At 65.8% G+C, this 56,715-nt stretch carries 52 protein-coding genes, 2 tRNA genes, 1 other RNA gene and 1 pseudogene (1 of these 56 only partly in view); 37 read left to right on the top strand and 19 right to left on the bottom strand.

The window, feature by feature from the left end; all coding sequences use genetic code 11:
• A protein-coding gene (locus EWH10_RS21145) for a DUF2171 domain-containing protein (protein ID WP_044661815.1) crosses the window boundary here: on the bottom strand, positions 1-335 show its start. 613 nt of this gene lie to the left of the window's left edge; only the first 335 of its 948 coding nucleotides appear in the window; it begins with the start codon at positions 333-335; its stop codon lies off the left edge, out of view.
• A 230-nt stretch (positions 336-565) separates the two neighbouring features.
• Here EWH10_RS21145 and EWH10_RS21140 point away from each other — a divergent pair.
• From EWH10_RS21140 to EWH10_RS21125, 4 genes are all read left to right on the top strand, one after another.
• Positions 566-641, top strand: a tRNA-Ala gene (locus EWH10_RS21140).
• Positions 642-714: 73 nt separating this feature from the next.
• Positions 715-1,476 (top strand): NUDIX hydrolase, encoded by a 762-nt coding sequence (locus tag EWH10_RS21135; protein ID WP_083199106.1) that lies wholly within the window; start codon positions 715-717, stop codon positions 1,474-1,476.
• Positions 1,477-1,479: 3 nt separating this feature from the next.
• On the top strand, positions 1,480-2,205 hold the full coding sequence (locus EWH10_RS21130; protein ID WP_065846536.1) for an extensin-like domain-containing protein: 726 nt from the start codon (positions 1,480-1,482) through the stop codon (positions 2,203-2,205).
• A gap of 183 nt (positions 2,206-2,388) precedes the next feature.
• The gene (locus EWH10_RS21125) at positions 2,389-2,661 is read left to right on the top strand and encodes a DUF4242 domain-containing protein (RefSeq protein WP_025549276.1); all 273 of its coding nucleotides are present in this window, start codon (positions 2,389-2,391) and stop codon (positions 2,659-2,661) included.
• A gap of 90 nt (positions 2,662-2,751) precedes the next feature.
• Here the strand turns inward: EWH10_RS21125 and EWH10_RS21120 are convergent, their stop codons facing one another.
• Positions 2,752-5,424 carry a coiled-coil domain-containing protein gene (locus EWH10_RS21120; RefSeq protein ID WP_065846535.1) on the bottom strand — a complete coding sequence of 891 codons (2,673 nt, stop codon included), beginning with the start codon at positions 5,422-5,424 and terminating at the stop codon, positions 2,752-2,754.
• An 80-nt stretch (positions 5,425-5,504) separates the two neighbouring features.
• Here EWH10_RS21120 and EWH10_RS21115 point away from each other — a divergent pair, with 80 nt between their 5' ends.
• The 4 genes from EWH10_RS21115 to EWH10_RS21100 all read left to right on the top strand — a co-directional run bounded on the left by EWH10_RS21115 (position 5,505) and on the right by EWH10_RS21100 (position 9,578).
• The gene (locus EWH10_RS21115; protein ID WP_025549274.1) at positions 5,505-5,807 is read left to right on the top strand and encodes a hypothetical protein; all 303 of its coding nucleotides are present in this window, start codon (positions 5,505-5,507) and stop codon (positions 5,805-5,807) included.
• A gap of 78 nt (positions 5,808-5,885) precedes the next feature.
• A complete protein-coding gene (locus tag EWH10_RS21110; protein ID WP_044661818.1) occupies positions 5,886-7,052 on the top strand; it encodes a hypothetical protein in 1,167 nt (388 codons plus the stop codon).
• A gap of 46 nt (positions 7,053-7,098) precedes the next feature.
• Entirely contained in the window at positions 7,099-8,196 is a 1,098-nt protein-coding gene (locus EWH10_RS21105; protein ID WP_083199100.1) for a DUF2336 domain-containing protein, read from the top strand.
• On the top strand, positions 8,196-9,578 hold the full coding sequence (locus EWH10_RS21100; protein WP_044661819.1) for a sensor histidine kinase: 1,383 nt from the start codon (positions 8,196-8,198) through the stop codon (positions 9,576-9,578). Before EWH10_RS21105 ends, EWH10_RS21100 begins: the two co-directional genes overlap by 1 nt.
• Positions 9,579-9,783: 205 nt before the next feature.
• Here EWH10_RS21100 and EWH10_RS21095 read toward each other — a convergent pair whose 3' ends face one another.
• Both EWH10_RS21095 and gltX read right to left on the bottom strand, forming a co-directional pair.
• Entirely contained in the window at positions 9,784-11,070 is a 1,287-nt protein-coding gene (locus EWH10_RS21095) for a citrate synthase (RefSeq protein ID WP_025549270.1), read from the bottom strand.
• A 17-nt stretch (positions 11,071-11,087) separates the two neighbouring features.
• On the bottom strand, positions 11,088-12,542 hold the full coding sequence (gene gltX, locus EWH10_RS21090; RefSeq protein ID WP_044661820.1) for a glutamate--tRNA ligase: 1,455 nt from the start codon (positions 12,540-12,542) through the stop codon (positions 11,088-11,090).
• Between the two features lie 47 nt (positions 12,543-12,589).
• Here gltX and EWH10_RS21085 point away from each other — a divergent pair, with 47 nt between their 5' ends.
• Positions 12,590-14,788, top strand: a complete 2,199-nt coding sequence (locus tag EWH10_RS21085; protein ID WP_044661821.1) for a ComEC/Rec2 family competence protein — start codon at positions 12,590-12,592, stop codon at positions 14,786-14,788.
• Here the strand turns inward: EWH10_RS21085 and lexA are convergent.
• Positions 14,725-15,411 carry a transcriptional repressor LexA gene (gene lexA / locus EWH10_RS21080; RefSeq protein ID WP_044661822.1) on the bottom strand — a complete coding sequence of 229 codons (687 nt, stop codon included), beginning with the start codon at positions 15,409-15,411 and terminating at the stop codon, positions 14,725-14,727. The genes EWH10_RS21085 and lexA overlap by 64 nt on opposite strands.
• A 153-nt stretch (positions 15,412-15,564) precedes the next feature.
• On the opposite strand from lexA, the gene EWH10_RS21835 reads away from it, so the two are divergent.
• On the top strand, positions 15,565-15,723 hold the full coding sequence (locus EWH10_RS21835; RefSeq protein WP_165363390.1) for a hypothetical protein: 159 nt from the start codon (positions 15,565-15,567) through the stop codon (positions 15,721-15,723).
• A gap of 84 nt (positions 15,724-15,807) precedes the next feature.
• On the opposite strand, the gene EWH10_RS21075 is transcribed toward EWH10_RS21835, so the two are convergent.
• The 6 genes from EWH10_RS21075 to EWH10_RS21050 form a co-directional block, all read right to left on the bottom strand.
• The gene (locus tag EWH10_RS21075) at positions 15,808-16,989 is read right to left on the bottom strand and encodes a molybdopterin molybdotransferase MoeA (RefSeq protein ID WP_044661823.1); all 1,182 of its coding nucleotides are present in this window, start codon (positions 16,987-16,989) and stop codon (positions 15,808-15,810) included.
• Complete coding sequence (gene moaC / locus EWH10_RS21070; protein ID WP_025549266.1) at positions 16,986-17,471, bottom strand: cyclic pyranopterin monophosphate synthase MoaC; 486 nt, start codon at positions 17,469-17,471, stop codon at positions 16,986-16,988. Before moaC ends, EWH10_RS21075 begins: the two co-directional genes overlap by 4 nt.
• A complete protein-coding gene (trpC, locus tag EWH10_RS21065) occupies positions 17,468-18,259 on the bottom strand; it encodes an indole-3-glycerol phosphate synthase TrpC (RefSeq protein ID WP_044661824.1) in 792 nt (263 codons plus the stop codon). The genes moaC and trpC overlap by 4 nt, the downstream gene beginning before the upstream one ends.
• On the bottom strand, positions 18,256-19,248 hold the full coding sequence (trpD, locus tag EWH10_RS21060; RefSeq protein ID WP_044661825.1) for an anthranilate phosphoribosyltransferase: 993 nt from the start codon (positions 19,246-19,248) through the stop codon (positions 18,256-18,258). Before trpD ends, trpC begins: the two co-directional genes overlap by 4 nt.
• Before the next feature lie 426 nt (positions 19,249-19,674).
• Positions 19,675-20,265 (bottom strand): anthranilate synthase component II, encoded by a 591-nt coding sequence (locus EWH10_RS21055; protein ID WP_044661826.1) that lies wholly within the window; start codon positions 20,263-20,265, stop codon positions 19,675-19,677.
• Positions 20,266-20,426: 161 nt separating this feature from the next.
• On the bottom strand, positions 20,427-21,179 hold the full coding sequence (locus EWH10_RS21050) for an NRDE family protein (protein ID WP_025551083.1): 753 nt from the start codon (positions 21,177-21,179) through the stop codon (positions 20,427-20,429).
• A 24-nt stretch (positions 21,180-21,203) separates the two neighbouring features.
• Here EWH10_RS21050 and ssrA point away from each other — a divergent pair.
• The 5 genes from ssrA to EWH10_RS21025 all read left to right on the top strand — a co-directional run bounded on the left by ssrA (position 21,204) and on the right by EWH10_RS21025 (position 28,489).
• Positions 21,204-21,548, top strand: a transfer-messenger RNA (tmRNA) gene (gene ssrA / locus EWH10_RS21045).
• 293 nt (positions 21,549-21,841) lie between these two features.
• Positions 21,842-22,225 (top strand): hypothetical protein, encoded by a 384-nt coding sequence (locus tag EWH10_RS21040; protein WP_044661827.1) that lies wholly within the window; start codon positions 21,842-21,844, stop codon positions 22,223-22,225.
• 273 nt (positions 22,226-22,498) lie between these two features.
• A complete protein-coding gene (locus tag EWH10_RS21035; RefSeq protein WP_044661828.1) occupies positions 22,499-24,094 on the top strand; it encodes a hypothetical protein in 1,596 nt (531 codons plus the stop codon).
• A gap of 91 nt (positions 24,095-24,185) precedes the next feature.
• Positions 24,186-26,873, top strand: a complete 2,688-nt coding sequence (locus EWH10_RS21030) for a TonB-dependent receptor domain-containing protein (protein WP_065846534.1) — start codon at positions 24,186-24,188, stop codon at positions 26,871-26,873.
• Between the two features lie 161 nt (positions 26,874-27,034).
• Positions 27,035-28,489, top strand: coding sequence for a CYTH and CHAD domain-containing protein (locus EWH10_RS21025; protein WP_044661830.1), 1,455 nt, complete (start codon positions 27,035-27,037; stop codon positions 28,487-28,489).
• Positions 28,490-28,592: 103 nt separating this feature from the next.
• Here EWH10_RS21025 and EWH10_RS21020 read toward each other — a convergent pair whose 3' ends face one another.
• On the bottom strand, positions 28,593-29,240 hold the full coding sequence (locus EWH10_RS21020) for a prolyl hydroxylase family protein (RefSeq protein WP_371873107.1): 648 nt from the start codon (positions 29,238-29,240) through the stop codon (positions 28,593-28,595).
• A 171-nt stretch (positions 29,241-29,411) separates the two neighbouring features.
• Here EWH10_RS21020 and EWH10_RS21015 point away from each other — a divergent pair, with 171 nt between their 5' ends.
• The 21 genes from EWH10_RS21015 to EWH10_RS20915 all read left to right on the top strand — a co-directional run bounded on the left by EWH10_RS21015 (position 29,412) and on the right by EWH10_RS20915 (position 50,933).
• Positions 29,412-30,251, top strand: a complete 840-nt coding sequence (locus EWH10_RS21015) for a type II secretion system protein N (RefSeq protein ID WP_044661831.1) — start codon at positions 29,412-29,414, stop codon at positions 30,249-30,251.
• Positions 30,248-32,434: a type II secretion system secretin GspD gene (gene gspD, locus EWH10_RS21010; protein ID WP_044661832.1), complete on the top strand. Its 2,187-nt coding sequence runs from the start codon at positions 30,248-30,250 to the stop codon at positions 32,432-32,434. The genes EWH10_RS21015 and gspD overlap by 4 nt, the downstream gene beginning before the upstream one ends.
• Positions 32,435-32,545: 111 nt before the next feature.
• Complete coding sequence (gspE, locus tag EWH10_RS21005; protein ID WP_272481264.1) at positions 32,546-34,090, top strand: type II secretion system ATPase GspE; 1,545 nt, start codon at positions 32,546-32,548, stop codon at positions 34,088-34,090.
• The gene (gspF, locus tag EWH10_RS21000) at positions 34,083-35,300 is read left to right on the top strand and encodes a type II secretion system inner membrane protein GspF (protein WP_025551095.1); all 1,218 of its coding nucleotides are present in this window, start codon (positions 34,083-34,085) and stop codon (positions 35,298-35,300) included. The genes gspE and gspF overlap by 8 nt, the downstream gene beginning before the upstream one ends.
• A 93-nt stretch (positions 35,301-35,393) precedes the next feature.
• Positions 35,394-35,972, top strand: coding sequence for a type II secretion system major pseudopilin GspG (gene gspG / locus EWH10_RS20995; RefSeq protein ID WP_371873106.1), 579 nt, complete (start codon positions 35,394-35,396; stop codon positions 35,970-35,972).
• A 58-nt stretch (positions 35,973-36,030) separates the two neighbouring features.
• Positions 36,031-36,513 (top strand): GspH/FimT family pseudopilin, encoded by a 483-nt coding sequence (locus EWH10_RS20990; RefSeq protein WP_380834294.1) that lies wholly within the window; start codon positions 36,031-36,033, stop codon positions 36,511-36,513.
• Between the two features lie 10 nt (positions 36,514-36,523).
• Complete coding sequence (gspI, locus tag EWH10_RS20985) at positions 36,524-36,907, top strand: type II secretion system minor pseudopilin GspI (protein WP_083199098.1); 384 nt, start codon at positions 36,524-36,526, stop codon at positions 36,905-36,907.
• Positions 36,908-36,975: 68 nt separating this feature from the next.
• A complete protein-coding gene (gspJ, locus tag EWH10_RS20980) occupies positions 36,976-37,641 on the top strand; it encodes a type II secretion system minor pseudopilin GspJ (protein WP_044663078.1) in 666 nt (221 codons plus the stop codon).
• Positions 37,634-38,623: a type II secretion system minor pseudopilin GspK gene (gspK, locus tag EWH10_RS20975; RefSeq protein WP_025550188.1), complete on the top strand. Its 990-nt coding sequence runs from the start codon at positions 37,634-37,636 to the stop codon at positions 38,621-38,623. Before gspJ ends, gspK begins: the two co-directional genes overlap by 8 nt.
• On the top strand, positions 38,620-39,732 hold the full coding sequence (gene gspL, locus EWH10_RS20970; protein ID WP_044663079.1) for a type II secretion system protein GspL: 1,113 nt from the start codon (positions 38,620-38,622) through the stop codon (positions 39,730-39,732). Before gspK ends, gspL begins: the two co-directional genes overlap by 4 nt.
• The gene (gspM, locus tag EWH10_RS20965) at positions 39,729-40,214 is read left to right on the top strand and encodes a type II secretion system protein GspM (protein WP_044661834.1); all 486 of its coding nucleotides are present in this window, start codon (positions 39,729-39,731) and stop codon (positions 40,212-40,214) included. Before gspL ends, gspM begins: the two co-directional genes overlap by 4 nt.
• On the top strand, positions 40,211-40,933 hold the full coding sequence (gene gspN, locus EWH10_RS20960; RefSeq protein ID WP_044661835.1) for a type II secretion system protein N: 723 nt from the start codon (positions 40,211-40,213) through the stop codon (positions 40,931-40,933). Before gspM ends, gspN begins: the two co-directional genes overlap by 4 nt.
• The gene (locus tag EWH10_RS20955; protein ID WP_044661836.1) at positions 40,930-41,691 is read left to right on the top strand and encodes a prepilin peptidase; all 762 of its coding nucleotides are present in this window, start codon (positions 40,930-40,932) and stop codon (positions 41,689-41,691) included. The genes gspN and EWH10_RS20955 overlap by 4 nt, the downstream gene beginning before the upstream one ends.
• Positions 41,692-41,798: 107 nt before the next feature.
• Positions 41,799-41,875 (top strand) — tRNA-Met (locus EWH10_RS20950).
• A gap of 113 nt (positions 41,876-41,988) precedes the next feature.
• Entirely contained in the window at positions 41,989-43,398 is a 1,410-nt protein-coding gene (locus tag EWH10_RS20945; RefSeq protein ID WP_065846533.1) for a circularly permuted type 2 ATP-grasp protein, read from the top strand.
• Between the two features lie 160 nt (positions 43,399-43,558).
• Positions 43,559-44,491, top strand: coding sequence for an alpha-E domain-containing protein (locus EWH10_RS20940; protein ID WP_025550183.1), 933 nt, complete (start codon positions 43,559-43,561; stop codon positions 44,489-44,491).
• A gap of 13 nt (positions 44,492-44,504) precedes the next feature.
• Entirely contained in the window at positions 44,505-45,374 is an 870-nt protein-coding gene (locus tag EWH10_RS20935; protein ID WP_044661838.1) for a transglutaminase family protein, read from the top strand.
• Positions 45,375-45,398: 24 nt separating this feature from the next.
• Complete coding sequence (locus EWH10_RS20930) at positions 45,399-46,136, top strand: proteasome-type protease (protein WP_025550181.1); 738 nt, start codon at positions 45,399-45,401, stop codon at positions 46,134-46,136.
• A gap of 120 nt (positions 46,137-46,256) precedes the next feature.
• The gene (gene trxB, locus EWH10_RS20925; RefSeq protein ID WP_025550180.1) at positions 46,257-47,219 is read left to right on the top strand and encodes a thioredoxin-disulfide reductase; all 963 of its coding nucleotides are present in this window, start codon (positions 46,257-46,259) and stop codon (positions 47,217-47,219) included.
• A gap of 192 nt (positions 47,220-47,411) precedes the next feature.
• A complete protein-coding gene (locus EWH10_RS20920; RefSeq protein WP_025550179.1) occupies positions 47,412-48,230 on the top strand; it encodes an arginyltransferase in 819 nt (272 codons plus the stop codon).
• A 180-nt stretch (positions 48,231-48,410) separates the two neighbouring features.
• Complete coding sequence (locus EWH10_RS20915; protein WP_065846537.1) at positions 48,411-50,933, top strand: sensor domain-containing protein; 2,523 nt, start codon at positions 48,411-48,413, stop codon at positions 50,931-50,933.
• A gap of 248 nt (positions 50,934-51,181) precedes the next feature.
• On the opposite strand, the gene EWH10_RS20910 is transcribed toward EWH10_RS20915, so the two are convergent.
• The 4 genes from EWH10_RS20910 to EWH10_RS20895 form a co-directional block, all read right to left on the bottom strand.
• Entirely contained in the window at positions 51,182-51,985 is an 804-nt protein-coding gene (locus EWH10_RS20910; protein WP_044663081.1) for an RcnB family protein, read from the bottom strand.
• A 173-nt stretch (positions 51,986-52,158) separates the two neighbouring features.
• Entirely contained in the window at positions 52,159-52,644 is a 486-nt protein-coding gene (locus EWH10_RS20905) for a GAF domain-containing protein (protein WP_044663082.1), read from the bottom strand.
• A gap of 41 nt (positions 52,645-52,685) precedes the next feature.
• Entirely contained in the window at positions 52,686-53,111 is a 426-nt protein-coding gene (arfB, locus tag EWH10_RS20900; protein ID WP_025550175.1) for an alternative ribosome rescue aminoacyl-tRNA hydrolase ArfB, read from the bottom strand.
• Positions 53,112-53,116: 5 nt separating this feature from the next.
• Positions 53,117-53,794, bottom strand: a complete 678-nt coding sequence (locus EWH10_RS20895; RefSeq protein WP_044661840.1) for an RluA family pseudouridine synthase — start codon at positions 53,792-53,794, stop codon at positions 53,117-53,119.
• Between the two features lie 68 nt (positions 53,795-53,862).
• Between EWH10_RS20895 and EWH10_RS20890 the strand changes: the two genes are divergently transcribed.
• A complete protein-coding gene (locus tag EWH10_RS20890; RefSeq protein ID WP_044661841.1) occupies positions 53,863-54,825 on the top strand; it encodes an acyltransferase family protein in 963 nt (320 codons plus the stop codon).
• Between the two features lie 110 nt (positions 54,826-54,935).
• Here EWH10_RS20890 and EWH10_RS20885 read toward each other — a convergent pair whose 3' ends face one another.
• The 3 genes and pseudogenes from EWH10_RS20885 to EWH10_RS20875 form a co-directional block, all read right to left on the bottom strand.
• Positions 54,936-55,796 carry a sigma-70 family RNA polymerase sigma factor gene (locus EWH10_RS20885; RefSeq protein WP_130030180.1) on the bottom strand — a complete coding sequence of 287 codons (861 nt, stop codon included), beginning with the start codon at positions 55,794-55,796 and terminating at the stop codon, positions 54,936-54,938.
• Positions 55,796-56,251 (bottom strand): carboxymuconolactone decarboxylase family protein, encoded by a 456-nt coding sequence (locus tag EWH10_RS20880; RefSeq protein WP_044661842.1) that lies wholly within the window; start codon positions 56,249-56,251, stop codon positions 55,796-55,798. The genes EWH10_RS20885 and EWH10_RS20880 overlap by 1 nt, the downstream gene beginning before the upstream one ends.
• 360 nt (positions 56,252-56,611) lie before the next feature.
• Positions 56,612-56,715 (bottom strand): annotated as a pseudogene (locus EWH10_RS20875) (IS5/IS1182 family transposase); the annotation flags it as partial.

Below are 56,715 nucleotides of genomic sequence, written 5' to 3'. Positions count from 1 at the left end.
CGGCTGCTCTGGTCCCGCGGATCGCCATAGGGCCGGTTGTAATAATCGTCATATTCGCGGCGACGCTCCGCCTCTTCGTCACCGAACCAGCTCCGGATCTCGTCGCCCGCGCGGTCGAAGAAGCCCCGTTCTTCCGGATCATAATCTTCGGGCGGGCGCCGGTTGCCCGATCCGCCATATCCCGATCCCGATCCGCCGAACTGGCCGCGCGTGCCATATCGATAGCTGCGGTCGTCCCGCCAGTCGCGCCGCGCACGGTAACGGTCGGAATCGCGGTCCCAGTCCGTCCAGTTACGATCGCCGTCACCATAGCGACGTCCGCCTTGGTAACCCATTGTCCGTCTCCTTGTCTGCTTTTTGCACGACGTCCTTTCGGAAGCGTCGTCACCGCACCAATGAGCATGCGGCCGCATCGTTCCGGGCGTTACGCAGGAGTAATGTTCCGCCTTGGCCCCGACAGAGCGGCTGCGCTGCGCGGTTCCGGGCCTGTTCGCGGCCGTCGCATTTTGCGCAAAAAGACCGTTGCATGGGCGCAATCGCTCGCTTATAGGCAGCGCTCCTTTACGGGGCCGTAGCTCAGCTGGGAGAGCGCGTCGTTCGCAATGACGAGGTCAGGGGTTCGATCCCCCTCGGCTCCACCAATCCCTTCCGGCATTGACCGGAAGGGACTTTACCGCCGGGGATTTCGATGCCTATGGCGGTTTCATGACAGATATGCTTTGCGAAGGCCGCGCCGCTGCGACGGTGGTCATCCTGCGCGACCGCCCGGATGCCGCCGCGGAAATCCTGATGATGGAACGGGCGTCCAGCATGGCCTTCGCCGCGGGCGCGCTGGTCTTTCCCGGTGGCGCGGTGGATGCGGGCGATCATGCTCTTGCAGCGAAGATCGCTGGTGGCCTGCCTCTGGACGAGGCGGCGGCGCGGATCGCCGCCATTCGGGAGACGCTGGAGGAAAGCGGTCTCGCCATTGCCTTCACATCCCCCCTGGCGGCCGATCGGATCGCGGCCATGCGGCAGGCGCTGGGGGCAGGGGCCGGGCTTGGCGACATCCTCAGCGATCATGGGCTGGAAATCGCGCTGGATCGGCTGCTGCCCTTTGCCCGCTGGCACCCTGCGCGCCTGGAGCAGGCGCAGCGGGTGTTCGATACCCGCTTCTACATCGCTGAGGCGCCGGAAGGACAGGCCGCGAGCGTCGATGCCACCGAAAATGTGCAACTGTTCTGGAGCAGCGCAGCGGAAACGCTGGCCCGATGCGACCGGGGCGAGGGGCAGATCATCTTTCCGACGCGGCGCAATCTGGAGCGGCTCGCCCAATTCGGCCGCTTCGATGATCTGGCGGCGCATGCCCTGTCGATCCCGGTTGAGAAGGTGACGCCCTGGTTCGAGGAGAGAAATGGGGAACCGCATCTCTGTATTCCCGATCATCTCGGTTATCCGGTGACGTCGGAACCAATGGGGACGGTCCGGCGTGCTTGAGGCATGCGCCGAATCCACCTCTTCCTGCGCCGCCTTGTCCATGTCGCGGCGGTTCTGAGCCTTTGCCTGATCGGCTATGCCTATGTCAGCCGCCGGCCCCAGAATATCCCCTGGACTCGACTTGATCTATCCCAGCCGATCGGTCTCTTCACCGGCCGCAAGCTTGCCTCGCTGACCGGCCGTCCTGCCGAGTGCCGCGCCCTGCTGGATCGGGCGGGCGTTGCCTATTCCCGCATGAAGCCGGGGGGCGAGGGCCAGTGCGCCTATGCCGACGCCGTGCGGCTGACTCCGGTCAAGGACGCCATAGCATGGGAACCGGCGGCGGTCGCGCCATCCTGTCCGGTTGCGGCGGCGCTCAAGCTCTGGGAATGGCAGGTGGTCCAGCCCGCCGCCCAGCGTCACTTCGGCCGCGCGGTTCGGAAGGTCACGCATTTCGGCGCTTATAGCTGCCGCCGTCTCTATGGACGCAGCGCAGGGGATTTCAGCGAGCATGCCACGGCCGACGCCATTGATGTGGCCGGTTTCACCCTGACGGACGGACACCGGATCGGCGTTGCGGCGGACTGGAAGGGAGGGGGAAAGGACGCGGATTTTCTGCATGAGGTTCGTGACGGCGCGTGCGGGTTGTTTTCGACCGTCCTTTCGCCCGACTATAATGCCGCACATCGCGATCATCTGCATCTCGATCAGGCGGAACGCGGCGCCTGGGGCGGGCGGGCCTGCCGATGAGGGCCTAGAGCATCGTGCGCAAAAGTGGGAACCGGTTTTGCGTTTAAAACGATGCGACAACAAAAGCTTAGAGCGCGTGGCCTGCGCACGATTTAACGCAGCGCGCTCTAGCCCAATATCGCCCTCGAACAGGGAGCATGAAGGGTCTATGATCCATGCGCCTGTCAGACAGGGGAGGACATCATGCCGCAATTCGTGATCGAACGGGACATGCCCGGCGTCGGCCAATTATCGGGCGAGCAGCTCAAGGGCGCGTCGCAGGGCTCCTGCAATGTGCTGCGTCAGCTGGGCCCGGATATTCAATGGGTTCACAGCTATGTCACCGACGACAAGATCTATTGCGTCTATCGTGCGCCCAGCGAGGAATTGATCCGCCGGCATGCGGACATGGCGGGATTCCCGGCCAACAGCATCGCCCAGATACGCGCGACGATCGATCCGACGACAGCGGACTGAATTTGTCCGGGGCGACGGGGTCCGCTGCGAGGCGCGCATGCTTTTTGACGGCAGCGGGCGATGGCAGAATTATCGCCAGGCTTCGACGACCTATTGCCGCAGTCTTTCGATCGCCTGCGCCAGCGCGACATAGAGCTTGCCCATGTCCGATGAAAGGATCGCAACGCCCAGCGCATTGCCGTCGCGGGCCGACAGGATGATCCGCAGCATCGATTCGAAATCGTGGATGTAGCGGTTCACATGCTCCTGAAATTCAGGATCATTGTCGTAATGCAGGGCGATTTCGCGGGATTCGCCCGCGTCCAGCAGCTTGACCGCGCGGCGGGTGAAGACGCCGCGATCGCCCTTCAGATAGGCTGACCAGGCCGAGTCCGTGACATCGTTGGAGAGTATCTTCGATACGTCGATCGCCGTGCTGTTGAGCGATTCGATGATCAGCGCCGACCGTCGGGCGAAATGGTCGCGGTCGCGGTCCTCGGCGGCGCGCTCCGCTTCCTCAATCCGCGCTTCCACGCTGGCGCTGGTGTCCGCGATGGTCAGGAGCTGGCGGGTCAGGCGGTCGGATGCCTGATGCGCGGCCTTCACCGCTTTCTCCGCCACCCTGGCGACCATTTCGATCTGGGCCGTGACCTTTTCGTCGATGGCGCGCTGCATCGCCTGCTCGCTGGCGTCGGCAAGCGCCTCCGCCGCTTCGGGGATGGCGCGGCTGAGCGCCTGGCGGGCGCGTTCGGCCGCCTGATCGGCGGTATCCTTGACGCGGAGGAGGGCGGTGACGAGCAGCGGTCCCGCGCCTTCGGTGATGCGCGTCGCGTCCTGATGCGCGTTGTCGAGCGCGCTGCGCAGCTTCTCCACCAGTTCGCGATTGGCATCCACGCCGCTTTGCGTGCTTTCCAGCCATTCGGTCAGGCGGCGTCCCTGGCCGCGCAGCAATTCCTCGGCCTCCTGCGTGCGCCCGAGCAACGCCTCCGAAATGGCCTCCAGCCGTTCGATCTCCGGCGCGGCGCTGTCGAGCAGGGTGCGGCTGGTCTCGATCCGGCCGTTGAAGCGCTGGAGCGCGGCAGGAAAGGTTTCGTCGAGTTCGCGCACGCTGGAATCAAGCGCGACCATCAGCGTCTCCGCACTGCCGATCAGCTTTTCGGCGGTCAGGCCGCCAGCCCCCAGGGCGGCATCGATGCGCTGCGTTTCGGCGGTCAGGCGCGACAACGCTTCGGTCAACCGCTCATTGCGGGCGAGCGCGGACTGTTCCATCGCCGCAAAGCGCGACTGCGCGGAATCGACCGCATCGTCCAGGCTGCTTTGCAGGCCCGATACAAGCGTGCGCTGGCCTTCGACCAGATCGTTGATCTGGTGCAGGCGGTTTTCGATCTCGCCCACATGATCCGCTATACTGGTGACGGTCTCATCCCCGATGGCGGCGATGCTGTCGCGCGACCGGGCGATGAGCGCCTCCAGCGCCGCGCCATGGCGGGCGATGCCGTCGTCGGTCAGCCTGATGCCTTCATGGGTTTGCGCAATAGCCGCTTCCACCCGCCGGCGCAGTTCGGCCTCCACGGTTTCGGTGTCGCGCGCCAGGGTGGAGAGGGCGGATTGGCTGGTGGCAGCAATGCCGGCCTGCGCACCCTCGATCAGCGCCTTCAGCGACGCGGCCTGCGCGGTCAGATTGGCGTCGACCGCCGCCATGGTTTCCTGCGCGCGCCCATGGGTGGTTTCCAGACGGTGCAGCACGTCGATCTCGACGCGGTTCAATTCCTGCGTCAGCAGGGCGATGACCGACTGGGTGGTCTCCGCTATTTCCGACTTGGTGCGATCGGTAAGGCCGGTCAGCACGATCGACTTCTGCTCGATGTCGAGCCAGCTCTCCTCCATCGCCTTGCGCGCGCTCAGGGTCGTCGCCTCGATCCGGCCCGAAGCGACATCGGCCATGCCGGTCACTTCCTGCGTGGCCGAACGCGTGGTTTCCTGAAGCTCGATAAGCTGGCTCGAAAGGCTCTTGGTTGCCGAAAGCGTGCGGCTGCGGGCATCGTCCGACAACTCGCCCAATGCATGCAGCCGAGCCTCCAACATGTCGATGCGTTCCGACAGGGCGTGGCCATTGTCGATGATCTGCGCGGACATGCGCGTCGCGCGATCCTCTAGCTCCGGGATGGAGGCGACCAGCGCTTCCATCCGCTGGACGAGCGCCAGCCCGGCGCGTTCGGCGGACTCGGCGCGTTCGGCGGTGCTGTTGGCGCGGCTTGCGATCAGCTCGGCCGACGCCTCCATATTGCTGCTGGCGGCGGCGCCATAGCTGTCGAGCAGTTCCGCCTGATCCTGCATGCTCTGGCGTGCGGTTTCCAACTGGCCGGCGATTCGGGCGACGCGCAGTTCCAGCAGTTCCGCCTCGGTCCTGAGCGCGCGGGCGGTGTCGAGATAGCGGCGGGCTTCGCTGCGGCTGTTCCGCAGCAGCAGCAGATAACAGACGCCGAGCAGGATGAGCGGGACCAGGATGGTCGCGACCAGCCCCGGCCACGCCGCAGGCCCGGCGCGCCATTGTCCGGAGGACAGCGTCGCCCAACCGGCAAAGCCGATCCAGCCAAGGCCGGCGGCGGGGAATGCCCATGTCGCGGCGCGCATCCCATGCTCGCCGCTTTCCGCAGGCACGCCCTCATCCTCCAGGTCAAGAACGGCCTGTTTCAAAAGCAAGGCGTCGTCTGCCTGCGCCGTATCATCGGTCGCTGCGTCCTTGTCCCGCCAGAATTCGACGATTGTGCTGCCCCCATTCATGCGTCCTATCCTAGCAGCTTTTGCGCGCACGAAAATGCCCTGTTACCAAAACTTAACGCAAGCCAGATAGCGTTGACCCCATGTCCTATGATCCAGGCGCCCTGAATGCCGCTCTTGCCGCCGCTGTCGGTGACGACAGACCGTTGATCGAGGATCTGCGCGTCGCCTTCATGGAAAGCGCGGAGCGGCAGGTCGATCTGCTGGGGCGGTCGCGATGCGATGCGAACTGGCAGCTTGCCGCCTGGCGGCTGAAGGGGCTGGCGGCCAGTTTCGGCCTCACCGGCCTGATGGCGATGGCCGATGAAGCGGCCGACGCGGCGCCGGGCGACCCACGCATATTGCGGCGCTTGCGTGCCGCGCTTGACGATCTTGCGCAGCGTTGAGGCGTGAGGCTGCTTGCGTGATTGCCTCCGCCTTGTAACAAGGTGGGCTGAACAACGATCGGGTCGGTTTCAACACGCATGACTTTTGCGGCTATTCTCAGCGCGAGCCGGGCCGGTGGCGATTCGGCCGGGTCGCTGCGCGCCAGCCTGCATTTCGCCGGGCAGACGCTGGTCGAGTATCAGGCGCGGCAGGCGGTGCGCGCGGGCGCCGACCGGGTGATGATCCTGGTCAGCGTCATCACGCCCGCCCTGTCGCAGGCCGTCGACCGGCTGTCGGCGGACGGCATCGCCGTCGCGCTGGTGCGCGACATGGTGTCGATGGTGCGCGATGCGCCCCGCGACGCGGACACGCTGCTCGTTGCGGACGGGGCGATCATCGGACAGGGTTATTTCGAGGCGATGGCCGCTCAGCAGGGCGATGCGCTGCTGGTGGCGGACGACAGCCGGGCCAGCGCGCCGTTCGAACGGATCGATGCCGGACAGCGCTGGGCCGGCCTGGTCCGGGTCAGTCCGGACCTGCTGTTCAACACGCTCGACATGATCGGGGACTGGGATCTGGCGTTGACCCTCGTGCGGGGCGCTGTTCAGGCCGGCGCGCGCCGGATCACCGTGCCGCAGGACGACCTGATGGAAGGGCGCGTCGCGCTGGTGGAGACGCAGGAGCAGGCGGACCTGGCCGCTCAGGCGGTGCTTTCCGGCGGGCCGCGGCTTCGGCGCGTCAGGGGCGCGGCCGAACAATATCTGCTGGGCCCGGCCGCCCGGTTGATCAGCCCGGCGCTGATGCGCATGCAGGTTCCGGCGCTGCAGGTGCGGATCGCCGCCATGGCGCTGGGTGCGATTGCGCTGGTGCCGATCGAACTGCTGTGGACAGGGACGGGCTTCTGCCTGCTGCTGCTGTCGCTGTTGCTGGCGGAAACCGCGGATCGGCTGGACGAGATGGCGCTGCGGCCGTTGCCCATGGGCTGGATGGCCTTTATCGCGCCGGCCTTCGCGCTTGGCGGGATCGCGCTCGCGGGCGGAGGAACGACGGCGGCCTATCTGGCGCTGATGCTGGCGATCATCCAGATGGCGGATCGCTGGCAGAAAACCGGGCCGTTGCGGCCGTGGATGATCTTCACGCCCGCCAGCGCGCTCATTCCCCTGTTGCTGGCGTCGCTGGCCGGGGCGCTGGGGCCGATGTTCGACCTGACGACGCTGTGCGCCATCGGGTCGCTTGGAACGATGATCCTGCTCCGCCGGAATTGAGCGATTTTGCTCGTTACGGTTTAGTGCATTTTAACGACGTGCCATTATGCTGGCTGGCATGAGCGCCTTTTCGTCCCTGATCGGACCGACCCGGGCGGACTGCTGGCCGATGGCGCAAGTCATGGCGGGCATGTCCGCCGTGCCTGTCGGCCATGCCATTGATCTGGCGTTTTTCTTTCCGGACGACGGGCGGGAGCGGCACGACGCTCTGGTGGCGGAGACCCGGCGGCATCTTGGCGGATGCCTGACCGCAATGGAGATCGGATTGCGTCTGGCGCTGGAGGATAGGCCGGAAATCGCGGCGGCGTTGGCGCAATGGCCGCAACCCGTTTGCTGGCCGACGCTGCGCGCGCAGCCGACCCTGTTGGGGCCGGCGCTGCTCGCCCATATGCAGATGCGGGGCGGGATCAGCCTGATGCTGCGCCAGTTCGGCGGGCCCGATGGCGGTTCGGGCAGCGAATCGGAGGCGGAGTCGCTCTTTCCCGCCGACGATCCCGCCTTGGGCGAAGCGCTTGCCGCGCTGATGCTGGCGGAAGGGCGCTGGCTGATGACCGCGGCGGAGGATCAGCCGATGCAGCCCGATCTGCCGGCGGGCTTCTTTGCGGAACTGCTGTGGACGGCGGCCGCCTGCCTGGCAGCGATCATCCAGCGGAGCGGCCTGATCGAAGCGGAAGCGGTGGTGCCGCTGGTCGAAGCCGCGGCGCAACGCCAACTGATCCGGCATGACGAGGCGCAAGGGCCCATCGCGGCGGCGGACAGGCTGGTCCGTCAATTGGGCGAGCGCGCCGATGCGCCCGAACTGATGGCCGCCGCGTTGCAGCACAGGCATTTCCTGCTGTTCGCCGCGCTCGCCGGGCGCCGGTTGCGGATGGAGAGCGCGCAGGTCGCGGACATACTGGTCATGGGTCCGGTGGGGCAGGTTGCCGCTCTATGCCGGGCGCTCGGGGGATCGGACAGCGACTACCGGCAATTGTTGCTGGCATTGCGGCCGGTGCGGCCTTCCTTGTCCGATGCGACCATCGTCGGGGAAGCCATGCGCTATCAGGAATTGAGCGTAACGCAGGCCGACGCGACGGTGGGCGCCCTGCGCGCGCCTGCGGCGCTGCGGGCCAAGCTGGATCATCTGCGGCGGATCGCCGGTTGATGAACATGCCCGCGCATCCCGCCATCATCCGGGCGACGGTTGCTGCGGATGGCCGGCTGCTGAGTGCGGATGCACCCGTGCTGGCCCTTCAGCAGGAGGCGGGCGGCGATCTCGGCAGCGCGCTGGCGGTCCCGCAATTGGCGGCGATGGCGCGGCTGGCGGCGCATCTGGGCATTGCCCTGTCCCGCCCGGTCGTGGCCGCGGCGGAGCGTGGTGACATCGACATGTGGGTGCGCGCCAAGCCCGAGGCCGAACGGGTGCAGCTTTCCATCATCGACTGGCATGAGCGGCAGGCGGTCGCGGCGCCGCTGGATCTGGCGCGGCGAGAGACCGACATCGCTGCCCTGTCCGACGGTTGGACGTGGCAGATCGATACCCAGTTGCGCTTCCAGATGGTGCATGAGGGGTTGGGCGGCGAGGGCGCGTTGCCATCCGCCTCGCCTTTGCCGGGCAGCCGCTTCACGAGCTATTTCGAATTGCGCCCGGATGCCGAAGGCGACCTGGCGATCCTGCGCGGCTTCGCGCAGCGGCGCGCCTTTCGCGATCAGGTGGCGGGATTGACGAGCGATCCGGCGCAGCGCTTCATGCTGTCTGGCTTTCCAATGTTCGATCTCGCGGGCCAGTTGGTGGGTTATCGCGGCAAGGCTTTGCCCGTCGACCGCGCGGTGACGGCGCCGCTCGCCACGCCGGAACCGCTGCCATTCTATCCCGCCGAGTTCGGGAAGAGGCTGGACCGTTCTTTGCGACGGCCTTTGGGGCGGATCATCGCCAATGCGGATTCGATCGGCGCGCAATTGGAGGGGCCGTTGCGGCCGGACTATCTGGGCTATGCCAGCGACATTTCGGCGGCGGGGCGTCATCTGATGGCGCTGATCGACGATCTGGCGGACCTGCAGGCGATCGACCGGCCGGATTTCAGCGTGACCGCGGAAGAGATCGACCTGGCCGATGTCGGGCGCCGGGCCGCCGGGCTGTTCCTCGTAAAGGCGCAGGATCGGGGGATCAGCATCCTCGCCCCTGCGCTGACGGTCGCGGAACCGGCCATCGGTGAATTTCGCCGCGCCTTGCAGATCCTGATGAACCTTGTCGGCAACGCCGTGCGCTATGCGCCCGAAGGGTCTGCCGTTCGGATAGAGACAGGGCGGTCGGACGGCGAGGCCTGGATCGCGGTGCTGGACCAGGGCGATGGCATAGCCGCCGACAGCAGGGAGCGCATCTTCGACAAGTTCGAGCGACTGGGCCGCAGCGACGCGGGCGGCAGCGGCCTTGGCCTCTACATTTCGCGGCGTCTGGCTCGCGCCATGGGCGGCGACATCCGTATCGACGACGCGCCCGAAGGCGGGGCGCGGTTCACGCTGCTGCTTCCGGCTTTGGGCGTATAGCGGACATCGATATTCGGTCTGGGTAAACCGTACTCCTGCCAAGGAGGAGCACGGATCAGACGGGGCAATGATCCCTTGAAGCGGGGACCGGGTTCCCGCCTGTGCGGGATCATGGGGCGCTCCCTGTCAGCAACCGGCCAACTCCCGCCAAAATAAAAGCGGCGTCCAAACGGACGCCGCTTCCCTGCCTCATTGCCAGTGCAGACTAGCGCTTGTCGACGGGGACATAATCGCGCTGCGCCGGGCCGGTGTAGAGCTGGCGCGGACGGCCGATCTTCTGCGCAGGGTCGGAGATCATTTCGTTCCACTGCGCGACCCAGCCGACGGTGCGGGCAAGGGCGAAGAGCACGGTGAACATCTCGGTCGGGAAACCGATGGCCGAGAGGATCACGCCCGAATAGAAGTCGACATTCGGATAGAGCTTCTTTTCGATGAAATAAGGATCGTGAAGCGCGATCTGCTCCAGTTCCTTCGCCACGTCGAAGATCGGATCGTCGACGCCCAGCTTCGCCAGGACGTCCTTCGCGGTCTTCTGCATCACGGTCGCGCGCGGATCGTAATTTTTGTAGACGCGATGGCCGAAGCCCATCAGGCGGAACGGATCGTCCTTGTTCTTGGCGCGGGCGATATATTCCGGAATGCGGTCGACGGTGCCGATTTCGCGCAGCATGTTGAGCGCGGCTTCGTTGGCGCCGCCATGCGCCGGACCCCAGAGGCAGGCGATGCCCGCCGCGATGCACGCGAAGGGGTTGGCGCCGGACGAGCCGGCCAGACGCACGGTCGATGTGGACGCGTTCTGTTCATGGTCGGCGTGCAGCGTGAAGATCTTGTCCATCGCGTCGACGACGACCGGATCGATGACATATTCCTCCGCCGGGACCGAGAAGGTCATGTTCAGGAAGTTGGCGGTGTAGCTGAGGTCGTTGCGCGGATAGACGAAGGGCTGGCCCACCGAATATTTATACGCCATCGCCGCGATCGTCGGCATCTTGGCGATCAGGCGGTGGCTGGCGATCTTGCGCTGTTCCGGATCGTTGATGTCGGTGGAGTCGTGATAGAAGGCCGAGAGCGCGCCGACCACGCCGCACATGATCGCCATCGGGTGGGCATCGCGGCGGAAACCGCGGTAGAAGGTGGTGAGCTGCTCATGCACCATGGTGTGGCGCGTGATGGTGCGCGTGAAATCCTCCAGTTCCTTCTTCGAGGGCAGTTCGCCGTTGAGGAGGAGGTAGGACACTTCCATGAAGCTCGACTGTTCGGCAAGCTGGTCGATCGGATAGCCGCGATGCAGCAGCACACCGGCGTCGCCGTCGATATAGGTCAGGCCCGAATCGCAGCTCGCGGTCGAGGTGAAGCCGGGGTCGTAGGTAAACATGCCGGTGTTGGCGTAGAGCTTGCGAACGTCGATGACCTGCGGTCCGACCGTGCCGTTCAGAATGGCATAGTCTTTCGCGTTGCCGTCGACGCTCAAAGTGGCATTGTTATCCGACATGGTATTCTCCTGATACTTCAATTGGCCGATGCGTGCCTCACAGCGGCCAATCGTTCCAAGCTCTCCGTCTTCCCCAGAAGGAAAAGGACGTCGAAAATTCCCGGCGAAACCGTGCGACCGGTCAGCGCCGCGCGCAAAGGCTGCGCGACCTTTCCAAGCCCGAGGCCGGCATCCTCTGCCACGCGGCGAATGGCTTCTTCGATCGCTTCGACCGTCCAGGACTGGACGGGTGCAAGAGCGTCGGCTGTCTGTCCCAGCAGCGCGCGTGCGGAATCGTCTAGCAGAGCAAGCGCCTTCTCGTCAAAATCGAGCGGGCAATTTTTGAACAAGAATTCGGCGCCCTCCGCAATTTCGTTAAGCGTCCTGGCGCGCGGCTTGAGCGACGGCATGGCCTCGGCAAGCCGTTTCTCGCCATCCTCCGGCAGATCGATGTTCAACCTTGCCGCAACCCTTGGCGCGACCAGCGCGGCAAGGCGTGCGTCATCCGCCTCGCGCAGATAATGGCCGTTCAGATTCTCCAGCTTCTTGATGTCGAAGCGAGAGGGCGAGCGGCCGACACCTGAAATATCAAAGAGTTCCACCGCACGCTCGCGGGAAATGATCTCCTCGTCGCCATGGCCCCAGCCGAGTCGCAGCAGATAGTTGAACACCGCTTCGGGCAGCATGCCCAACTCGTCGCGATAGGCATCGACGCCAAGCGCGCCGTGCCGCTTGGACAGCTTCGCGCCGTCGGCCCCATGGATCAGCGGGATATGGGCGTAGATGGGCTCTTCCCAATTCATCGCCTTTATGATGCCTAGCTGGCGGAACGCATTGTTGAGATGGTCGTCGCCGCGAATGACATGGGTGACGCCCATGTCATGGTCGTCGACCACCACCGCCAGCATATAGGTGGGCGTGCCGTCCGAACGCAGCAGGATCATGTCGTCCAGCTCCGCATTCTGGACGACGACGCGGCCCTGCACGGCGTCCTCGATCGCCGTCTCGCCTTCGCGCGGCGCTTTCAGGCGGATGACGAAGGGCGCGCCTTCCGGGGCCTCGGAAGGATCGCGGTCCCGCCACCGCCCGTCATAGCGCATCGGCTGCTTGGCGGCGCGCTGCCGCTCGCGCAGTTCCGCCAGTTCCTCGGGTGTCGCATAGCAGCGATAGGCATGGCCGGAGGCGAGCATCTGGTTCGCCACTTCGGCATGGCGTGGCGTGCGCTCGAACTGGAAGACCGCCGGTTCGTCGCCGCCCAGCCCCAGCCATTCCAGCCCGTCGAAGATGGCGGCGACCGCTTCCTCGGTGGAGCGGGCCCGGTCGGTGTCCTCGATCCGCAGCAGGAACTTGCCGCCGTGATGACGCGCGAACAGCCAGTTGAATAGTGCGGTGCGCGCGCCGCCGATGTGAAGAAAACCGGTAGGCGACGGCGCAAAACGGGTTACTACCTGCTTGTTCGAACCTGTAGCACTCACCGTTTCATTCCCTGCCATTCGCCCGGATACCACCCGACCCATCCATGATCGCGACGCCCCCTAGCATGGCTTTCGAGCCACGACAAACCTCCGTTGTCAGTTCGGCCCGGGGGAAAGCAGCGCGGATTTGGCGCGGCGTGGAGCTGTGGCTGGAGGAGGAGCGCGAACGGTTGCCGCTATGGGTTCCGGTCGCCCTGGCTGCGGGAATCGCGGCCTGGTTCCTTCTGCCTAATCGGCTGGAATGGCTGGCCTTTTGCTGCGTGACGCTTGCGGTCGCCTGCGCCGCGCTGCTTTTGCCGCCCGGTGGCCGGGTGCGTCAGGCGATCGTCGTCGGTGGCATTCTTGCCTGTGCGGGGTGCCTGCTGGTCTGGGGGAAAGCGACGATCGTCGGATCGCCGCCCCTCGACCGCCCCGCCTTCATCTCGCTGAAGGGGGAGGTCCGGTCGGTCGAAAGGCTGCCCGCGCAGCACATGAGTCGCGTGCTGGTCCGGCCTGTCGGCGTGCCTGCCCTGCCGCCCCTGGTGCGCGTCAATCTTGACGATGCGTCGATGCCGCCGGGGGTCGGGGAGGGAGCCATCATAGCCTTCCGCACAAGGCTGATGCCGCCTGCGCCGCCCAGCCTGCCGGGCGGCTATGATTTTGCGCGCCGCGCCTATTTCGAGGGCGTCGGCGCGACCGGGCGTGTGCTGCCGCCGCTCACGGTCCTGCGGCCGGCCACGGCCGGCCCCCGGTTGAGGGCGCGTCTGTTCGAGCATATCCTGGAGCGCGTTCCGGGACAGGGCGCCGGCATCGCCGCTGCCCTGGCCACGGGTGATCAGGGCGCAATCGCGCAGGCAGATGCGGAGGCGATGCGTCGGAGCGGCCTTGCGCATCTGCTGTCGATCAGCGGTCTGCATGTCACGGCCCTGATCGCTGCGGTGATCTTCCTGTTGATGCGGCTGATGGCGCTCAGCCGCCGGGCGGCTCTCGACTGGCCGCTGATGCTGCTGGCCGCGGGCGGCGGCGCTCTGGCGGGCATCGGCTATACGCTTCTGACCGGCGCAGAGGTGCCGACCGTGCGATCCTGCGTCGCTGCCCTGCTTGTGCTGGGCGGACTGGCGATGGGGCGGGACGCGATCACGCTCAGGCTCGTGGCGGCGGGGGCGCTGGTGGTGCTGATCCTCTGGCCAGAAGCACTGGTGGGGCCGAGTTTCCAGATGAGCTTCGCGGCCGTGATAGCCTTGGTGTCGCTGGGCGAGCATTCGGCCTTCCGCGCCTTTCTCGCGCCGCGTGGCGAAGGGGTGGGGCGCCGGATCGGGCGCAATCTTGCGGGCATGCTGGCGACCGGCCTGGTCGTGGAGCTGGTGCTGGCGCCGATAGCGCTGTTCCATTTCCACAAGGCGGGCATGTTGGGATCGATCGCCAATCTGGTGGCCATACCGCTTACGACCCTGGTGGTCATGCCGCTGGAGGCGACGGCCTTGCTGCTGGACCTAGGCGGGTGGGGTGCGCCCTTCTGGTGGCTTGCCGCGCGATCGATCGACCTGCTGTTGCTGATTGCCCATGGCGTGGCGTCCAGCCCTTGGGCGGTGGTACTGGCGCCCGCCCAGTCGGGCGTAGTGTTCGGCCTGATGCTGCTGGGCATGCTGTGGTGCCTGCTATGGCGAAGCCGGTGGCGCTGGGCGGGTCTGATGCCCGTGACCACCGGCGTCATGATGGTCCTGACCAGCCCGATGCCCGCCATATTGATAAGCGGGGACGGCCGGCATGTCGCGGTGCGCACTGCCGATGGCGGCATGGCGATGCTGCGGGCGCGAGCCGGCGGCTATGCGCGCGACGTCATGGCGGAAAGCGCGGGTTATGACGGTATCTTGCAGGCATTGACGGCGCTGCCCCAGGCCCGCTGTTCTCCCGATCTATGCGCCGTTCGCCTGAAGGGAGGGGGCCGGAACTGGAACCTGTTGCTGACGCGAAGCAGCGTGAGGATCGATAATGCGATACTGGCGCGGGATTGCGCCTATTCAGACATCGTCGTCAGCGACCGCCGCCTGCCGGGCGCCTGTCGCCCACGCTGGCTGAAGGTGGATCGACACTTCCTCGCCAGGACGGGTGGCCTGACCATCGATCTGGACCATGGCACCATGCGCAGCGCGAAGGCGTGGCATGACGAGCACCCCTGGGTCGCGCGGTCTTCCCGCCGGCCGCGCGAATACAGGAAGCATCAGTTATATCGGCGCAGCAACCCGGCCAGCTTGCCCTGGATGCGGACCTGCCGAGGGTCGTAGATCTGCGGTTCATAGGCGCTGTTGGCGGGATCGAGCCTGACCTTCGGACCCTCACGCCGGAAATATTTCAGCGTCGCTTCATTTTCGTCGATCAGGGCGACCACGATCTGCCCCTCGCGCGCGACGTCGGTGCGCTGGATAAGCGCGAAATCGCCGTCCAGAATGCCCGCTTCGACCATTGAATCCCCCGCCACTTCCAGCGCATAATGATCCCCGGTGCCCAGCAGCGCGGCAGGAACGGAAAGCATGTTCTGCCCCTCCAGCGCCTCGATCGGCACGCCCGCCGCGATCCGGCCGTGCAGCGGAATCTCCAATATGTCGTTGGCGGCGACCGGGGGCCTGCTGGCCACCGGACCGGGCGTCAGCGGCGGCTTGGCAGGCACGACGACCTTGGGAGCGCGATGCATGGCATCGGGCAGCTTGAGCACTTCCAGTGCGCGGGCGCGATTGGGCAGGCGGCGGATGAAACCGCGTTCCTCCAACGCATTGATCAGGCGGTGGATGCCGGATTTGGACCGCAGGTCCAGCGCTTCCTTCATCTCCTCGAAAGAGGGGGATACGCCTCCCTCCTCCAGCCGGGTCTGAATGAAGCTCAGCAATTCCTGTTGCTTGGGTGTCAACATCTCGCCTTGCCCTCCTTGGAACGGATGGAGAACGCATAGGAAACGGAACGGGGTAAGTCAAGCGCCTAACCGTTGGGCGCTTTTGCTGGAACGCGGAAGGCCGCAGGCCGTTTAACGCCTGCCTTCCACGAAGAAGGTGAATAGGAGAGAAAGATGGCCAACCAGAACAACCAGGGCGGCGGTCAACGTCGCGACCAGCAGGGCGGCGACCGCTCCAGCCAGGGTGGACGCCAGCAGCAGCAGGAAGACCGGCAGGGCCAGATGGGCGATGAACGCCGTCAGGACAAGTCGCCCGGCAAGCAGCAGCGCTGAAGGAACGGCGGCGGTCCAGCAGGGCTGACATCGCCGCCATCCGTCAGGACTGCACTGGAAGGGGTCGCGCGGCGGCCCCTTTCCTTATGCGAGGGGAAGAACCGTGACGTGATCGCCGGCGGCAGCCGGAGCAGAGCCGGCGGGGCGCAGGATGAGGCAGTCGGCCATCGCCATGGCCGCGGTGGCGGCGCTGTCCTGCGATGTCACGGAAACGATGCCCGCTTCCGTGCGGAACGCGCGGAGGTAATCGTCGCGTTCCCCCGTGGCGGGCAGCGGCGCGGCGAGCGTCGCCGGCGCGGTGCGGGGCAGGGGCGATGCCGCGCCCATCATATTGCGGACCAGCGGCAACAGGAACAGCGTTGCCGTCACGAAGGCCGATACCGGATTGCCCGGCAGGCCCAGGAAGACGGCGGAACCCAATGTCCCCGCCATCAACGGCTTGCCCGGACGCATGCGGATCTTCCAGAAATCGAGCGAACCCCCGGCCTGGACGAAAGCCGGGCGGACGATGTCGTGATCGCCCACCGATGCGCCGCCGGTCGAAACGATGATGTCCGCCTGGCTGGCGCGGGCAAAGGCCTCGACCAGGCCGGGGAGATCGTCCGGCACGATCCCCAGATCGATGACATCGCAGGAAAGGCCGGCGAGCAGGGCGGCCAGCATGGGCGCGTTGGAGGAGGGAAGCTGGCCGGGCTGCGTCGGCGCACCGGGGGGCACGAGTTCGTTGCCTGTCGAGAGCAGGGCGACCCGCGCCCGGCGCGATACGGGCAGCGTCCCATGCCCGCCCAGCACGGCGAGCGCGATCTGCGCCGCCCCCAATGCGCTGCCGGCCTTCAGCAAAAGGCCGTCCTTGCGGAAGTCGGAACCGGCCGGACGCACATGGCGGCCCTTCGTCAGCGCCTCCTCCAGTCCGCGCAGCATGTCCCCCTCGCGCGCGGCGTTTTCCTGAATCAGGATGCTGTCGGCGCCCTGCGGCAAGGGCGCGCCGGTGAAGATGCGGCAGGCCTGGCCGGGTTCGAGGGGCGGAGGCGGCGGGCCGCCCGCCGCGCTTTCGCCGGCGACCTGCCATGGCCCGGGCCATTCGGCGGCGCGCACGGCATAGCCGTCCATGGCGGAAAGATCGGCCCAGGGCTGATCACGCAGCGCAACGACATCTTCCTTCAGCCATCGTCCGGCGCAGGCGGGAATGGGCATATGCTCCGTCGGCAGCGGCCTTGCCAGCGCCATCAGGCGGCTCTGCGCCTCCGCGACCGGAAGCAGGCTCATGATGCCGGCCCGTCCCCAGCCGTCCAGTCGCCGGACTTGCCGCCGCTCTTGGCCAGCAGGCGCACGTCGCTGATGATCATGCCCTTGTCCAGCGCCTTGGCCATGTCATAGACCGTCAGCAACGCGACCGACGCGGCGGTCAGCGCCTCCATCTCGACGCCGGTCTGACCGGCGGTCTTCGCGGTCGCCGTCACGGTCACGCCGCTGCCGTCGAGATCGAGGTCGATGCTGACCGAACTGAGCGGAATCGGGTGGCAGAGCGGGATGAGGTCGGCGGTTCGCTTGGCCGCCATGATGCCCGCCACGCGGGCCACGGCCAGCACGTCGCCCTTCTTCACCAATCCCTGCTCGATCGCTGCTGCTGCATCGGGACTCATGCTGATGCGGCCGCTCGCGACAGCCTTGCGCGCGGTCGTCGCCTTGGCGGAAACATCGACCATATGGGCCGACCCTTCCTCGTCCAGATGGGTGAGCTTGCTCATCGCCCCGTCAGCAGCCCGCGCGTGGCGGTTTCGACATCCGCCTGCCTCATCAGGGTTTCCCCCACCAGAAAGCAGCGCACGCCATGGTCCGACATGGCGATCAGGTCGTCATGGCTGCCGATGCCGCTTTCCGCAACGAAGGTGCATCCTTCCGGAGCCTGTCCGACCAGTTCGTAGGTGCGGGCGAAATCGACCGTGAAGTCGCGCAGGTCGCGATTATTGACGCCGATCAGGCGCGAGCGGAGCTTCATCGCGCGCTCCAGTTCCTGCGCATCATGCACTTCAACCAGCGCATCCATGCCCAGGCCAAGGGCGGCGTCCTCTATCTCCGCCATCTGATTGTCGTCCAGCGCGGCGACGATGATCAGGATCGCGTCGGCGCCGAGCGACCGGCTTTCCAGCACCTGCCAGGGATCGACCATGAAATCCTTGCGCAGCACCGGCAGGGCGCAGGCCGATCGGGCCGCGACCAGATAATCGTCATGCCCCTGGAAATAGGGTTCGTCGGTCAGCACCGACAGGCAGGCCGCGCCACCCGCCGCATAGGCGCGGGCATGGGCGGGCGGATCGAAATCGGGGCGGATCAGGCCCTTGGACGGGCTGGCCTTCTTGATCTCCGCGATCAGGCCGAATCCGGAGCCGGCGGCACCGTCCAGCGCCTTGCGGAAGCCGCGTGGAGGCGTCTGGTCGGCGGCGCGGGCGTGAAGCGAGGAGATGGGCGTGGCGGCCTTGCGCCGGGCGACTTCCTCCCGCTTTACATCGCAGATTTCGATCAGCTTGTTCGTCATTTATAGGCTATCCAGCAATTGAGCAGCGCGTTGGCAAGGCCGCGGTCGATGGTTTCGGCGGCTTCCTCCACGCCTTCGCGGAAATCGGACACGGCGTCGGCCACGACAAGGGCGGCGGCGGCGTTCAGCAGCACCGCGTCACGATAAGGCCCCGCTTCGCCTTGCAACAGGGCGCGCAGGGCGGCGGCGTTATAGGCGGGGTCGCCCCCCCTGATCGCCTCGACCGGATGGGTGGACAGGCCGAGTTCGGCAGCGGTCAGGCGGCGCATCGCAACCAGCCTGCTGCCTTTCACCTCCGCCAGAGCATTGCCGCCAGCCAGCGACAGTTCGTCCAGCCCTTCGTCGCCGGAAACGATCATCGCATGATCGACGCCCAGTTCCGCAAGCGCCTCCGCATAGACGGGGACATAGTCCGGACGCGCTATGCCGACCAGTTGACGGCGCACCCCGGCCGGATTGGCGAGCGGCCCCATCAGGTTGAAGATGGTGCGTTCCCCGATCGCCCTGCGGATGGGGCCAAGCCGTTTGAGCGCGGGATGATAATTCTGCGCAAAAAGGAAACAGATGCCAAGATCGGCCAGCGTCGCTTCGGCTGTCGTGGCGGCGCGGTCCAGGTCCAGGCCGAGCGCTTCCAGCGTATCGGCTGCGCCGGCCTTGGAGGAAGCGGCGCGGTTGCCATGCTTGGCCACGGGCACGCCCGCCGCCGCGACCACCAGCGACACGGCGGTCGAAACGTTGAGGGTATGATGGCCATCGCCGCCCGTGCCGCAGACATCGATCGTGCCCACCGGCGCCGTGACTGGGATCATGCGGTGGCGCATGGCGCGGGCGGCGGCGGCGATTTCCGTTGCCGTCTCGCCACGCCGGGCCATGGCGACGAGAAAGCCGGCGATCTCCTCTTCCGGCAGGTTGGCGTCGAACAGCAGGTCGAAAGCCTTTGCGGCCTGTTGCGCGTCGAGTGGGGTGGCGGGATCGGGCAGGCGGGTCATCGACGCTGCCTTAATCATGGGAAGGCGCCGGAGTCGAGATGGGGAAGCGCGAAAGTCGTTATGCCAGCGCAATATGGTGCGCTAGGCGATGCGTTCGCAGGCGGCGAGATTTGCGGGTTTGCCGCCGCGGTCCCGCCTTCGCGTGATTTGCCGGACTGGCTGATTTGGGGGGTAATCGGACACCCCCTTATCCCTCTCCCTTGAGGGAGAGGGCTGCGCAGACTTGGCAGCTTGCTGCCTAGTCGTAGCTGGGTGAGGGGGTCGCGATCCAGGGGATAGCGCGGGTCACAGGCCCGCTCCCCTCATCCAAATCAGCCCAGGCTCCTTCATCGCCAAGGCTTCCTATCCTTCTCCCTCAAGGGAGAAGGAAGGTCCTGAATTGGCCATTTCCCCCAAATTCCGAACTTGGTCTAAGGTGAAGCCGCTTCAGGCCGCCGCGCGTTCGCGAACCGGAATGCCGGCGATCCGCATGAAGTTCGCCAGTATGTCATGACCATGTTCGGTGGCGATGCTTTCCGGGTGGAACTGGACCGAATGGATCGGCAGGTCGCGATGCCGGAAACCCATGACCGAGCCGTCCTCGCTGGTGGCGTTGACGATCAGCGTTTCGGGAATCTCCTCGACGATCAGCGAATGGTAGCGGGTGGCCGTGAAGGGCGAAGGCAGCCCCTGAAACAGGCCCGTGCCGTCATGGGTGACGGGGGAGGTCTTGCCGTGCATCAGGCCGCCGCGCACCACCTTGCCGCCGAAATGCTGGCCGATCGACTGATGGCCCAGGCACACGCCCAGCAGCGGCGCACCCGCATCGGCGCAGGCGGCCACGAGATCGAGGCTGACGCCTGCTTCATTGGGCGTGCACGGACCGGGCGACAGCAGAAATGCCTGCGCGCCGGTGGAGAGGGCCTGGCCGGCGGAAATGGCGTCGTTGCGGACAACCTCCACCTGCGCTCCCAATTCCATGAGATAATGGACGAGGTTCCAGGTGAAGCTGTCATAATTGTCGATGACGAGGATCATGCAGCGGCTTTAGCGCGGGATCGAAGCTTGGGGAAGGGCCGCATTTCCGCGGCAGCGGCGATTTGGGTGGGAAGCCGGACAGGGAGTGTCGACCCCAAGCGCATGTGCTTCCGCGAAGGCAGGGGGCAAGCATCGACTGGCGGTGGCAAATGGATTTCCCTTCATTCGCCCCTCTCGTCCCATTTGAAAGCCAAGCGGGTTTCGCCGGTCTGCACGCCGTCAGGGTCGAAGCGGCGCTCCGAAATGACGCCTTGTCCCCGCGCGTCGACGGCGACGATCGTGCTGCATCGCGTGCCATAGACGGGATTGCGGATGAAGATGGGCGAGATCATCGCCTCCGCCGGAATGTCGGAGGGCGCATCGGGGGCAATGCCGGCGTGGGGCAGGCTTTCCGCGCGGAGGGCGCCGAACAGCGTCAGAGGATCGTCGGCTCCGGCGACCAGCCAGTCGAGCAAGGCGGATTTGAGGGCGAGCGTCTTCGGCCAAGGCGCATCGAGCGTGCCGTTGGAAAGGCCATAGAGGCCAGGCGTGAGTTCCGTGCGCAGGAGGTGAGGGCGGTTGGTCAGGAACAGCGCTCGGTCCCGGTCGATCAGGATGAGATTGAACGGATTGAAATCTCCCAGCGGAGCCGTCTCGTCGCCGCTCAGAAGGTCTGTCACCAACGCGCCGCGGGACGCGCGATCGGGATCGGGCCCGCCATAGCCGCGCAGGTTGGTGACGATCGCGGCGCGCCCCTGTTCGGAAACGCCCAGCCAGGTTCCGCCGGAAAGCAGGTCCCGGCCTGCGATCAGATGGTCCGGCTGTTCCCAGCGGGCGAGCGGCGCTGCGGGGCGCGCGTGCAGTTCGTCGCGATTGCCGATGAGGATCAGTCGCCAGCGGGGATGCGCGTCCCAAGCCATTGCCATGATGCACATGCGTGTTTTCCTCCAGATCGGGAGCGGCTTGATAAACGGTCCGCGCCTCTCCATATAGGCCGGTGCCGGGTTCGCCCGGCTATGGTGATAAATCGTATCGTGCAATAGGCGCAGCGGACCCGGGGGCGGTACCCGGCGGCTCCACCACATTCCCCGTCGTTCCGGGGCGCGTGACGGGGCCGAACTAGGATCGACGTGTGTTGAAAAGCGATGCCTTCACCCGGCCTGAGTACGCCGTAAAAAGGTTCAAAACTCACAAGTGCCAACGATAACGAGGCTCTTGCTCTTGCTGCGTAATTGATGGCCTCACGGCCGGACATTACTCAAAAAGAACGCGGTTGAACCCACCGGGCAACAGAAGGGAATTCAGCGGCCGCCGGAGGGGCCGGGCAACAGAACCCTCCGGACCTTCCCTCACAATTCCACTTTTTCCAGTCGGCTGATCGCGGGATCGCTGGCCCCCTGCGCGGCTGCTCGCGAATCGGTGAAGTCCGGAACGACTTCATTCGATTACACTTTTATGACAGTTAAAAGAAAAAGATATAAGATGTTGAATATAGGGCGATAAAAATCCTTTTTTGTGGATGCTCCAGCCCTTGCTCCCATGTCATCAAAGTGAAATACTTACAGCTATTATAGAAGGTTTTTTCAGGAGAAATGGGATGAAGAAGGTGCCTGCGATACTGGCTTTTGGGCTGGCGGCGATGGCGCCCGCCACGGCCTTCGCAGCTCCAGAGGAGGTCGTCGTCGTTGGCGTGCCTGACGGTCGTCTCGCCGCCGGTGCGCTGGTCGCGGGGGATTATGGCCGGGCAGCCCGTCGGTTGAACGTTGTCCGTCCCGATGCGGCGAATGATCCGGCCCGTCTCATCAATTTGGGCAATGCCTATGCCGGAATGGGCCGAATGGAGGCGGCTCATGAGGCTTACAAGGCAGCCCGTTTCGCCCCGGACACTCCGTTGGTTACGGCAGACGGCAATGAGGCATCCTCGCGAGAGATCGCGCGCCGTGCGCTCGGCCGGCTGAACGCGCAATATGCCATGCGCTGAAACTAGGCGTCTGGCGTAAGCCCTGGGTGCAGGGAGAGGGGGCGTCGTTCGTTACCGGACGGCGCCCCTGCTGCGTCTGCTGTCATCGGAATGAAAGAATTTTCTTCAAACTGTCATTTAGTTGACGCCATTTCGTCACAGAATCAAAATGAGCCTGTCATCTGACGCGCCTAGCTGCCGCCCCGGAGGGCGACAGGGGGCGTTGTCCGATTCGAGTTCCCCTTGACGCTCCGCATTCCATCACATGCCGGCAAAGCCGGAAGCGGAGACGACATGGCCAAGTTCAATCGACTTCAAACCATCCTGATGGCAGGCTGCGCCTGCGCGGCGCTCAGCGCGTGCGGCGCCGATGATGTCGCTTCGCCCGGCGAAGGCACCATCGTGCTGCCGACCCCGACGCCCAGCCCGACGCCTACGCCGACTCCGACCCCCACGCCCACGGCCGTGACGCCGGCTTCGAGCTGCCCGGCCATTTCGGGTTCCGATCAGTTGACCGACCTCGGTACGATCACCGACGGCAGCAACACATGGCGGAACTGCGCTTTCCCGGCGCGCTTCAACAGCTCGACAGCCATTACGAAGGTGGCGGGGGTGATTTACTCCATGCCCGGCCGCGTCGATGTCGGTACCGACCAGGGCGCCGCGAGCACGAACACCGTGGTGACGCTGACGATCGATCCGGGCGTGGTAATCTTTGCCGGAACGGGTAACACCTTCCTGGCGGTCAACCGCGGCAACAAGATCAACGCCGTGGGCACGGCGGCGCAGCCGATCGTGTTCACCAGCCGTGAAAATGTGCTGGGCACGGCAAACGACCAGTCATCCGGCCAGTGGGGCGGCGTCGTGCTGCTCGGTCGTGCGAAGATCACGGATTGCTCGGTGGCGCCGAATGCTGCGCCCGGCACGACGGCCTGCGAACGCGACACCGAGGGTGCGAGCGGCGCGCTTTATGGCGGCGCCAACGACGCCGACAATTCGGGCCGGATGAGCTATGTCCAGATCCGCTATTCGGGCTTCGTCCTGTCGGGTTCCAGCGAGCTTCAGGGCTTGACCCCCTCCGGCGTCGGCACCGGCACGCAGCTTGACCATATCCAAGTCCACAACAGCTCCGACGACGGCATCGAGATATTCGGCGGCAGCGTCCACCCACGCTACCTGGTTCTGACCGGGAACGAGGACGACAATCTGGACACCGACGTCGGCTATCGCGGCACGGTGCAGTTTCTGCTGAGCATCCAGCGCGAAGGAAATAATATCGGTGACAGCTTCCTCGAAACCGACTCTAACGGTTCGACGACGGGCACCAGCTTCTCCGAGGATGCGCTGCCCCGCCAGTATCTGAAGGTGGCCAACTTCACCGCGATCAACCGCTCGACCACAGGCAGCAACGGTTCGGCCATGCTGCTGCGCGGCGGCGCCGACCTGACGCTGGTGAATGGCCTGGTCGTCAGCCCGACCCAGACCTGCCTCCGCATCGACGGTGCGTCGACGGTGCGTGACGCCGATACCGCCCTGCAGGACGCCGGCAAGCCGCGTTACATCTCCGTCGCGATGCAGTGCCTGCCCGCCACCCCCTACAAGGGCAATAACGGCGTGACCGCCGCGGTCGTACAGTCGATCTTCGAGGCGGGTCCGAGCAGCACCATCACCTATACTCCCTCGCTGAGCAGCCTGTTCATCAATGGCGCGACCGAAACGGCGCTGACCGCGACGGACCCCAAGACCATCGACAGCGCCTTCACCACCACCAACTATGTCGGCGCGGTCAAGGACAGCAACGATAGCTGGTATGCCGGCTGGACCTGCAACTCGGTGACAGCGAACTTCGGCAGCAGCTCCAAGAACTGCACCGCGATCCCAACGACCTGATCGGTGACCTGACCTCAACAGGGGCGGGGGAGCGGCATCAGGCGCTTCCCCGCCTTCTTTGCAAAGACTTTTCCCAAGGGGGACATAAGCCATGTCGAAGCCGCTCAGCCTGGCGCGCCTGCTTCTGATTTCAACCGCTCTGTCCGCTCCGGCGGCGATGGCGCAAAATGCTCCGCGAGCCAGCCGGCCAGCGACTTCCGGCACGCCGACCGCATCGGAAGAGGCGGACGCCCAGTCGGGCAATGTCGACGTTTCCATTCCCGGTTCCGACATCATCGTCACCGGCCGCAGGACCAGCAACGTCTCGCAGGCCGCGCCGCAGGTGGTGAACGTGCTGTCCGCCGCCGACATCAAGCGCACGGGTGAGGGCGACATCGCCGGATCGTTGCAGCGCGTGACCGGCCTGTCGGTCGTGTCCGGCGGCTATGTCTATGTGCGCGGCCTTGGCGACCGCTATTCGCTGGCGCTGCTCAACGGTTCGCCGCTGCCCAGCCCCGAGCCGCTGAAGCGCGTCGTCCCGCTCGACATTTTCCCCACCAGCGTGATCGCATCGACCTTGGTTCAAAAAAGCTATTCGGCCAATTTTCCCGGGGAGTTCGGCGGCGGTGTGATCAACCTCACCACCAAGGCGATTCCGGTAGAAAGCTATCTGGAAATCACTCTCGGCAGTTCCGCGAATACCGAGACGTCGGGCCAGTTGGGCTACACTCATTATGGCAGCAAGTCCGACTGGACCGGTTTCGACGACGGCACGCGCGATGTTCCCCCGGCGCTGAAGCAGGCAATCGGCGGCGGCACGGCCTTCTCCAACATTCCCCGCGCCGACCTGCGCGCCATCGCCATGCAGTTCCAGAATGCCGATACCTCGCTCCTTCAGCGGACGAACAGCCTGCCGTTCAACTTTTCCGCCTCGCTGAATGGCGGCACCTCCTTGGATGTCGGCGGTGACGGTCGCCTGGGCATCATCGCCACGGCGTCCTACAGCAATAAATGGCGCACCCGCGACACGTTGCAGCAGGCGGCTCTGGACGTGGCGCGCGGCGCCGGGCGCAACAACCGGCAGGTCAGCACCGAAAATGAGGTGACGGTCAACGGCCTGCTGGGCTTCGGTCTGGAACTGGGCGATCAGAAGCTGCGCTGGACCAATCTCTACATCCGCGACACGCTGAAGCGCAGCGCGCTGGCGATCGGTCAGAATGACGGGCTGATCCAGGGCGCAGACTATATGACACAGCAGACCGGTTGGTACGAGCGCCAGTTGATCGACACCCAATTGGTGGGTGAGTTCAAGTTCAGCGATGCATTGAGCCTGGACATCCGCGGCGGCTATGCCAATTCACAGCGTGAAGCGCCCTATGAGCGTGAGTTCGTCTATGTCCGAACCAATCGCGACCTGGGAACCGATCCGGTGGGCGACCGCTTCATCAACGCGCTGAACCGCCAGCGCGGCGACGCCTCCATCACCTTCAGCGACCTCAACGAGGATCTGTGGTCGGCGGGCTGGGACCTGAGCTATAAATTCTCGCCGGCCCTGACGACAACCATCGGCTATGCCTTCACCGATACAAAGCGCAGCTCCTCCCGCTATGAACTGCATTTCGATGCGACCAACCTGCCGCTGGGTGCGCAGCAGATGCGGCTCGACTATCTGCTGTCGGATGCGGCGATCCAGCTTTACGACATCAGCCTGCTCGAATTCTCCGGCAATTACCCGGTCTATGACGCCGCGCTCAGAACCCATGCCGGCTATGCGCAGGTAAAGGCGGAACTGTTCCCCGGCCTTTCGTTCGACGCGGGCGTTCGCTTCGAAAAGGGGCGGCAGTCGGTGACAGGCGTCGACGTCTATTCGACCGGCATCACGCCGTTCAACCAGATCCGCAAGGAATATTGGCTGCCCGCCGCCACCATCACCCTGGAAGCGGCCAAGGGCCTGCAGTTCCGCCTGAGCGGATCGAAGACGGTGGCGCGCCCGCAATTCCGCGAGTTGATCGCGCAGCCCTTTCTCGACCCGGAATCCAATCGCTTCTATCGCGGCAACCCTTTCCTTCAGGACAGCGAACTGTGGAATGCCGACCTTCGCACCGAATGGTATATGGGTCGAGACGAGCGGCTGACGGCAGCGGCCTTCTACAAGAAGATCGAGAATCCGATCGAGACCTTCACCACCATCACCGATACCTATTCGGTGACGACCAGCTTCGCCAATGCGCCGGAAGCCAAGCTCTATGGTTTCGAGGTCGAGGCGCAGAAATATCTTCCGCTCGAGGGCCTCTCCAACTCGCCCTTCTTTCAGAGCAGGCGCGTGGTGCTGATCGGCAACTACACCTATACCCAGTCGGAACTGAAGGTGGGGGCGGACGATACCACCATCCCCTACAGCTATACGACGGGGCCGCTGCCGCTGGCTTCGGACTATTTTCAGAACGGCGTGCCGCTGACCGGCCAGTCGGACCATCTGGTGAACTTCCAGATCGGATTGGAGGATACCGACAGGCTCTCGCAGCAGACCCTGCTCCTCACCTATGCCAGCCCGCGCGTGACCAGCCGCGGTCCGAACCTTCAGCCGGACATCAAGGAAAAGCCGGGCCTGACTCTCGACTTCGTGGCACGCCAGGCGGTGAAGCTGCCGGGTGGGATCAACAGCGAGTTCAAATTCGAGGCGCGTAACCTTACCGGCCGGAAATTCCAGGAGTTTCAGGAACTGGACGGCACCAAGATATTCTACAACCGGTACAAGATCGGCACGACCATAGCCGCATCGCTGACCGTCGCCTTCTGAAGGGCCTTCCTCCGGACCCTGCTGGAGGAAAGGAACGGCCGATCCGCATCCAATGGATCGGCCGTCATGCCTGTGGCAGGATTGGCCCGGATGGCGGGTTCATGATAAAGGCTGCGCTCCATCAGCCTTGCCATGGCCAAACAAGTGCGCGGAGGCGGCGCATGAATCGGGAAGTCGAACTGAAGCTGGAACTGGCGCCCGATGCGGCGGATGCTTTCGGGCGACTGGATTGGTTCCCGGCGGACAGCGACGTGGCGACATTGCGCTCCATCTATTTCGACACGGCGCAGCGGGATCTGGCGGGCCGGGGGATCAGCCTGCGTATTCGCCGGGCGAACGGCCAGCGGGTGCAGACGGTCAAGGCCGATGGAGAGGGCGGCGCGGGGCTGTTCGCGCGGGCGGAATGGGAAATGCCGGTCGCGGACGATGCGCCAGTGCTGGATGCCCGGACGCCGATAGCCGAGCTGCTGGGGCAGGGGGTGCATGGCATCCAGCCTGTCTTCCATGCCGAAGTCGAGCGGCGCAGATGGATCGTGCGGCAGGATGATGCCCTGATCGAACTGGTGCTGGACCGGGGGCAGGTGAGCGCCGGGGACCGGCAGGCCGCGATCTGCGAAGTCGAACTGGAACTGAAATCCGGCTCACCGGGCGCCCTGTTCCTCCTCGCGCGGCGGATCGACGCCGAAATGCCGGTCCGTCCCGGCGTGCTGACGAAGGCGGAGCGAGGATACCGGCTGCGCGACCGGCTTGCCGCCTTCGTCAAGGCGGAACCGGTGGCGCTCGACCCGTCGATGCGGGCGGAGGAGGCATTGTCGCGGATCGCGGGAAGCTGCCTGCGGCACTATCGGCTGAACGAGGCGCTGCTGCTGGATCATTATGATCCAGGGGCGCTGCACCAGGCACGGGTGGCGATCCGCCGGTTACGCTCGGCCCTTTCGCTGTTCAGGCCCATGCTGGCTCCTGCGGATGTGGAGCGCTTCCAGGGCGAGCTCAAATGGCTGGCGGCTATGCTGGGCGAGGCGCGCAATCTGGATGTGCTGGCCGAACGGGTCGAGACGGAGGAACTGCGCGAGCGATGGGATGCGGTTCGGGGCGAGGTGCATGGCCGCGTGCAGGAATGGCTGCGCTCGGCCCGGGTTCGGATGCTGCTGATCGATCTTGTCGAATGGCTGACCCTGGGCGCGGGGCTTGGCGGGGGCAAGGCGCTGGCGATGCGGGACGAGCCGGCGGCGGACTTTGCCGCGCGGCGCTTGCGGCGGCTGCGCAGGCGGATCGCGAAGGAGGGCAGGGGGCTTGCCGGATTGAGCGACGAAGCGCGCCATGAGGTGCGCAAGGATGCCAAGAAACTGCGCTACGCCTCCGAATTCTTCGCCGGGCTGTTCGAGGGCAGGAAGGCGCGGCGGCGGCGGGGCAAATTCATCGCCGCGCTGGAACAGGTGCAGTCGGAACTGGGCGCATTGAATGATCTGGTCGCCGCGCCGGGGTTGCTGGCGCATTATGGGCTGGGGGGAGAGGAAGCCAGGCTGCGTCCGAAGCGGAAGCGGAAACGGAAATTATTGGGCGCCGCGGCCCGCGCCCATGAGGATTTGCTGGAGGCCCCTCGCTTCTGGCGGTGAGGGTATTTGCGGCGATGGATGGAGAGCGGATGGTCTGAGCGCCCCTCCATGAAGCATGTCGCGCTTGATGGGCTGCCAATGGTCATTCGCGACCCACCCCCGATCACCCCCACGGCCGTTCGCGATACCATTTGGTGATGACATGCTTGACGCCGCTGCGTACCTTCATGCCGTGGTGGATGCTGGCGGGATTATAGGCCCCCGGACCCAGCCGGTTGTTCCACGCCAGCAGCTTGCCGGTTTCGGGCTGTACCGTCTTGCCGATCTTGACGAAGCGGGTCGCGCCGCCCGCCGCCGGTTCGTTCAGATAGACCATCAGCGTCCATGTGCGGTTCCCGGAAACCGCACAGAAGCGTTCGAAATCAGGGCCCTTGGGTTCGAAATAGTCGGTATGCGCCTTGAATTCCTGACCGACGGAATAGCGCTGCCCCTGAATGGGTTCGCCATGGGCGGGATCGATGCCGGCGAAGGCGGCGAGCTTCGCGTCGATCCTCGCCACAAGCGGGTCGGAAGCGTCCAGGTCGCATGTCTCGCTGGTGCGGAAATATCCGTCGCCATTCGCGTCCGCGATGGTGGAGGGGCGGCGGTGGGCGTCGATCCGTTCTATTAGGCCGGCACATTCCTTCGCCGACAGGAAATGGCGCTGGATGAACAGAACCAGGTCGCGGCTGGGCACGCGCTGGATGCGGGGGTGGGATGCGATCCAGGCAGGATCGGCATCGGGCGCGGCGGGAGGGAGGCTATCGGCCATCGGCAGGGTCCAGGAAGCGGAAATCCGGCCTTTTGCTATCGCTGGCCGCGCGAAATGCAAGCGCTGTCGCTTCGGCCGTTGCGATTGTCATCAAAGCGTCACAATAGTGTCATCCGGTAGTAAAACCAATTTTCTAGCAGGCGCCGATATCAAGGGGGATGAACGACGCGCATGCGTGTGGCTTTCAGCGAGAATATCCGGAACATGGGCGGACGGTTGCGGCCGATCGACTGGTTGTCGGCGGTCGAGAAGCTGTTGCTGGGCCTGCTGGCGCTGCAATGCGCGGCGCTCGTCTGGACGGTGCTGACGCCCGTCGGCAGTTTCGGCCCCTGGGAAGGGAGGCAGGCCCGCTTCCTTTCCATCGCGGAACGGCAGGCGCTGTTTTCCAGCTTCGATCCCTTTTATCGCGGCGGCCCGCAACAGGCGGGCGGCGGCGTCGTGACCTCCCTGGCGCTGACCGTTTACGGCATCCGCCTGAACGAAGGGTCCGGACTGGGCTCCGCGATCGTGGCGGGGCCGGATGGGGTGCAGAACAGCTTTGCCGTGGGTGAGGAGATCATGCCCGGCGTGGTGTTGAAGGCGGTCGCCTTCGACCATATCACCATCGACCGCGGCGGGGCGGAGGAGCAGGTGTTTCTCGACCAGTCGCAGCCCGCGCCGACGGCCATGCCGGATGGTGGAACGCCCGCAGGTTCGCCGCCTTCGCCGCCTTCGCCAGTGGCGGGAACGGACAATCCGACCGCCGACATGCTGAAACGCGACGTCGGCTACACCCCCCGGATGCAGAATGGGCGCGTGACCGGCCTCATCCTGACGGCCAGGGGGCCCGGCTTCCAGCAGGCCGGCTTCCAGCCCGGCGACATCGTCACCCAGGTCGACGGCCAGCCCATCGGATCGGTGAGCGATCTTCAGGCGCTGCAGGGCAGGATCATGCCCGGCGCGCGCATTTCCCTGACGGTGGAGCGCGGCGCGGCCATGTCCTCCGTCAACCTGACACTGCAAGGCCAATGACCAGAAAACTGCTTCTTTCCGCCGCCATGGCCCTCGCGCTGGCGGCTCCCATCGCATCGCCGGTCATGGCGCAGCAGACGCTGAACGTGCGCGACGCCGACATCCGCGCCTTCATCCAGGATGCGGCGCGGGTGACCGGGCGGACCTTCATCATCGACAACCGCGTGGCCGGAAAGGTGTCCGTGGTGACCGACCGGCCGCTGTCGCGATCCGAATATTTCGAGATTTTCCTGTCGACGCTGCGGGCGAACGGGCTGGTGGCGGTGCCGGCGCCGGGCGGCGCCTATCGCATCCAGCCGGCGGACGGCGCGGCGGGCCAGCCCAGCGCCGTGGGCCGCGCGGCCAATCGCAACCAGTTCGTGACGGAGGTGTTCCGCCTGCGCTCCATCGACGCGGCGAGCGCGCTGGAAACGCTGCGGCCGCTGGTCAGCAAGGATGGCTCCGTGACGGCGAACCGGGCCGGGAACAGCGTGGTCGTGGCGGACTATGCCGACAATATCGGGCGCATCCGGCAGGTGATCGCGCGGATCGACCGGGATACGGCCTCGACCACCACGGTCGTGCTGAAAAATGCCGGGGCGCGGGAGATCGCGACGTCCCTGCAGGCGCTGGTGACGACGGGCGGGGAAGGGGCGGCGAAGCCCGCAACCATCGTGCCCATCGACAGCAGCAATGCCGTCGCGATCCGTGGCGATGCCGGGACGGTGGCGCGGCTGGCGCAGATGGCGCGCGACCTCGACCGGCAGGCCGCGAGCGGGACCGAGATCCGCGTCTACTGGCTGGAACATGCCGATGCCGAAAAGCTGCTGCCGGTGTTGCAGCAACTGGTGGGGCAGGCGACCGCTTCGCCCGTGACCGCCTCCACCCCCGCGGCGGGAACCGCGCCCTCCGCGGCGCCAGCCGCCGCTTCAACCGCGGTGGCGGGGCCGGGCAGCTCGGGCGGCAACGGGATTTCGTCGCGCGGGCCCGCCATCGTGACCCGCTATGAGGGCGCCAATGCGATCATCGTCGCGGCCAACAGCGACGTGCAGCGGATGCTGGGCGAGACGATCCGCCAGATCGACACAAGGCGCGAACAGGTGCTGGTGGAGGCGATCATCGTCGAGATCAGCGACGCCGCCGCCAAGAAGCTGGGCGTGCAATTCCTGATCGGCAGCACCAAGACGGGTTTTGCCGCGACCAATTATTCCAATGCTTCACCCAATATCTTGACGTTGGCAGGCGCGATCGCCGCCGATCGGCTGGGCGAGACGACGACGACCGTCGTGGCGCCGGACGGCACCCGAACGGAGACGAGGACGCGGGAAAATGGCGACCTTGCCAATACGCTGCAACAGGCGGCGGTCGACAGCCTGATGAACGCGACCGGCGGCTTCGGCGGGGTGGCGACGTCGCTCGGGCGGAACGGGATTTTCGGAGCGATCATCAATGCTGTCAAATCCGATACCGACAGCAACATCCTGTCCACGCCTTCTGTGATGACGCTGGACAATCAGAAGGCGTCGATACTGGTCGGCCAGCAGGTGCCGGTGACCACGGGCGAGGCGCTGAGCCAGAATTTCGACAACCAGTTCCGCACCGTCCAGCGGCAGGATGTCGGCATCAAGCTGGAGGTGAAGCCCCAGATCAACACTGGCGGCGCGATCAAGCTGTTCCTGAAGCAGGAGGTGTCCAGCGTCGCCGGGCCGGTGTCGAACAACAACAGCGACCTCATCATCAACAAGCGTGAGATCGAGACGACCGTGACGGTCGACGATGGCGAGATATTGGCGCTGGGCGGCCTGCTGGACGACAATGAGCGCAAGACGATAGAGCGTATTCCGCTGCTGTCCGACATTCCCGGCATCGGCGAACTGTTCAAGTCGCGCAGCAAGAGCCGGACCAAGACCAACCTCATGGTCTTCATCCGCCCCACCATATTGCGTTCGAAGGAAGATGCGCAGAAGCTGACGCAGCAGCGCTACGGCTATATCCGCGGCATGCAGTTGCAGCGCAACCCGGAACAGGAGCCGGGCATAGACGAGCTGGTGCGCGACTATATGGGCGCGATGCCTCCCTCCGCCGCGCCGCAGCCGGGCGACGCCGTGGTGCAGCCGCCCGCCGAGATCATCGAACCGACCGCCCGCCAGTCGAGCGGGGTGGTGCGGCCCGTGGACATCCCGGAAAGCGAGCAACCGAAATGATCGGGAAGCGGGCTTCCTCTCCGTTCGGGCTGAGCTTGTCGAAGCCCTTCGCTTTTCTTCCTTTCAGGAAAGGACTGGGCTTCGACAAGCTCAGTCCGAACGGAGGTTAGGGTGCAGGAAGCCGCTTCTGCTTCTGGCGATATCCCCCCGCATATCGCGCCGCGCGCCGTCGACATACCCTATGTCTTCGCGCGAAAGCACGGCGTGGTCATGCTGCCGCCGGATGGAGAGCGGCTGACCATCGCCGTTCGCGAAGGCAGCGATCCGCGCGTCCTGCTGGAGGTGCGGCGGCATCTGGCGCGCAGCTTCGACGTGCGTTTCGTCGATGCCGCGCAGTTCGACCGGCATCTGTCGGATCATTATGCGATGGAGGGCAGCGCCGCCGCCATGGCGGGATCGCTCGATGTCGGGGCGGACGAGCTGGACATCCTCGCCGCCGACATTCCGACCGCCGACGATCTGCTCGACAGCGCCGATGACGCACCCGCCATCCGCCTCATCAACGGCATCATTGCCGAAGCGGCGCGGCAGGGCGTGTCGGACATCCATATCGAACCCTATGAGACCGGGCTGATCGTGCGGATGCGCGTCGACGGCGTGCTGCGGGAGACGCTGCGCATGCCGCCCCATGTCGCGCCGGTCGTCGTCAGCCGCATCAAGGTGATGGCCCGCCTCGACATAGCCGAGCGGCGCGTGCCGCAGGACGGGCGGATCGGGCTGACGCTGGGCGGGAAACTGCTCGACGTGCGCGTTTCCACCCTGCCGAGCCGGGCGGGAGAGCGGGTGGTGCTGCGCATTCTCGACAAGGAGAATGCGGGCATGAACCTCGACCTGCTGGGCATGGCCGGGGCGGCGGACCGGATTTTCCGGGAGGGGTTGCAGGAACCCAATGGCATCATCCTCGTCACCGGGCCGACAGGGTCGGGCAAGACGACGACGCTCTATGCGGGCCTCAGGCAGCTCAACGACGGCACGCGCAACATCCTGACGGTCGAGGACCCTGTCGAATATGCGATCGAGGGCGTCGGCCAGACGCAGGTGAATGCGAAGGTGGGCCTGACCTTCGCGGCCGGCCTGCGCGCCATCCTGCGTCAGGACCCCGATGTGGTGATGGTGGGCGAAATCCGTGACCGGGAGACTGCCGAAATCGCCGTGCAGGCGTCCCTGACGGGGCATCTGGTGCTGTCCACCGTCCACACCAATGACGCGGTGGGTGCGATCACGCGGATGCGCGACATGCGGGTGGAACCGTTCCTGCTCGCCTCCACCCTGCGCGCCGTGATCGCGCAGCGGCTGGTGCGGCGGCTCTGCCAGCATTGCCGGGAGCCGGTGCAGGCGGACAAGTCGGCCAGCGCCCTGCTGGGCTTCGATCCGGGCACGATCATCTATCGGGCGCGGGGATGCGAGTCATGCAACGGCACCGGCTACAAGGGCCGCATCGGCGTGTTCGAGGCGATCCGGGTGGACGATACGATCCGGCGGCTGATCAATGACGGCGGCGATGAATCGCTGATCGCGCGCCATGCTTTCCTGAACGCGCCCAATCTGGGTTCGGCGGCGCGTGCGCTGGTGCGCGACGGCCAGACGACGGCGGAAGAAGCGATCCGCGTGTCGCGGCGCGACGCGGGCGAGGTGGAAACCATCACCGATGGCTGAGTTCGACTATATCGCCATCGACCCCGCCGGGCGTGAGCGCAAGGGCGCGATCAAGGCTGAAACGGTCGAGGATGCGCGGGCGAAGCTGGACTCGCGCAAGCTGTTCATCGTGCGGATCGAGCCGGGCGCGGTGGAAAAGGCGCGCAGGCGGGCAGGGTTGTCGTTCGGCGCGCCGCGCCTTTCGGCCAAGGAACTGACGCTGTTCACCCGGCAGTTGTCGACGCTGATCCAGGTCAGTCCGCTGGAGGAATCGCTCCGCACCATCGGGCGGCAGAGCGAGCAGGCGCATGTGCAGGCGATTGTCGGCAAGGTGCATTCGGGCGTGCTGGAGGGGCGGCGGCTGGCCGACGCCCTGGGCGCCGAGCCGAGGAGCTTTCCGCCGCTCTACCGCGCGATGATTTCAGCGGGCGAGAGTTCCGGCAGCCTGCCCACGATCATGGAGCGCCTGTCCGACCTCATGGAGCGGCAGGCGGTGATCCGGTCGAAAGTGCTGACCGCCATCGCCTATCCTTCCGTGCTTGCCGCCTTTGCGGTGTGCGTGGTCGCGGCGCTGATGATCTTCGTCGTGCCCAAGGTGGTGGAGCAGTTCGATACGGTGGGCCAGCAACTGCCGCTGCTCACCCGCATGGTGATGGGTATTTCCGCCTTTCTGGCGGGCTATTGGTGGCTTCTGGCGATCCTGCTGGGGGTGGCTGGCTTCGGCTTCTGGCGGGCGCTGAAGGTCGAAAGCTTCCGCTATCGCTTCGATGCGATGCTGCTGCGCCTGCCATTGCTGGGGCGGCTGATCCGCGACCTGCATGCGGCGCGGATGGCGCGCACCCTGTCGACCATGGTGGCGAGCCGCCTGCCGCTGATGGAGGGCTTGTCGCTTACCGCCCAGACGGTGCACAACCGGGTGCTGCGGCAGGCTTCGGAGGAGATCGTGGAGGCCATTCGCGGCGGCGGCAGCCTGTCGGCGGCGCTGCGGCGGGCGGGCGTGTTTCCGCCTTTGCTCGTCTATCTGGCGGCCAGCGGGGAGAGCGCGGGGCGGCTGGACACCATGCTGGAGAGGGCGGCGGACTATCTGGAGCGGGAATTCGACAGCTTCACCTCTGCCGCGCTCGCCATGCTGGAGCCGGTCATCATCATCGCCATGGGCGGCATCGTCGCCGTCATCATCCTGTCCATCCTGCTGCCCATCCTGCAATTGCAGAGCCTTACCGGGGCCTGAGGAGTGTTTATGCGCAAGATCCTTTCTTTCCGTCATTCCCGTGAAGGCGGGAATCCATCGCCTGAACGTTCCCCCTGGCGTTTCTTGTGGGAGATGGATTGGCTGCGCCGAACTGGCGTTTCCCGCCTTTGCGGGAATGACGTCAGGAGAGGGGAAGGAGAGAACGGCTTCGGGTCTCCGAGCCGCTCCGCCGAACACGGCTTCAGGTCTTTGAGACGTTCCGCCGAACACGGCTTCACGCCCGTGAGGCGTTCCGCCGAACACGGCTTCACGCTGGTCGAACTGATGGTCGTGATCGTCATCATCGGCCTGCTTGCCACCATCGTGGCGATCAACGTCATCCCGGCGACGGATACCGCGCGGGTGGAGAAGGCGAAGGCCGACATCGCCACCATCGAACAGGCGCTGGAACAATATCGGCTCGACAATCTGGCCTATCCGTCCGCGACCGATGGGTTGCAGGCGCTGATCAACCCGCCGGCCGCGCTCGCCCAGCCGCAGCGTTACCGGCGCGGGGGGTATATCAAGAAGCTGCCGAACGATCCCTGGGGCCGGCCATACCGCTATGCGGTGCCGGGGCGGAAGGGCGCGTTCGACATCAGTTCGCTGGGAGCGGACGGGCAGCCGGGTGGCGACAATGAAAATGCCGACATCTATTCCAGCGAGCTTTGATCGCCGGCGGCACGGCTCCGGATCTTTGAGGCGTTCCGCCGAACACGGCTTCGAGTCTTTGAGGCGTTCCGCCGAACACGGCTTCAGGTCTTTTAGACGTTCCGCCGAACACGGCTTCACGTTGATCGAGCTGATGGTCGTGCTGACGATCATCAGCTTCATTTCGGCCGCAGTGGTGTTGGCGATCCCCGACCCTCGCGGCCGGGTGATCGAGGATGCCGATCGCTTCGCCGCTCGCCTTGCCGCGGCGCGCGACGAAGCGGTCGTTACCGCGCGGCCCATGGGTGTATGGGTATCGGCCTCGGGCTATGGCTTTCAACGCCGCGATGGCGGGCAATGGGTGGGGCTGGAGGACAAGCCCTTCGCCACCGCCAACTGGAAGGCCGGGACGCGGGCGCTGGTCGGGAAGGACGGACGGCAGCAGATCGGCTTCGACGGCACGGGACTTCCGACCGATCCCATGACGGTGATCCTTGCCCGCGAGGGAGAGCGGGTCTCGATTTCGGTCGATATGGCTGGAAAGGTCGTTGTCGGTGGGTAGGACGCGCCGCATGCGGTCACGCTGCCGCAAGGCGCGTGGGGAGGAGCAAGGCTTCACCCTGCTCGAAATGCTCGTCGCGCTCGCGGTCTTCAGCCTGGCCGCCCTGGCGCTCGTCCGCCTGCAAGGGGTGACTCTGCACACCGCCGCCGACCTCGACAGCAAGGCGATGGGTCAGATCGTCGCGCGCAACCTGATGGTGGAGGTGCAGACCGATCCCGCGCCGCCTTCGCTCGGCAGTGAAGAAGGCGATGTCGACAATGGCGGGCGGCGCTGGCACTGGACGCGGCAGGTCAAGGCGACCGATGACAAGCGCCTGCTGCAAGTCGATCTTGCCGTCGACGGCCAGGCGGGCTCCTCCCCCGTGGTGCTGAGCTTCGTGCGGGTGGTGCAATGAGGCAGGCAGGTTCCATCGGACACGGCATAGGGTCCGTGAGGCATTCCGCCGAACACGGCTTCGGGTCTCTGAGACGTTCCGCCGAACACGGCTTCGAGTCTCTGAGACATTCCGCCGAACACGGCTTCACGCTGATCGAACTGCTCGTCGCCCTGATGATCTTCGCCATGCTGGCGGCGGCGGGGGTGCTGCTGCTGGGCAATAGCGTATCGGCAGAGGCGCAGATCAAGCTGCGGCTGGACGACATGGCGGCGGTGCAGCGGGCGAGCGGGGCGCTGGCGGCCGATCTGGGGCAGGCGGTGCCGCGCATCAGCCGCACGGAGGCAGGCACGCTGGCGCCCGCCTTCTGGTCGCATCGCGAGGGGGAGAGCCAGCCCATCCTCCAGTTCGTGCGCGGCGGCTGGGACAATCTGGGCGATCTGCCGCGGCCGTCGCTCCAGAAGGTCGAATATTGGGTGCGGCAGGGGCGGCTGGAACGGCGCACCTATGCGCAGGTCGACGGCGCGGCGGGCGACGAGCCGGCCGCGCTGCTCACCGGGGTCGGCGACGTCGCGTTGCGCTTCCGCGACTCCAGCGGCGACTGGCGCGACGAATGGGTGCCGACCCAGCCCGACCTGATGCCCCGTGCCGTGGAGATGACGGTGACGCGAACCGGCGAGCCGCCGGTGACGCTGCGTTTCCTGGTGGGGCCGGGTCCGGCGGAAAAGCAGGAAGGGGTGCCAGCCAATGGTTGACCCACGCAAGCCGGGAGAGCGCGGCGCGGCGCTGTTGACCGTGCTGCTGCTGGTGGCGGTGATGGCGGTGGTCGCTTCCACCGCGCTGGAGCGGCTGGCGCTGGCCACGCGGATGACCGGCAATGGCGGCGCGGTCGATCAGGCGCGCGCCTTTGCCGATGCCGGCACGGAGATCGCCCGGATGCGCATAGGCGATCTGGTTGCGGCCAATCCGGGCAAGACGACGCTGGCCGGCAACTGGATGGGCACGCCGCAGGCCATATCCGTGCCGGGCGGGGTCGCCACGGCGCGGGTGACGGACGGGGGCAATTGCTTCAACCTCAACAGCGTGGTCGCGGGCGAGACCGAGGCTGATCTGAAGGTGCGCCCGGTAGGCGTATCGCAGTTCCAGGCGCTGTTGCAGGCGCTGGGCGTCGACGCGCGGCAGGCGCAGGTGGCGGCGGCGTCGCTGGCGGACTGGATCGACACGGACGGCGTGCCGCAGCCCGGCGGCGCGGAGGACGAGACCTATGCGCGGGCGCCGCGGCCCTATCGCACGGCCAACCGTTTCATGGTCGATCCCAGCGAATTGCGGGCGGTCAACGGGGTGACGCCGGCCATTTACGGGCTGGTGCGGCCATGGGTATGCGCCCTGCCGACCGCCGATCTGTCGCCCATCAACATCAATACGCTGCTGCCCGATCAGGCGCCGCTTTTCGCCATGCTGATGCAGGGGCAGCTGAGCGTCGCGCAGGCGCGGCAATTGCTGGCGCAGCGGCCGGTGGATGGCTACGGCAGCACGGTGGAATTCTGGCGCGCCCCGTCGCTGGCGGGGCTCAGCCCGCTGGAAGAGGCGGCACAGCAGGTCAGGTTGACGACGGGATTTTTCGGAGTGGAAGTGTCGGTGGATGTCGGGGGAACGCAGGTGGTCGAACGGGCGCTGATCGATGCGCGGCAAAGTCCGGCCAAGCTGATACGCCGCAATTGGGGGACCGGCGCGTGAGCGAGGGATTGATCGTCGCCCTGCCGGAACGGCCGGGCGCGGAGCCGCTGTGGATGCGGGTGGCGAACGGCGCCGTGGTGCAGAAAGGGGCTGGGACGAACTGGCTCGCGGCTTGCGGCCTCACGGCGCTGCCCGGGGATATGACGGTGATGCTGGTGCCTCCGGCGGCGCTGGTGACGCTGCACCGGGGCGCCTATCCCGATCTGCCTGCCCGGCAGGGAAGGGCGGCGGCGCGGCTTGCGGCCATGGCGGGCGGGATCGTGCCCGCGGACCAGCTTTTCGCCGCAGCCGACGACAATGACGATCCGGCGCGGCCGCATTGCGTCGCCGTGACTGCGAGGGCCGACATGCAGCACTGGCTGCTCTGGGCGCAGCATCATGGGCTTGATCCGGACATCATCGTGCCTGCCCCGCTGCTGCTGCCCGAACCGCAGGAGGGGTTCGAGCGTGCTCTGGTCGGCGGCGAAGCGGTGCTGCGCGGGAGCGACCTGGCGCTGGCGGGCGACCTGGCCCTGCCGGAACTGATCGGCGATGCCGCAGTGCGCGACGTTCCCGCGGACCAGATCGAAGCGCGGGCGATTGCCGCGCTGGACCGGCCGCCGCTCGACTTGCGGCAGGGCGACTTCGCCAAGCGGGTGCGGCGGTCCTTCGATAAACGGACGATGGCGCGCATCGCGGTCTGGAGCGGGCTGATCCTGCTGGTCAGCCTGTCCATCGCGCTGGTCGGCCTTGCCAAGCAGCATTTCGCGGCGAACGCGCTGGACGCGGAAAGCCTGGCCCTGGCGCGGCAGGTGGTGCCGGGGGCGAACGACGTCCTCCAGGCGGAGGCGGAAATGGACCGTCAACTCGCTGCGCGCGGGGCGGGCGGCTATGCCTTCACCGCGCCGGTTTCGGGCCTGTTGAGCGCGATGCAGGATGTGCCCGGCGTGTCGCTGACGGCTTTGTCGCGCGATCCGGACGGGATGATCCGCGCCACGCTGGCGGCGGCGAAGGGGGATGACATCAACAGCGTGCTGCTGGCCTTGCAGGCGGCGGGCTTCGCCATCACGGCGACGCCTTCGCAGGACCCCGGCGGGCGGATGCTCGCGGACATAACGGTGCGGTCATGATGGGACGGTTGCAGGCATTATGGGGCGAACGGAGTCCCCGCGAACAGTGGATGCTGGGCGTGATGTTCGCGCTGCTGGCGGTGGTGATCCTGTGGCTGGGCGTGGTGCGGCCGCTCGACGCTGCACAGCGTTCGGCCCGCGACAGGTTGCGGGAGGCGACCGATCGCAATGCCGCCATCCGCGCCAAGGTGAAGCTGCTGAAGTCGCTGCCGCGCACGGCGGCGACAGTCGACGCGGGCGTGCCGTTGGACCAGTTCATCGGCCAGAGCGCTGGCGAGGCGGGGCTGACGCTGGAACGCGCGCAGGCGCAGGGCGCCGACCGGGTCGACATGGCCATTGCCTCGGTGCGGCCGGTCGCGTTGTTGTCATGGCTCTCCGTCCTGGAGGCAGAGGGCGTCCGGATCGAAACGATAAGCGCGCGGCCGGCTGCGACCGCAGGCAGCGTCGCGGTGCAGGCCGTGCTGGTGCGGGGCGGGCAATGATGGGGCTCAGCCTTTCGCGGCGGGTGCGCATCGCGCTCATCGCTGTGTTCGCATTGGGATTCCTCATTTTCCTGCCGATGCGCGTCGCGCTCGGCATGGCGGGTCTGGAGCGGCTGGGCGTGGCGGCGCGGGAGGTGCGCGGCACGGTGTGGAGCGGCGGGATCGACCGGGTGATGCTGGGCACGGTGTCGCTGGGATCGGTCCATGCGGGCCTGTCGCCCGTGTCGCTGCTGGTCGGACGGGCGCGGTTCGACGTCTGGCGCCGCAATGGCGCAGCGGACGATCTGAGCGGCGCGCTGACGGTCGGTTTCGGACGCATGGGGATCGACGATGTGACGGGCGCGGTGCCGCTGGGCCGGACCTTCGCGCCGCTGCCGGTAGGCAGCTTCGTCATGGACGATGTGTCGGCCTGGTTCTCCGGCGACCGCTGCGGCCATGCCGAGGGACGGGTCCGTGCGCAGATGGCGGGGCAGTTTCCCGGACTGAACCTGTCGCAGGGCCTTTCGGGCGTGGCCAGTTGTGACGGCGAAGCGCTGCTGTTGCCGCTGGTCAGCCAGTCGGGGCTGGAAAAGGTCAATCTGCGCATCTGGCGATCGGGCCGCTATCAGGCGGAAATGCGGGTGGAAACCGCAGACGCGACGCTGGGCGAGGCGTTGGCCAAGGCAGGCTTTGCCGATGCCGGGCGCGCGCGGGTGCTGAAGATCGAAGGGACGCTGTGATTGAGGTCTTCCCCGCCCTGCTGGGCGCGACAGCCGGAGCCATAGCCGGGAGTTTCCTCGCCACGATCGTCCTGCGCTGGCCGCAGGGGCGCAGCGTGCTGCGCGGCCGGTCGGCCTGTGACGGCTGCGGGCGGATTCTCAGCGTCTTCGATCTCGTGCCGATGGCAAGCGCGCTGGCGCAGCGAGGGCGGTGCCGGACCTGCGGCGCGCCCATCGATCCGCTGCATGGGCGGGTGGAGGCGGGATGCGCGATCATCGGCGCGCTCGCCCTGGGTTTTTCGCCCGATCCGGGCGGGGCGGGATGGGCTCTGCTGGGCTGGCTGCTCCTGACGCTGGCGGTGCTCGACCGGCGGCATTTCTGGCTGCCCGACGCGCTGACCCTGCCATTGGCGTTCCTGGGCTTCACCCTTGGTCCCTGGACGACCGACGCTACGCTGGCGGATCGGGCGATCGGCGCGCTGGCCGGCTATCTGACGCTGCTGCTGGTCGCGCTCGGCTATCGGCGCTTCCGGAGGCGCGACGGGCTGGGTCTGGGCGATGCCAAGCTGCTGGGTGCGCTCGGCGCCTGGTTCGGCTGGCAGGCCTTGCCCTTCATCCTGCTGCTGGCGGCGAGCGTGGGACTGCTGGCGGTCCTCGCGGCCATGGCGACGGGCGGGAGGGTGGACGGCACGACGCGTGTGCCGCTGGGGACTTTCCTCGCCCTGGCCGCGGTGCCGGGATGGTGGCTTGCAACCGTCCTTGCCAGTGCAGGCGGATGACCCGGCCAGAGAAATTTCACGATGCTGTGAAACCCCGTTGACCCATAAGCCCGCTCTGCTTATAGCGCCGCCTCACCGCAGGGCATGGCCCGGCGGACGGCCCATGGGGCGGAGTAGCTCAGCTGGTTAGAGCAGCGGAATCATAATCCGCGTGTCGGGGGTTCAAGTCCCTCCTCCGCTACCACCTTTACAGACAGTCAGGCCCAGGCGGATTTTCCGCTTGCATTCGTCCTTTCCTGTTGCACTAATGTTGCAATGCACAACCAGCCGATGGCCGGCTGAGGGAGGATCGATACTTTGCCCTTCCACGAAATGTTTGAGCCGGATGGTTCGATACGCCCCTGCTACGCGGAAGTGCAGAATTGGGTGGATCGGACCGGCATTGCCGGGCTCAATCGTCGAATGGATGAGGCGGAGGCGATCTTCCGGCGCATCGGCATCACCTTCGCCGTCTATGGGGAGGGGGGCGATCCGGAACGACTGATCCCCTTCGACCTGCTGCCCCGCATCTTCATGGCCCAGGAATGGCGCGTTCTGGACAAGGGCATCCGGCAACGGGCGCGGGCGCTCAACGCCTTCCTCCACGACGTCTATCATCGGGGAGAAATTGTGAAAGAGGGGGTCATGCCCGCGGACATCATCTATCAGAACAGCGCCTATCTGGCGGAAATGGCCGACTTCACCCCGCCGGGGAAGGTGTACAGCCATATCGTCGGCATCGACATCGTCCGCACCGGGCCAACCCGGTTCGAGGTGCTGGAGGATAATTGCCGCACCCCCTCCGGCGTGTCCTACATGCTGGAAAATCGTGAGATCATGACCCGCATGTTCCCGGAACTGTTCGCGCAGGGCGTGGTCGCGCCGGTCGACGATTATCCCGCGGAATTGCTGAAAAGCCTGAAGGAAGTCGCGCCGCCCGCCTGCAAGGGCGATCCGGTGGTGGTGGTGCTGACGCCCGGTTCGCTCAACAGCGCCTATTATGAGCACAGCTTCCTTGCCGACCTGATGGGCGTGGAACTGGTGGAGCCGGCGGACCTGTTCGTCGACGATGACCGGGTGTGGATGAAGACCACGCTGGGGCCGAAGGCGGTCGACGTCATCTACCGGCGCATCGACGATGAATATATCGACCCGCTGGTCTTTCGGCCGGACAGCCTGCTGGGCGTGCCCGGCATCTTCAACGTCTATCGCAATGGCGGTGTGACGCTGGCGTCCGCACCGGGATCGGGGATCGCGGACGACAAGGCCGTGTACATCTATGTGCCGGAAATGATCCGCTTCTATCTGGGCGAGCAGCCGATCCTGGACAATATCCAGACCTGGCAGTGCGGGAAGCCGGACGAATGCGCCTATGTGCTGGAAAATCTGCACGAACTGGTGGCGAAGGAAGTCCATGGATCGGGCGGCTACGGCATGCTGATCGGGCCGAAATCGACCAAGGACGAGATCGCGGCTTATGCCGACCGCATCCGCGCCAATCCGGGCGAGTTCATCGCCCAGCCGACGCTGGACCTGTCGACCGTGCCCACGCTGGGACCGGCGGCGGTGGTGGGGCGCCATGCGGATTTCCGCCCCTATTGCCTGGTGGGCAAGCAGATCAGGCTGGTGCCCGGCGGGCTGACGCGGGTGGCGCTGACCGAAGGATCGCTGGTGGTGAACTCCAGCCAGGGGGGCGGGGTGAAGGACACCTGGGTATTGCAGGATTGATGATGTTTAGAACCTTCATCACCCTTCTTCGTCATTCCCGCGAAGGCGGGAAACGCCAGTACGGCGAAGCCAATCCATTTCCCAAGCGTGCCACTAGGGGTGAGGTCAGGAGATGGATTCCCGCCTTCGCGGGAATGACGAATGCAAAGAGTATGCCTTCATGCTGAGCCGGACCGCCGAAAATCTCTTCTGGATGGCCCGCTACATGGAGCGCGCAGAGGCTACCGCCCGCCTGCTGACCATGGGCCAGCGCATGGCGATCCTGCCCGGCGCGCATCATCGCGACGAGTGGCGATCGGTGGTGCGGGCGACAGGCGCGCTCAACCATTTCCCCGAAGGCGCGCAGGTGACGGAAAGCGACGCCATCGCCTTCCTGATGCTGGACCTCGACAATCCCTCCTCCATCCGGTCCTGCCTGCTGAAAGCCCGCGCCAACGCCAAATCGGCCCGCACCATGTTGACGCAGGACATGTGGGAGGCGCTGAATGAAGGCTGGCGCAAGCTCGACAGCTATGACGTGGCGGAGGCGCGGCAGCAGCTTCCCGCGCTGATCGACTGGGTGAAGACGCGGGTGATGACCTTCCGCGGCGCGGCCCATTCGGGGCAACTCCGCAATGAGGGGCATGATTTCCTGCGCACCGGCTCCGCGCTGGAGCGGGCGCAGATGACGCTGCGCCTGCTGGACGTCAAATATTATGTGCTGCTGCCGGAAACGGAAGTGGTCGGCGGCAATCGCGACCATTATCAATGGACGTCGGTGCTGTATGCGCTGTCTGGCGCGCGGGCGTTCCACCATGTCTATGGCGGCACCTACACGCCCTGGCAGATCACCGATTTCCTGATGCTGAACCGCCTGTTCCCGCGCAGCGTCGCCTATTGCTACGACCAGCTTGCCTATCGGCTGAACCGTCTGGCCGGATGGCATGATGCGCGTTCGGCCTGCCATGACACCGTGCGGCAGATGGTGACCGATCTGGAGAAGCTGGACAGCGGCGAAATCTTCCGGGCGGGGCTGCATGAAACGGTGCAGAACGGCCTGATGAGCACCAACCGCCTGGGCGTCGAGATCGCCCAGGCCTATCATTTCGGCTGATGGGAGGACGCGCATGAAACTGCTCGTCCGCCACCAGACCATCTATCGCTATGAGGCTGCGGCCGGGCGGGTGGCGATGCGGCTGAAGCTGATGCCCGTCGACACGCCGACGCAGAAGGTGCTGGACTGGCAGGTCAGCGTCAATGGCGATCCGCTGACCGGCTTTCGCCGCAACAGCTATGGCGAGATGGAGGCGATCTGGGTCCGGCACGACCGGTTGGACAATGCCGTCATCGTCGCGGAAGGACTGGTCGAAACATGCGAAGGTCATGGCGTGGTGGGCTGGCTCGGCTGCCCGGTGAATCCGCGCTATTTCCTGCGGGAAACGCGGCTGACCGGGGCATCGCCGGAAATCCGGGCGATGGCGCTGTCCCTCCCCGACGGAGACGGGCCGCTGGCCCGGCTGCATGCGCTGTCGGCCGCCGTCAGCGATGCCGTGGCCTATCGCGCAGGCGTGACGACCACGAACACCACGGCGGCGGAGGCTTTCGCGCTGGGCGCCGGGGTCTGTCAGGACCATGCGCAGGTGTTCATCGCCGGCGCGCGGTCCATGGGCATCCCCGCGCGCTATGTGTCCGGCTATCTGCTGGCCGATGAGGGCGACGTGCTGCATGAGACTCATGGCTGGGCGGAGGCGCTGGTGCCCGAACTGGGCTGGGTGGGATTCGACCCCTCCAACCGGGTCTGCGTGACGGAGCGCTATCTGCGCCTCGCCTGCGGGCTGGATGCGGATGAGGCCGCGCCGATACGCGGCTCCGTGACCGTGGCGGGCGATATCTGGATTGACGCGGACGTCCGGATCGCGCAGGCGGAGGATGGGGTGGAGGAGCGGCAGCTCCAGCGGCAGCAACAACAGGGCGCGCAGACCACCACGCAGGGTTGAACGACGATAGGAGCCCTTGGGGCCATGACTTATTGTGTGGCGGTGCGCGTCGACCAGGGGCTGGTCATGCTGTCCGACACCCGCACCAATGCGGGGATGGACAATATCGCGCGCTTCCGGAAAAGCTTCACCTACAGCGTGCCGGGCGAGCGGGCGATCACCCTGATGTGCTCCGGCAATCTGTCTATCACCCAGGGGGTGAAGGCGATGCTGGGCCGCGCGATCAAGGATTCGGCGCTCGATCCGGATGTGGAGACGATCCTCAACTGCCCCACCATGCACCGCGTCGCGCAGATCGTGGGGGAGGCGATGTGCACCATGCAGGGCCGCTATCGCAGCACCATAGAGATGCAGGGCGCGGCGGCGGACGCCTCCATCCTGATCGCCGGGCAACGCAGGGGCGGCAAGCCGCGGCTTTACCTCATCTATTCGGCCGGCAATTTCATCGAGGCGACGGAGGACACGCCCTTCTTCCAGATCGGCGAGCATAAATATGGCAAGCCGATCCTGGATCGCATCATCAAGCGCGAAACCAGTCTGGAAGATGCGACCAAGGCAGTGTTGGTGTCGATGGATTCGACGCTGCGGTCCAACCTGTCGGTGGGGATGCCGCTGGACCTGACCGTGATAGAACGGGATGCCTTCGACTTCCGCGTGCGCACCCGGATCGAGGCGGACAATGAGGAGTTCCAGCTTCTCTCGCACAGCTGGTCCGCCGCGCTGCGCAAGGGGTTCGAGGATTTGCCCAACGTCCTCGATTGACGGGACGAAGGCGGCGGTCCAAGGCTCAGCTTCTCACCCTTCAAGCAAATCCATCGCTTGCGCGTCCGCCTGCTTCGCCTATCTCATCCCGACAGACGAATCGCAGCCGGAAAGACTTTCATGACCGCCACCCATTCGACCCGCATGCTGATCCTCGGTTCCGGCCCGGCCGGCCTGTCCGCCGCCATTTATGGCGCGCGCGCGGGCCTGGCGCCGATCGTGGTGCAGGGCATGCAGCCGGGCGGCCAGTTGACGATCACGACCGACGTCGAAAATTATCCGGGTTTCCGCGACGTGATCCAGGGGCCCTGGCTGATGGAACAGATGCAGGCGCAGGCGGAGCATGTCGGCGCGCAGATGATGTACGACCAGATCATCGACGTCGACCTGTCGGAACGGCCCTTCCGCCTGAAGGGCGACAGCGGCACGCTCTATTATGCCGACAGCCTGGTGATCGCGACCGGCGCCCAGGCCAAATGGCTGGGTGCGGAGGGCGAACAGCTTTTGCAGGGCAAGGGCGTCTCGGCCTGCGCGACCTGCGACGGCTTCTTCTATCGCGGCAAGAAGGTGGTGGTGATCGGCGGCGGCAATACCGCGGTGGAGGAGGCGCTGTACCTCACCAACCACAGCCATGACGTCACCCTGATCCACCGCCGCGACTCGCTCCGGGCGGAGAAGATCCTCCAGCAGCGCCTGTTCGCCCATCCGCACATCAAGGTGCTGTGGAACCAGGCGGTCGATCGCTTCGTGGGCGGCGGCGATCCCGAGGGGCTGGTCGGCGTCGACCTGATCGACACGGTGACCGGCCACAAATCGCATATAGAGACGGACGGCGCGTTCGTCGCCATCGGCCACCAGCCCGCTACGGAGCTGTTCGTCGACAAGCTGCCGATGGACGAGGGCTATCTGCTGGTGGAAAAGGGCACGACCCGGACCGCCATCCCTGGCGTTTTCGCGGCGGGCGACGTCAGCGACAAGGTCTATCGTCAGGCCGTTACCGCCGCCGGCATGGGCTGCATGGCCGCTCTGGATGTGGAGAAGTTCCTGGCCGAAGCCGATTTCGAGGCTGTCGCCGCCGAATGAAATGGTCAAGCGGTCGGATTGCGTAGCGTCAATGTCCGCAACTGGCCATCCCCGGCCTATCTCATAACGTCCCTGCCTCTTCTCTGCCGCTTAACCAATTTTCGTGGTAAATAAACTTTTCACAGCGGCCCGCGAACGGCATAGTCGACTCATGAATCAGGGGTCGGGCAGCGCTGTGGGGGAGATGCGGTTGTGAGTGCACCGTTCCGCTTTCCGCGCTTTTTCGTCACCAACCCCAGTCCCTGTCCCTATCTGCCCGGCAAAAGCGAGCGGAAGGTGTTCACTGAACTGAGCGGGGACAATGCGTCGGAACTGAACGATGCGCTCGGTCGCATCGGCTTCCGCCGCAGCCAGAATGTCGCCTATCGCCCCAGTTGCGCGGATTGCTCCGCCTGCGTGTCCGTGCGCGTCGTCGCGGGGGAGTTCGAGCCGAACGCCACCCAGCGCAAATTGCTGCGCCGGAACGAAGACCTGGTCATCACCGCCTGCAAGCCCTGGTCGACGGAGGAACAGTTCGAACTGCTCCAGCGCTATCTGCGCGCCCGGCATCCCGGCGGCGGCATGACCGAAATGGATGAGATGGACTTTGCCGACATGGTCGAACAGACCCCGGTGGAAAGCCATGTCGTCGAATATCGCGAACCAGGCGAAGATGGCCGTCCCGGCAGGCTGATCGGCGCCTGCCTTACCGACCGGCAGGGCGATGGCCTGTCGATGATCTACAGCTTCTTCGATACGGAGCTGGAGCATCGCAAGGGGTTGGGCAATTTCATCATCATGGACCATATCCTGCGCGCGGCGAAGGCGGGGTTGCCCTATGTCTATCTCGGCTATTGGGTCGAGGGATCGCAGCGGATGCAGTACAAGATACGCTACCGGCCGCTTGAACGACTGAGCCGCAACGGCTGGACCCGCTTCGACCCGCAGGAGCAGGCGCAGGCCGTGCAGCAGGCGGAAAGCCGCGACGAGCCGGCGCTGCCGCGCGAACTGGCGGCGATCTTCCGCAAATAAAGCCGGCGAAAAATCCAGCCCGTACGAAGGACGACCGATGGCGCTTTCGCGCGATCGGCATGGAACGGCTTAACGCCATTATGGATTGATTACGTACTACGGCATTGGAAATCTTATTTAACTTTTTCCGTTACTGCTTTCCCATGGATTGCAGAAATGGCGTTGGATCAGGACCGGCAGATGGACCGTTTTGCTGATCGCAGATTTGGGGAATTTGCCTCCGAACTGGCTCGGGACGGGCTGGAATGGGATGCGTTTCACTATCGCAACGAACTATTATTCTCTCCGGTCTTCCAGCGCGTTTCGCCGCCACTGATTCGCTGGATCGCTGATTATCGCGGCCGCATATTGTCGCGGGAGATCATGTCGGACCTTTTTGCCCGTCATTTTTCCTGCGACATCATCGGAAATGGCTGGCGGTCGATGCTGGACAGGCATGACTGGAAAGCGCTGGCCGACGCCGCCAAACGCTCCGCCCGTCCCGATCCCGTTCCCGTCCGCATGCACACCCTTGCCGGTGAAACGAGGTCGGGGATCGTGCGCATGTCGCTGGTCGTGGAGCCCGACGAGGCGCCGCTCTGGTACGGAACGATCGAGGACATCGATGAGAGGTACGACTGCGACCGCCGCGCACTGGCCGATGCCCTGGCGGAAAGCCGGCAGCATTATCGCTGGTCGGTCGAACTCAGTCCGCAGGTCCCCTGGACGGCATCGGTCAGCGGCGAAATCGAGGAGGTGGGACCCCGCTGGCAGGAACTGACCGGCATGGCCCCGGCGCGTGCGCGGGGCAGGGGGTGGATCGATTCGCTGCATCCCGACGATGTCGATCGCACGCTGGCCATCTGGACGGAAAAGCTCCATTCAGGCGATCCTGTCGACGTCGACTACCGGCTGCGCCTCTCCGACGGCGGCTATCGCTGGATGCGGTCGCGTGCCTCGGCGCGCCGCGACGCGAAGGGCCGGATCGTGCGCTGGTACGGAACGCTGGAGGATGTTCACGCGCAGAAACTGGCGCAGCGCGAACTGGCCGACAGCGAGGAACGCTTCCGCCTGGCGGTGCAGTCGGCGCGGCTGGGCATATGGGATTTCGACGCGGTCGCCGGCACACGGACATGGTCGCGGGAATTCCGGACGATGCTGGGCCTGTCTGATACCGAACCGGCGACGAGCGAACTGGCATTGCGGCTGGTGCACCCGGATGATCGGTCGCGTCTCGCCGGAATGCTGGACGCCGTCGCGAACGGGCGCATGCCGCCGCATTTCGAAGCCACGCTGAGGGTGCACAGGGCCGACACCGGCGCCCTGCGCTGGATCAAGAGCGTCGGCTGGAGCAGCTTCTCCGATTCCGGCAAGCCACTGCGCGTCATCGTGACCTTCCAGGATGTGACGGAAGAAAGGAACAGCGAGGAACGGATACGCTGGGCCGCCACGCACGATCCCATGACGCATATGCCCAATCGCGCGCTGTGGCAGACGACATTGGAGGAAATGACCGAGCAGGCGCGCCGGACGGGGGACAGTTTCGGCCTGATCCTGGTCGACATCGACGACCTGAAGCGGACCAACGACACGCTGGGCCATGATGCGGGCGATGCGCTGCTCTGCGGTTTTGCGCAGCGTTTCGCCTCCTGCGCGCCGGCCGATGCCATGATCGGGCGATTGGGCGGCGACGAGTTCGGCATGATCGCGCCTTCGCTCGCCAGCAGCGCGGCGCTTTCGGCCTGGAGCGCCGAATTGCTGGGCGGTGTGCGCGCGCCCTATGTCCATAATGGGCGGTCGCTCGATTATGGGATCAGCATGGGCGGCGCGGTGTTTGGCGAACATGGCGAGGATGCGGCGGAATTGCTGAAGGCGGCGGACCTGGCGCTTTATGCGTCCAAGTCCACCGGACGGGGCCGGCTGACGCTGTTCCAGTCGCAATTGCGCGCCGACGCGCAACAGCGCAGTTCGATGATCCACATGGCGCGGCAGGCGATCGTGGACGATCTGGTCGTCCCCTATTACCAGCCCAAGGCGGACATGAGGACCGGACGGATATTGGGCTATGAGGCGCTGCTGCGCTGGCAGCATCCCCGCACCGGCGTCCACGCGCCCGACACGATCGCGGCGGCTTTCGACAATGCGGAACTGGCCGTCGAACTTACCGAAAAGATGCTGGCGAAGGTCGTCCGCGACGTCGATCGATGGCTGCGCGCCGGCCATGATCCGGGCCGGGTCGCCATCAACGCCTCCGCCGCCGATTTCATGCAGCATGATTTTGCCGACTATGTCCTCGCCCATCTCGCGCGCTGCACCATCCCGCCGCAGCAGTTCGAGATCGAGGTGACGGAGACCGTTTTCCTGGGCCGGGGCGCCGAACAGGTGGAGCGGGCGTTGCACCGCCTGTCGTCGGCGGGCGTACGGATCGCGCTGGACGATTTCGGCACCGGCTACGCATCGCTCAGCCATTTGAAGCAATATCCGGTCGACGTGCTGAAGATCGACCGCAGTTTCATCAGCAATATCGAACAGGATGCGGGCGACGCCGTCATTGTCGACGCCATCGTCAAGCTGGGCAGCAGCCTGGGCATGGAGGTGGTGGCCGAAGGCGTCGAAACGGTGGGACAGGTCGAGATGCTGATCGCTCGCGGCTGCACCATCGGCCAGGGTTATCTGATGGGGCGCCCCCGGCCTTGGGCGGCGGTACGATCCCGCGCCGCCTAGAGCGATTTCCAGGCAGATGGAATAGTCTGCTGACCCGGAAAACGCGATAAAACAAAAACTTAGAGCAGTCGAGCCGATGCGATCGGATCGGAATCTGCTCCAGAGCGATTTCCAAGCGATCGTAACCGTCGCTGGTCAAGAAATCGCGGAAGATAAGGAAGCTGGAGCGGCGATCTGATTCATCGGAGCGAAAGCCGGTTTTTTCCGTTCCAATCCTTCCCGCGCGCACCGGAACAGCTCTGTCGATGCTACCGCACCCTGCGCCTGCGGACCGGAACTTCCGTCACATAGGTCCGGGTGGTGGTGACGGCGGGCTGGACCACGACCGTCGTGGTGGTGGAGCCGGGATAATAATAGCCGCCCGATATGAAGCCCGGCGCTTGCGTCGTCGTGATGACGGGTTCTCCCGGACCGGCGCGCCGCTCCGTCCGGTTCTGCCCGGCGGCATAGGGCGGCGGGTCGAAATCGACGCCGGGTCCACCCCGGACCTGCCCCTCGAAACGGCCTTCATAATCGCCGCTGAAGGTCTTGCCGTCCTTGTCCCGCCATGTGCCGCTCCAGCGCCCTTCATAGCCCAGCGGCGGTGGCGGCGGGTCATCCCGCGCGGTGACTTCGTCATCATAGCCGATGCCCGGCGGCGGTGGCGTGTCGCCTGCTTCCTCCCACGCGACGCCGTTGCGATAATCGCGCACGCGGCCATCCCGGTCGGTCATCACCGCATCGTCATAATAGCGCGACCAGCCATAGCCGCTGACGGGCGCCGGCAGCCCGTAAGCGCCATAGTTGCGGATATGATAGACGGGGTTGACCCAATAGCGTGGCAGGACATAGCCGACCACGGGCCTGCGATAGACCGCCCAGCCGCCCGGCGCGTACCAGCCCGCATGCCAACGGCCCTGATGGCGCGGACCCCAGCGGTGCACCGTGGTTCCCGCATGCACCGCCGGCCGGGCGGCCATTCCTCCACCCCCGACCGGCCCATTTGCGGAAACCGGCGCCGTCAACCCGATCGCCAGACCGGCGCCGGCCAGGATGAAGCTCCGGATATGCATGCTCAAATCCCCGTTTTCGGCTGATATGTTAACGACTTGTTTAGCATGATCGGCCGCCGCCATCCAAGCGCCGGCATTTCCATGCCTGTCCCGAAAAGAGGCACCGGCGCGCATTGCGGCCCGATATGTTCGCTATTTTGGTTCCCTGAACGTGCCGTTCATGGGTTTACGACCTAAACCAGACGCGACGCGATCCGCCCGACCAGCGCCTCCAGCCCGGTCCGGTCCGCACTGTCGAAGCGCGCCGGGATCGGACTGTCGAGGTCCAGCACGGCGACGACCCGGCCTTCGACGATCACCGGCACGACGATCTCCGAAGCGCTGGCGGCGTCGCAGGCGATATGGCCGGGAAAGGCGTGGACGTCCTCCACCAGTTGCGTCTGGCCGCTGGCCGCCGCGGCGCCGCAGACGCCCTTGCCCAGCGGGATGCGGATGCAGGCGGCCTTGCCCTGAAAGGGGCCAAGGACCAGTTCGCCGCCGACCATCCGGTAAAAGCCCGCCCAATTGAGGTCGGGCAGGAACTGCCAGATCAGCGCGGAGACATTGGCCATGTTGGCGATGGCATCGGGCTCGCCCGCCGTCAGCGCATCGGCGGCGGAGAGCAGGTCGTCATGGAGCGTGGCTTTGTCGGCACCGGCCGGGGGAGAAAAATCGAACATGGCCGGCATATAGGATGTGGCGCGGGTGCAGGCCAGACCGGTTAATCCAGCCTTACCTTGCCACGTCCCGCCTTGACCGAACTGCGCGCCTTCTTCGCGTCGACGCGCCGCGCCTTGGCGGCCTTGCCCGGCTTGGTCGCCTTGCGCGCCTTCGGCACGACCGTGGCGTCCCGGATCAATTCCACCAGGCGGGCCAGCACCTCCTGCCGGTTCAAGAGCTGCGATCGCGAGCCTTCGGAACGGAGGATCAGCACGCCCTCCGCCGTCATCCGCCGTCCGGCGATCGCCGCCAGCCGGTGCTTGACCGCCTCGGGCAGCGACGGGCTGTTCGCCACGTCGAAGCGCAACTGCACCGCGCTGTCCGTGGTGTTCACATGCTGGCCGCCAGCCCCGGTCGAGCGGACGAAGCTTTCCGACAGCTCGTCGCTGTCGATGGAGATCGACCGGGTGACGGGGATGCGTGGCAAGGGCGCTAAAGCCCGGCCTGTTCGAGCAGTTCCTGCCCGAAGCCCGCTGCCGCGAAGGTCGCGGGCAGGGGGGCGGTCGCTTCCGCCGGCGGCTTCTCCCCGCGCGGGATGCTGAGGAAGCGGCTGTGCAGCAGCATCGGCCCTTCGCCCGATCCATAGACCGGATCGCCCGCAATGCCGAAGCCCAGGCCATGCAGCGCATGGGTCCGGATCTGATGGGTGCGTCCGGTGCGGGGGGTGAAGACGATCAGCGAGCGTCCGTCCTTCTCCGCGATCTTGCGCCAGTCGGTGAACGCGGCCTTCCCCGCCTTCGCCGGGATCATCCGCCACCCCTGGGCGGGCGTGCTGATCTTCTTGAGCGACAGGCCGATGGTGCCGCTGTCCTCCGCCGGAACGCCGTCCACCACCGCGACATAGCGTTTCGCGACCGTTCCGGCCTCAAAGGCCGCGGCGAAGCGCTTGTGCGCCTTGGGATTGCGGGCGAGCAGCAGGCAGCCGCTGGTGTCTCGGTCCAGCCGGTGCACCGGCAGCGGCCAGCGCTGGAAGCCGAAGGTCAGCGAGGACAGGTGGTTTTCCAGCGAAAGCGACCCGTCACGCGGCGCGTCGACGGGCAGGCCCGCCGGCTTGTCGAGGATGATGGCCTCGCCATCGATGAACAGAACTCGGTCATGAAGCAGGGACAAGAGGCGTTTTTCCGTAAATGCAGGGCAGCGATTGACGCGCGTGCCGCTTCCTATAGGGCGTGGAGGGCATGGAGAACAGGGGGCATGAGGCGCATCCGCCGGGTGGAGGGCGGCTGGAATGGATCGATGTCGCACGCGGCATCGGGATCGTCGCCGTGGTCGCCGGCCATGTGTGGACGCGCGGGGGACTGCGCGACGCGATGTACAGTTTCCACATGCCGCTGTTCTTCCTGCTGTCGGGCCTCCTGTCCCGTCCGCAGCCGGCACGACGCTTCACCCGCCGCCAGCTTGCGTCCCAGATGCGGCCCTATGCGGCTTTCCTGATCCTGCTGATCCTGACGGATCAGGTCGTCGAAACGATGAAGGGCGGCAGGCCGATCTTCCATGACTGGCCGGGGGATCTGGCACCGATAGCGCTCGGCGGCTCCTGGTTGCGTGGGCCGTTCACCATATTCTGGTTCGTGCCCTGCCTGATGATGGCGCGCATCCTGTTCAACATGGTGCTGGCCCGCTGGCCCGACCCGCTCGACCGGCGCTGGGCGTTGCTGATGCTGCCGGTGCTGCTGATCGCCTATGGCGCGGGACAATGCACCAGCCTGTCGCCGCTGGGGCTGCTTACCGTACCCATGGCCCTGGTCCTGCTCTGGGTGGGGGCGGCATGGCAGCGCGTGGACTGGCGAAGCTGGATGCTGGCGCCGCTGGTCCCGCTGTCGCTGGCGGGGCTGACGGCGCTGCTGCCGACGCTCAACATGAAGGCCGCCGACTATGGCTGGCCCTTATTGTCCATCGCCTCGGCCATGGCCACCAGCTTCCTGCTTTTCCGCCTTTCGGTGCGGATCGCGCCCTTTGGCGGATGGATCGCCGCCATCGGGCGCGCGTCGCTGGTCGTCATGTATCTCCACGTGGCGGTCATTCACTATCTTTCGCCCTATATGGCCAAGCCGTGGCTGCTGGTGCAGGCGCTTCTGATACCGCTCGCCGCTTATTATCTGATCCGGGCCGTCCCCGGCGCGCAAAGGATTTTCCTATAGAGCGCGCTGCGTTACACGGGACGCGCGCTCCAGGCTTTTGTTGGGGCATCGTTTGATCGGAAGACCGGTTCCCGACCTTCGACAGGCCCAGCGCAGGCTTTCCGGCCCCGTCAATGCAGATGCCGCAGCTTGTCGGGATTGCGCATCACATAGATGCCGGTGACGCGCCCATCCTCGATGTCGAGCGCCGTGGTCTGGAGTTCGCCGTCCGCCTCCCGGGTGACGAAGCCCGGAAGGCCGTTGATCAATCCCACGCGCACCAGCGTCGACCCATATTTGCCGAACAGCACGGCCAGCGCCTTGTGCATCTGCATGACCGGGCCGAAGCCCAGCACGGGAACGATCGCGGCAGGGCGCTTGCCGCCGCCATCGCTGTGCAGGCTGACATCCCGTGCCAGCATCGCGCCCAGCGCCGCCATGTCGCCGCTCCGCGAGGCGGCGAAGCAGGCGCCGGCAATCTCCAGCCCGTGCTGTCTTTCCACCCGGTAGCGGGGTCTCGCCTCCCGCACATGGGCCCGCGCCCGCGCCGCCAGTTGACGGCAGGCCGCCGGATCGCGTTCGACCGTGGCGGCGATTTCCTCGAAGCCGACGCCGAAGACGTCATGCAGCAGGAAAGCCGCCCGCTCCAGCGGCGACAGCCGTTCCAGCGCCAGCATCAGCGGCAGCGTCACATCCTCTTCTTCCCCGGCGTCGTCCACCACCGGATCGGGCAGCCAGGGGCCGATATAGGTTTCGCGGTTGCGCCGCGCCGACTTGAGCTGGTCGAGGCACAGCCGCGTCACGGTGCGGCGCAGGAACGCTTCCGGCTCGCGCACCGCGTCGCGGTCGGCGCCCATCCATCGGATAAAGGCTTCCTGCACCACATCCTCGGCGTCCGCGACGGAACCCAGCATGCGATAGGCGACGCGGATGAGCCTGGGACGCAGCGGATCGAAGCTCTCCGCCGCGCCCCCATGCGCCCCCTGCGCCATCACGCGGCCGCCCTGGCCGGCGTGTCGTACCAGAGGCCGAAGCCCACCGCGATGCGGTTCCAGCCGTTGATGACGTTGATCATCAGGGTCAGCTTCACCTGCTCTTCCTCCGAAAACTCGGCTGCCAGCGCCTTGTGGGCCGCTTCATGGCTGTGCCCTTCGGAAAGGCGCGTCAAGGCCTCCGTCCATTCCAGCGCGGCCCGCTCGCGCGTCGTATAGCAGGGCGCCTCCCGCCAGGCGGAAAGCAGGTAGATGCGCTGTTCGCTTTCGCCCTGCGCGCGGGCCTCGACCGTGTGCATGTTGATGCAGTTGGCGCACTGGTTGATCTGCGACGCGCGGATCTTCACCAGCTCGATAAGGCTCGGCTCAAGGCTGGCATTGATGGCGGCGGAGGTGGCGAACCAGCTTTTCATAAGCTGGGGCGCGGCGGCAAAGGGGTCGAGCTTGGCAGTCATGTCAGCACCTTTCTTCCTGAGTTATGCCGACATGACGAGACAGGATCGGCTGGCGTGACATGGGTCGCGAAAAAAATGCCATATCGGCGATTGGAAGGGGGGAACAGCGGCACTGCTCCACTCCACCCCTTCAAACCAGCCACTTGCCTTGTCTGGACCTGGAGGGAAGGGGCTTGATGTCCCCTAACCGCCCCCTAGAGCCAATCGACATTCAGCCCTGACGGCCTGCAAATGACACTTTTCCGTGCTTCCGGTGCTCACCCACTTCGAGTAGGCTGCGCTCCGGGTCACGGAAAACCATCATTTTCGGCTCGTCATCATCTGAATGTCGATTGGCTCTAGGCCGTAGTGACGATTTAATCATTTGAGCCATAGCATGATGCTGGCGAGTTTGACGAAGCCGAGGAAGTTTGCGGCGAGTTTGTCATAGCGTGTTGCGATGCGGCGCCACTGCTTGAGCTTGG

This window comes from Sphingobium fuliginis (assembly GCF_004152845.1).
Taxonomy (GTDB): domain Bacteria; phylum Pseudomonadota; class Alphaproteobacteria; order Sphingomonadales; family Sphingomonadaceae; genus Sphingobium; species Sphingobium fuliginis.
Note: the sequence above shows the minus strand (reverse complement) of the source record. Positions and strands in the feature narration are given on the sequence as shown.

Bases quoted from the DNA above. Each gene is read 5' to 3' on its own strand.
- EWH10_RS21135 (WP_083199106.1), top strand. From the start codon at position 715: ATGCTTTGCGAAGGCCGCGCCGCTGCGACGGTGGTCATCCTGCGCGAC.
- EWH10_RS21130 (WP_065846536.1), top strand. From the start codon at position 1,480: ATGCGCCGAATCCACCTCTTCCTGCGCCGCCTTGTCCATGTCGCGGCG.
- EWH10_RS21125 (WP_025549276.1), top strand. From the start codon at position 2,389: ATGCCGCAATTCGTGATCGAACGGGACATGCCCGGCGTCGGCCAATTA.
- EWH10_RS21120 (WP_065846535.1), bottom strand. From the start codon at position 5,424: ATGAATGGGGGCAGCACAATCGTCGAATTCTGGCGGGACAAGGACGCA.
- EWH10_RS21115 (WP_025549274.1), top strand. From the start codon at position 5,505: ATGTCCTATGATCCAGGCGCCCTGAATGCCGCTCTTGCCGCCGCTGTC.
- EWH10_RS21110 (WP_044661818.1), top strand. From the start codon at position 5,886: ATGACTTTTGCGGCTATTCTCAGCGCGAGCCGGGCCGGTGGCGATTCG.
- EWH10_RS21105 (WP_083199100.1), top strand. From the start codon at position 7,099: ATGCTGGCTGGCATGAGCGCCTTTTCGTCCCTGATCGGACCGACCCGG.
- EWH10_RS21100 (WP_044661819.1), top strand. From the start codon at position 8,196: ATGAACATGCCCGCGCATCCCGCCATCATCCGGGCGACGGTTGCTGCG.
- EWH10_RS21095 (WP_025549270.1), bottom strand. From the start codon at position 11,070: ATGTCGGATAACAATGCCACTTTGAGCGTCGACGGCAACGCGAAAGAC.
- gltX (WP_044661820.1), bottom strand. From the start codon at position 12,542: ATGGCAGGGAATGAAACGGTGAGTGCTACAGGTTCGAACAAGCAGGTA.
- EWH10_RS21085 (WP_044661821.1), top strand. From the start codon at position 12,590: ATGGCTTTCGAGCCACGACAAACCTCCGTTGTCAGTTCGGCCCGGGGG.
- lexA (WP_044661822.1), bottom strand. From the start codon at position 15,411: ATGTTGACACCCAAGCAACAGGAATTGCTGAGCTTCATTCAGACCCGG.
- EWH10_RS21835 (WP_165363390.1), top strand. From the start codon at position 15,565: ATGGCCAACCAGAACAACCAGGGCGGCGGTCAACGTCGCGACCAGCAG.
- EWH10_RS21075 (WP_044661823.1), bottom strand. From the start codon at position 16,989: ATGAGCCTGCTTCCGGTCGCGGAGGCGCAGAGCCGCCTGATGGCGCTG.
- moaC (WP_025549266.1), bottom strand. From the start codon at position 17,471: ATGAGCAAGCTCACCCATCTGGACGAGGAAGGGTCGGCCCATATGGTC.
- trpC (WP_044661824.1), bottom strand. From the start codon at position 18,259: ATGACGAACAAGCTGATCGAAATCTGCGATGTAAAGCGGGAGGAAGTC.
- trpD (WP_044661825.1), bottom strand. From the start codon at position 19,248: ATGACCCGCCTGCCCGATCCCGCCACCCCACTCGACGCGCAACAGGCC.
- EWH10_RS21055 (WP_044661826.1), bottom strand. From the start codon at position 20,265: ATGATCCTCGTCATCGACAATTATGACAGCTTCACCTGGAACCTCGTC.
- EWH10_RS21050 (WP_025551083.1), bottom strand. From the start codon at position 21,179: ATGTGCATCATGGCAATGGCTTGGGACGCGCATCCCCGCTGGCGACTG.
- EWH10_RS21040 (WP_044661827.1), top strand. From the start codon at position 21,842: ATGAAGAAGGTGCCTGCGATACTGGCTTTTGGGCTGGCGGCGATGGCG.
- EWH10_RS21035 (WP_044661828.1), top strand. From the start codon at position 22,499: ATGGCCAAGTTCAATCGACTTCAAACCATCCTGATGGCAGGCTGCGCC.
- EWH10_RS21030 (WP_065846534.1), top strand. From the start codon at position 24,186: ATGTCGAAGCCGCTCAGCCTGGCGCGCCTGCTTCTGATTTCAACCGCT.
- EWH10_RS21025 (WP_044661830.1), top strand. From the start codon at position 27,035: ATGAATCGGGAAGTCGAACTGAAGCTGGAACTGGCGCCCGATGCGGCG.
- EWH10_RS21020 (WP_371873107.1), bottom strand. From the start codon at position 29,240: ATGGCCGATAGCCTCCCTCCCGCCGCGCCCGATGCCGATCCTGCCTGG.
- EWH10_RS21015 (WP_044661831.1), top strand. From the start codon at position 29,412: ATGCGTGTGGCTTTCAGCGAGAATATCCGGAACATGGGCGGACGGTTG.
- gspD (WP_044661832.1), top strand. From the start codon at position 30,248: ATGACCAGAAAACTGCTTCTTTCCGCCGCCATGGCCCTCGCGCTGGCG.
- gspF (WP_025551095.1), top strand. From the start codon at position 34,083: ATGGCTGAGTTCGACTATATCGCCATCGACCCCGCCGGGCGTGAGCGC.
- gspG (WP_371873106.1), top strand. From the start codon at position 35,394: ATGGATTGGCTGCGCCGAACTGGCGTTTCCCGCCTTTGCGGGAATGAC.
- gspI (WP_083199098.1), top strand. From the start codon at position 36,524: ATGCGGTCACGCTGCCGCAAGGCGCGTGGGGAGGAGCAAGGCTTCACC.
- gspK (WP_025550188.1), top strand. From the start codon at position 37,634: ATGGTTGACCCACGCAAGCCGGGAGAGCGCGGCGCGGCGCTGTTGACC.
- gspM (WP_044661834.1), top strand. From the start codon at position 39,729: ATGATGGGACGGTTGCAGGCATTATGGGGCGAACGGAGTCCCCGCGAA.
- gspN (WP_044661835.1), top strand. From the start codon at position 40,211: ATGATGGGGCTCAGCCTTTCGCGGCGGGTGCGCATCGCGCTCATCGCT.
- EWH10_RS20940 (WP_025550183.1), top strand. From the start codon at position 43,559: ATGCTGAGCCGGACCGCCGAAAATCTCTTCTGGATGGCCCGCTACATG.
- EWH10_RS20935 (WP_044661838.1), top strand. From the start codon at position 44,505: ATGAAACTGCTCGTCCGCCACCAGACCATCTATCGCTATGAGGCTGCG.
- EWH10_RS20930 (WP_025550181.1), top strand. From the start codon at position 45,399: ATGACTTATTGTGTGGCGGTGCGCGTCGACCAGGGGCTGGTCATGCTG.
- trxB (WP_025550180.1), top strand. From the start codon at position 46,257: ATGACCGCCACCCATTCGACCCGCATGCTGATCCTCGGTTCCGGCCCG.
- EWH10_RS20915 (WP_065846537.1), top strand. From the start codon at position 48,411: ATGGACCGTTTTGCTGATCGCAGATTTGGGGAATTTGCCTCCGAACTG.
- EWH10_RS20910 (WP_044663081.1), bottom strand. From the start codon at position 51,985: ATGCATATCCGGAGCTTCATCCTGGCCGGCGCCGGTCTGGCGATCGGG.
- EWH10_RS20905 (WP_044663082.1), bottom strand. From the start codon at position 52,644: ATGTTCGATTTTTCTCCCCCGGCCGGTGCCGACAAAGCCACGCTCCAT.
- EWH10_RS20890 (WP_044661841.1), top strand. From the start codon at position 53,863: ATGGAGAACAGGGGGCATGAGGCGCATCCGCCGGGTGGAGGGCGGCTG.
- EWH10_RS20885 (WP_130030180.1), bottom strand. From the start codon at position 55,796: ATGGCGCAGGGGGCGCATGGGGGCGCGGCGGAGAGCTTCGATCCGCTG.
- EWH10_RS20880 (WP_044661842.1), bottom strand. From the start codon at position 56,251: ATGACTGCCAAGCTCGACCCCTTTGCCGCCGCGCCCCAGCTTATGAAA.